The following is a 57264-nucleotide window of genomic DNA, read 5'->3' on the forward strand; positions in this document are numbered from 1 at the left end:
CGCCGGGATTCCGCTATATCCGGCCCGACCTCCCGCTGGGTGCGCATCCGATACCCCTCGAACCCGGTACGGACCTGAGCATGCGGGGCCTCAACCGCCTGGTCGCGGACTTCCTCGCGGCGCTGGACCTCGACGATGTCGTTCTCGTGCACAGTGATTGGGGCGGCGCGCTGTTCCTGACCGCCTACGGCCTCGACGACAGGGTGGGCCGGCTGGTCGCGCTCCCGTGCGAGGCGTTCGACAACTTCCCGCCCGGGCTACCCGGGAAAATGGCGACCGCCGCCTGCCGGATCCCCGGCGGGGTCTCCCTGGCGCTACGGCAACTACGCATCAGGTGGCTGCGCCGCTCCCCGTTGCTCTTCGGCTGGATGGCACGCTACCCGCTGCCCGACGACCTGGTGCGCGGCTGGACCGAACCGGGCCTGCGCGACGAACGTATCCGCCGCGACCTGCTCGCCTACGGTCGATCCGGCTTCCCCGCGAACGAGTTGATCGCACATACCGAGGCGCTGCGCGGGTTCCGCGGCGATGCGCTGATCCTGTGGTCGGCGGCGGGCAAGGTGATGCCCCGCGACCACGGCCGCCGTCTCGCGGAACTGATTCCCGCGGCCCGGCTGGTCGAGATCCCCGACGCCTACGTGCTCTCCATGCTGGACCAGCCGGAGGCGGTCGCATCCGCCATGTCGGAATTCCTCCTCACCGACCGCGCCGGAAGACTCGAATGAGCTGGGTCGATAGTGCCACTCGGGCCCGCGTTCCCGGGCTCAGCCGGGTAGCTGCGGCATGACCTCTGCCGCGAACAGTTCCATGGTCGTGGCCGCCTGTTTCGCTCCGACCATGAAGATGACCGAATCGATACCCTGTTCGGCCCGCTCGGCCAGCCGGTCGACCAGCATGGCCGGAGTGCCGACGTAACCCTCGTCGAGCGCGAACGCCTCGGCGCCGTAATGGCGTCGCGCTCTGGCCTGGACCTCGGGGAGTTCCCGGTCGTTCTCGGCGATCGCCAGGATCGCCTGATGGGAGCGGCGGATCGAGGCGGGGTCACGCTCGACGCGGAGGCATTCGGCGTCGAGCAACTCGGCCGACCGGCGATGGTCCGGCAGGCCGTAGGTGGGGATATTCCAGACATCGGCATAGCGCGCTACCAAGGGAAGCGTGTACTTCGGGCCGATACCTCCGATATGGATCGGCGGCCGGGGCGATTGCACCGGCCGGGGCAGATTGGCGATATCGCTCACCTGATAGTGCTTCCCGTCGAACGAGGTGCGCTCCCGCGCGAACATCGATGTGATGATCTCCAGCGCTTCACCCAGCCGTTCGGCCCGCTCCCCGGCCGAGCCCCAGGGCAGACCGGCCTGGAGGTGCTCGTCGCGGATCGATCCGCTGCCGAGCCCGAATTCGAGTCTGCCGCCGGAGATCACGTCCAGCGTGGTGGCCATCCGGCCCAGCACCACCGGATGCCGGAAGTTGTTGCACAACACCAGGGATCCGACCCGCAACGTCGTGGTTCCGGTGAGCAGCGCGGTCGCCGCGGTCCACGCTTCGAGGGACGGGTGCTCGGGCAGTCCGGGCGACCACAGATGGTCGAAGAGCCAGAAGTTGGCGAACCCGGTGCGTTCTGCCGTTCGCGCGAGGTCGAGCAGCGGTGCGTACTCCGGAACGATCTGCGGTATATAGATGCCCAACTCCACCGCATCGAAGCTAGCAGCAACCGCTACCGGCGCGCGCCGGTTTCCGGGGCCCGGCCGCGCACCCATTTGGCGGCGAGCGGGAAGACCAGCACGGTCGTCGCCCCGGCCGCGACCAGTGTCGAGGCTATATCCGCGGTTATCAGCTCGCCGCGCAGCGCGACCTGGGTGACGGCGACGATGATCGGCAATCCGGTCGCCGCGTAGAACGCCAGCTGGACTCGCTCATGGGGGCGTTCCAGGTTGGCTCCGTGCGGGACGAAACGTTCGCTGAACCATACCGTCGACCCCCGGGCGAGCCCGATCGCCAGTACGAACATCACCCACATCACGGGTTCCGCGGCGACGGCCGCGGGATCGATACCCATCCCCGAGGTGACGAAGAAGATCGGGATGAGTACGCCGTAGCCGATCGTTTCCAGGGAATCCTGTATCCCGGGGTGTGTTTCGGCGATCAGCCGGCGCAGGATGAGGCCCGCCGCGAACGCACCGAGCACCACATCGAGGTCGAAGACCTCCGCGACGGTCATCAGGATCAACAGCAGCAGGAACACCAGTCGTACCGGTAGCTGGGTGGTGCCGGTGGCGAGCGCGGCGATCAGTCGTTCGGCGCCCGGCCGGCGGTCCAGAATCCGCTGCGGCACCCACAACAGCACGCCCGCGGCGGCCGCGAACAGGATCAAAACCACCAGCGAGGCCAGCAGATTGTGCCCGGTGAGCAGTATCGAGATCGCCAGCACCGGACCCAGCTCGCCCACCGCCCCGTGCGCCAGCACCGAGCGGCCCAGCGGTTGATCGAGCACACCGTCCTCTTTCACGATCGGCAGCAGGGTGCCGAGCGCGGTGGAACTGAGGGCGATCGCGACAGCGATGAGGGCGGTGAACCCGGCATCGGGGGCGGCCAGCCACACCAGGAGCAACGCCAGTACCAGCCCGGCGAGCCAGGTCAGCCAGGCGGTACGGCCGGGCCTGCCGCCGAGCAGTTTCGGGTCGAGTTCGTAGCCGGCGAGCAGGAACAGCATGCCGAGACCGAGCTCGCTGAGCAGATCGACACCGCCGCCGGTACCTGCCAGCCCCACGGCGTGCGGCCCCAGTGCGACGCCGAGTACGAGCAACAGCACCACATCGGGGATCAGCCCGCGTAGCAGCCTGGACAGCAGCGGCGCCGCCACCGCGGCAGCCGCGATCCAGAACAGCGAGACGATCGCCGACGGTTCCGGGTCCACGGCCGTCGCCGAAATCGTCATTCGATCATGGTCGCACCGCAGTACCCGTACCCCGGACGCCGACACGACAGACCTGTCATTCCGTCCCCGTGCCGGCGTGCCGAGGCCGGGCCCCGGTGCCGCCCAGAGCTCAGGCCCGCCCGGTGTCCCAGGTGGCGATGGCCCAGATGATCACGATATCCAGCGCGATGATCAGGATCGACCACAGTGGGTAGTACGGCAGCCACAGGAAATTCACCACGATCGAGAGCGCGGCCAGGCCTATGGCGGTGATCCGCGCCCACGTAGCGCCGGTCATCAGCGCCAGCGAGGTGAGGATCAGCAGGATGCCGAAAACGATATGGACCCAGCCCCAGCTGGTGAGGTCCAGTTCGTACACGTACTGGGGTCCGGAGATGAAGACCTCGTCACCGGCGACAGCCGAGATGCCCTGGAACAGGGTGACGAATCCGGCGACCAGCAGGAGAGCGGCCGCCGCGATCGAGGTGCCGCCGGCGACGGCCTGTTTCACCGGCTGCTCGTCGGGCACCGCGTGCGCTCCGGAAGTACCGGGTCTACCGGGGGCAGGGGTCTGTGCCGCGGGTTGGGTGGTCATGTGAACTCCCTTCGGGACGGGAGCGCCACACCGGACCCTGAGAACTGATCACTGATGACGCCCTCATAGCCACACTTCGATTCCCTTGTACTGATCGAGGATTATGCCACTGGCCAGGCCGTTCTCCCAGGAGCGGGCAAAATCGGAGCCGATTCGCGATACTTCGGGAGAATTCTCCGGCGGAACTGTCGATCCGCCGGGCGTCCCGTTCGACCTATGGGTGAAGGGTCCGAAAGGGGATCCGACGACACAAGGGAGACCAGATCATGAAGTACATGCTGATCATGCGCGCCACCGACGAGGCCTTCGCTCAGCTGGTCGATACCGACTTCACCGAGATGCTGGAGACGGTGGGCCGGTTCAACGACGAACTCATCCGGGCCGGGGTGCTGCTCGCCGCGGAGGGTCTCGACGATGCCGCCGAGGGCGTGGTCGTCGACTATTCCTCGGCGGATCCGGTTGTCACCGACGGGCCCTACGGCGAAACCAAGGAGCTCTTCAACGGCTACTACATCCTGAACGTCGCCTCGAAGGAAGAAGCCGTCGAATGGGCCAAGCGGATGCCGATGACCGGTGCGGGGTTCAAAACCGAGATCCGCCGGGTCAGCACCATCGACGAGTTCCCGCAGGACAATATCTGGATCCAGAAAGAACGGGCCTGGCGCGAAGCCACCGGTCAGCTCTGACCGGAGCGATCGTTGGGTGATCACGAGGGCCGCGCGGCGGTCGCGGCGGTATGGCGGATCGAATCCGCCCGGATCGTCGGCGCGCTCGCCCGCTACACCGGCGATTTCGCGCTCGCCGAGGATCTCGCCCAGGAAGCGCTGGCCGAAGCCCTGGTGACCTGGCCCCGGGAAGGGGTACCCCGCAACCCCGCCGGATGGTTGCTGACCGTCGGCCGGCGACGTGCGATCGACGGTTTCCGCCGCCGTGCGGCGCTCGACGAACGGTATGCCGCCCTCGCCCGCGACCTGGACGAGGGCGGCACAGCCGCGGGCAGCGATCCGGTCCGCGCGGCGGGGGAGGAACTCTGGGATCCGGACCGAATCGACGACGATGTGCTCGCGTTGATGTTCATCTCCTGCCACCCGGTGTTGTCGCCGGAAGCCCGGGTGGCGCTCACTCTGCGCGTGGTCGGCGGTCTCACCAGTGACGAGATAGCGCGCGCCTTCCTGATTCCGACGGCCACCGTGCAGGCCCGGATCACCCGCGCGAAGAAGACACTGGCCGCCGCCCGCGTCGCGTTCGAGGTCCCGTCCGCGGCGGAGCGCCCGGCCCGGCTCGCCTCGGTCCTGCGGGTGGTGTACGTGATCTTCACCGAGGGGGCGTCGGCGAGTTCGGGTGCCGACCTCATCCGCATCGACCTGGCGGGCGAGGCTGCGCGTCTGGCCCGCGTCCTGACCGGGCTTGTCCCGGATGAACCGGAGGCGCACAGTCTGCTCGCGCTCCTGGAATTGACCGCCGCGCGTTTCCCCGCCCGTACCGGCCCGGACGGTGAGCCGGTACTTCTCGAGCAGCAGGACCGCCGTCGCTGGGACCGCACCGCGATCGCCCGGGGGCGCGCCGCGCTGGCCCGCGCCGAGAAAGCAGGCCGCGGCCTGGGCAACTACGGTCTCCAGGCCGCGATCGCGGAATGTCACGCGGTGGCGGCGTCGGTGGCGGAAACCGACTGGGCGCGAATCGTGCTCCTCTACGAGGCGCTGGGCCGGCTGGCTCCCTCGCCGGTGGTCGAGGTGAATCGCGCCGTCGCGGTATCCATGGCCCATGGGCCCGCGGCCGCGCTGCGGATCGTCGACGAACTGGTGGCCGCCGACGCGCTGGCGAATTCGCATCTGCTGCCGAGCGTGCGTGGTGAACTGCTCATCCGCCTGGGCCGCCCGGCCGAGGCGCGTGCCGAACTGGAGCAGGCCGTGGCCCGCTGCGGTAACGAACGGGAACGAGCGGTGCTGGAAGGCAAGCTCCGCGGTATCGACTCCGCGAGTCCGCCGTAGAGCCGCATACGAGGTGGTGGCCGGTCGCGGCGCGGAGGCGGTCTATGCCGTTACGCGAGCCCGATCAGCTGGTCGTCGAAGCGGATCCGTTGCGGAATCTGCCGGCCAGCGCGGTGGGCACCCGGTCGTGCCGCAGGTACTCCCGGGTGAACTGTGCGACGCCGTGGGTGAGTGAACGAAGGTCCACTGCGTAGTGCGCGAGTTCGGCTTCCGGGACCTCCGCGCGGATCGATGTGCGACCGGCCTCGGCCGGTTCGGTACCCAGGATCCGGGCGCGGCGCACGGACAGATCGCTCAGGGCCGCGCCGAGATGTTCGTCGGGAACCCGGACCGCGACCCGCGCGATCGGTTCGAGCAGATCGGTCCCGCTCCGGTCCGCCGCGTCGCGCAGGGCGAGAGCCCCGGCGGTCTGGAACGCGGCATCGGAGGAATCGACCGAATGCGCCTTACCCTCGACCAGCGTGACCCGCACATCGACCAGCGGATACCCGGTTGTCACACCGCGGGCGGCCTGGGCCCGCACCCCCTTTTCCACCGAACCGATGAACTGCCGGGGCACCGTGCCGCCGACCACCTTGTCCACGAACTCGATTCCCGAACCCTCCGCCGCCGGTTCCACCTCGATATCGCAGACGGCGTACTGGCCGTGCCCGCCGGACTGTTTGACATGGCGCCCCCGCCCCGTGGACCTGTCCGCGAACGTCTCGCGCAGCGCGACCCGGTAATCCTCGATATCCACCGACACGCCGTACCGGCTGCGCAACCGTTCCAGCGCGACATCACGCTGTGCCTCCCCGAGCGACCACAGCACCAGCTGACCGGTGCGATCGTTGTTCTCCACCCGCAGTGCCGGATCCTCGGCCACGAGCCGGGCCAGGCTCTGCGAGAGTTTGTCCTCATCGGCCTTGCTGTGTGCGCGTACGGCCGTGGGCAGCAGCGGGTCCGGCATCCGCCACGGCTCTATCAGCAGCGGAGACGCGGTGCCGGAAAGCGTATCGCCGGTTTCGGCGTGACCGAGTTTGCTCACGCAGGCGATATCGCCTGCGACTGCTTCGTCGAGTGGGCGCTGTTCTTTCCCGAAGGGTGCGGTCACGCCACCGATCCGGTCCTCGGCGGCGTGGTCCGCGTCGCGGCCGTGCCCGCGGATATGGACCGTATCGTCGGCGTGCAATGTCCCGGAGAACACCCGGACCAGCGAGATCCGGCCGACGTACGGGTCCGCGGAGGTGCGGATGACTTCGGCTGCCAGCTCCGCGTCCGGATCGCAGCGCAGCGTGACGGGTTCGGAACCGTCGCTCGTATGTACCGCCGATACCGCGTGCTCGATCGGCGTCGGGAATCCGGCGGTGACCAGATCGAGCAGCTCGACCGTGCCCAGGCCCTGGTGACCGTCGCCTGCCGCCGGGGCCGCGAACAGCACGGGATGGAAACTGCCACGCACCACGGCGCGCTCGAGATCGGTCACCAGGGTGCTGAGTTCGATCGCCTCGCCCGCGAGATAGCGGTCCATGAGGGTTTCGTCCTCGCTTTCGGCGATGATGCCCTCGATGAGCCGATCCCGGGCCTGCTCGATCAGCGCCTCATTGTCCGGAGACCCCGGCACCCACCTCCGCTCACCTGTCGAATAATCGGCCACCCGCTGTTCCAGCAGTTCGGTCAATCCGGTGGCCGGCCGATGCCCGTCCGCGGCGGCGGGACCGTAGACAGGAAGATGTAGCGGGAGCACGTTCTCCGCGGAATCCCCGCCGAGCAATGCCTGGCAGGTCTGCGTCATCTCCTCGAAACCGGCCCGGGCCGTATCGAGATGCGTCAGCACGATCGCGCGCGGCATCCCGACGCTCGCGCATTCCTCCCACAGCGCCCGCGAGACCCCACCGACCCCCTCGACCCCGTCGGCCGCCGACATCACGAACAGTGCCGCGTCCGCGGCCCGCAACCCCGCCCGCAGCTCGCCCACGAAATCCGCGTACCCCGGCGTATCGATCAGGTTGACCTTCACCCCACCCCACCGCACGGGCACCACCGACAGTTGGACCGACCGGTGCCGGCGCTGCTCGATTTCGTCGTAATCCGAGAGCGAGGTCCCGTCCTCGACCCGACCCACCCGGTTCACCGCACCGGCGGCGAGTGCCATGGCGTCGACCAATGTCGTCTTCCCGGACCCGCTACCTCCGACGAGCACCACATTCCGGATATCTGCCGGTCGTGGTGCCCCGTTCGCTCTGTCCACCATGACTCACCGTCCTAGGGCATCGGCACGCGGTTACTACGAGCTTCCCACCTGCACGCGCGCGGGTCCACGGTCTGTGCTGTCTCGCGGCCCGGGGAGGCCGGGGTGTTCGTCCGGGTGTGGACCGCCGCGCCCGGCCGGAGAACGGTGGAATCCGGGCACCGATCCGGTTTATGAACTGCATAAATAGCGGTGTAACATTACTGAGGAAAAATGTGATCTACCTCCTAATGGCGTGAGAGGCGCCCCGAGCAGAGGAGGCACATTGTCGAACCCGTCCGGCGACCGGCCGCAGTATCCCAGCGCACCGCAGGGCGAGTACGCGCCCGCGGGTACGTCCGCGCGGGGCTACTACCAGCTGCGGAAGAGGCCCAGATGGCCGTGGATCGCCGGTGGGATCGTCGCGGTGTTCGTGCTCGTGGTGGCGGGGTGTATCGCGGTATTCGCGAACCCGGCCGACGAGAGCATCAGCGGTGAGGTCGCCGTGACCTATCAGGTGGAGGGATCCGGTACCGATGCCTCGGTCGCCTACCTGGGCCGGGACCAGGATATGACAGAAGAAACGGCGGTCACCCTCCCCTGGAAGAAGGACGTGACCATCGGTGGATGGGGCGAGATGGTGTCCCTGACGGCGAGCAACGGCGACGCCGGAGGCGATATCACCTGCCGGATCACGGTCGGCGGCAAGGTGATGTCCGAACAGACGTCGAGCGGCCCGCACGCGTCCGCGAGTTGTTCGGGGGACGTGGGGGAGCAGTAGGCCGGGCCGTGCCCGGGAAGCTCAGGCGAATGGCGCCGCAGTTCGACCTTACGGATCTTGCCGGTCGCGTTGCGTGGAATCTCGTCGGCGCGCGAGGGCGGCGCCGCGCCGCCCTCGCGGCCGATCACCAGGGGATCGGGCCGTGACGCGAGATGAACCCGCCTGCCGGCTCCGCTGCCGTGCAGGCTTCGACGATGGCGTCGCTGCCTTCGGCGACGGTTTGCGGACCGGAGAACCCGTTCAGTCCGGTCGCGGTGTATCCCGGGTCCACCGCGGTGACCCGGATATCCGGCAGGGCTTTCGCGTACATCGTGGTCACCATGTTCAGCGCCGCTTTCGACGATGGATACACCAGATCGACCACGGTCGATTCGACCCGCTCCGGGTCGGCGGTCATCGCGAACGACCCCAACCCGCTGGAAACCATCACCAGCCGGGGTGCCGCCGACTCCTGGAGCAGCGGCAGGAAGGTTTGAGTCACCCGTACCGGCCCGAGCAGGTTCACGCCGAAAACCGGTAGAAAAGCCGCCGGCACCGTCTCCGCGGGCGGGGTGACCGACCCCGCGATTCCCGCGTTGTTGACCAGAACGTCGAGCCCGGTGCCGGAATCGGCGACCCTCGTGTAGGCGGCCCGGACCGACTCGTCCGCGGTCACATCCAGTGTCAGCGTCCGCACATCGGCATCCGGCAGGTCCGCGTGGATCTTCGCCACGGCTTCCGCGCCGCGCCGCGGGTCGCGTGCGCCCAGCCACACCGTCGCGCCCAGGCGGGCCAGCCGGCGCGCGGTTTCGTAGCCGAGGCCCTTGTTGGCGCCGGTGATCAGCACCGTCGAATTCGTTGTTGTTGTCATAGCTACGACCGTGCCTCCCTGCCCCACCGCCCGGGAGGACCGGCGCATCGTGGGACTACCGGTACCACCCAGCGCCCTATCGCAGGTCGACCCTGGCGGGCATGCTGGTTCAGGTGAGGATCGATCGCCCCGGACTGGCCGAGGCCATCCGCCGTGCCCGCGCCCGGATCGGGCCCGAAGCGGCCGGTCTGCCCGCCGGGCACCATCGCCGGGTTCCGGGCCTGCGCCGCGAGGAACTCGCGCTGCTCGCCGGGATCAGCGTCGACTATGTGGTCAGGCTCGAACAGGCCCGCGGCCCCACCCCCTCGCAACAGGTACTCACCGCCCTCGGCCGGGCACTCCGTCTGGACACGGCCGGCCGCAACGAACTGTTCTACCTGGCCGGCGAATCCCCACCCACCGCCGGGACAATCGAAATGCATGTACGCCCCAGCGTCCTGCGTCTGATCGACCGTTTCGTCGACCTGCCCACACTGGTCCTCAGCGCGAAAAGCGACGTCCTCGCCTGGAACGCCATGGCCAGCGCCCTGCTCGGCGACTGGTCGGCATTACCACCCGGCCGCCGCAATATCGTCCGTCTGCGCTTTCTGACCGACCCCGCCGATCCGATCCGCAGTCAGGTCTCCGCGTCCATCGCGGAACAGGAGTCCACGGCCCGGCAGCACGTCGCGAACCTGCGCACCGCTGCCGCCCGCTATCCCAGCGACCAGGGGCTGGCCGAGTTGCTCGCGGATTTGCGGACGGGGTCGACGGAATTCACTCAACTGTGGGACGAAGCGGAAGCCGGTTCCTGGCGCAGCCACACCAAAACGGTCCGCCACCCCGAGCTGGGTGAACTGATACTGGATTGCGATACGCTCCACGTTCCCGACGTCGACCAGTCGGTGGTCGTGTATTCCGCGGCCCCCGGAACACCCGAAGCGGAGTCTCTGGCGCTGTTGCGGGTGGTCGGCACGCAGAACCTGTCACGGACCTGACCAGCGGTACGTCGTAGGCTGGCCACCCACATCCGAAGGACAGGAGATCGAGGTGGCCAGGACGACGGAAAACCCGGCAACGGTGGCCGAGGTGACGGCCGAGCTGGCGGCACTCGAGGAGCCGAGGATCCGTGAGGTGAACGCCGAACACGGAGATGACCACGGCGTGAACCTCACCAAGCTGCGCGCGGTCGCCAAGCGCCTGAAGACCCAGCAAGAGCTCGCCCGCGAACTCTGGGAAACCGATGACAGCGCGGCCCGCCTCCTGGCGATCCTGATCTGCCGCCCGAAGGCGTTCGACCGCGCCGAGCTGGACACCATGCTCCGTCAGGCGCGGACCCCCAAAGTGCACGACTGGCTCGTCAACTATGTCGTGAAGAAGAACCCACACGCCGAAGAACTGCGCCTCGCCTGGTTCGCCGATCCGGATCCAGTGGTCGCGAGCGCGGGCTGGGCGCTGACAACCGAGCGTGTGGCGAAGAAGCCCGAGGATCTCGACCTCGCGGGTTTGCTCGATATCGTCGAGGCGGAGATGAAGAACGCCCCGGACCGCCTGCAATGGGCGATGAACCACTGTCTGGCCCAGATCGGGATCGAGCATCCCGAGTACCGCCCCCGCGCCATCGATATCGGTGAACGACTCGAGGTATTGAAGGACTATCCGACACCCCCGAACTGCACGTCGCCGTTCGCGCCGACCTGGATCACCGAAATGGTGAGCAGGAAAGAGGGAAAGTAGGCGGTTCGGGCTCGGCTGCAGCCGGCCGGTCCCGTCGTAGTGGGCTCCGGGTGGATGGACCCTGGCCCATAAGCGCTCCCCGGCAGACGGTCCGGCGGCTGCGTGCCGGCCGCGTCCCGCTGGTCCGGTGAGGTGTCAGTGGCCGACGGGATGCAGGCAGTACGACACCGGTGGTTTCGGGTGATGGATGACGACGGTCTGATCGTGCGTGTCTTTCGCGGCCGCGCAGGCGCCGGAATCGTCACGTTCGACGCGGGTATTCACCTGGTGCGCTCCGGGAGCGGTGCACGGCACCTTCCGCAGCAGATCCAAGTGGGCGTACTTGTGCCCCGGATCGTTGAAGCAGTCGCCGACCTGCGCGTTCAGCTGGGTGCAGACGTACTGTCTGCGCTTCGCCCGGTCGGACCAGCTGAAGGAGTCATCGAGGCACGGCGCCCTGTCGATCTCGCGGACGACGACCAAAGCGGCTTCGGGGTCGTCGCAGGATCGGGGCTCGAAATTCCAGGAACGGTTGGCCTGTCCCTGCGTGAAGTATCCGCAGGCTCCCAGCTTCATGACGTCTCCTTTTGCGTCCCCGCATCCCGAAGCGAGGAGTGCGGTGCAGGCGAAGAAGGCAACAGCGATGCGCATACTGAACATGCGGCGCGGGAAGGTATTTCGGTGCATTCGCGACATAGCGCAAACCTGCCATATGGGATCGGGAAGAGCTAGACCGGTATGCCCGGTCGTCAGGGTCTACGTTCGTTGGGTAGGCGCAGCAGTATGGATTCGGGGCGGTGCGGAGACAATTCGTTTCATTGTCCGGCGCAGCCGATAACGATGGCCCGTCCTTCGCTGCGGCGGACGGCCGTTCTCGTGGGTAGCCGGTCGTGGACGATCGGGGGCCATTGCCGTGGGTCTGGTCACAATGAGCGCCGCTCGACTGTACTGCTGATGGCCGAGATGTACCCGAATCCATGGTGCCACAGAAGATTTCGGCGATACCGGTCGGTAACAAATTCCGATCCCGCTGCTTGTTACCGGAAAGTATTGTGCCGCAGGTCTCTTTGTGACCTATAAGGCATTTGACCTGCCCGTCTGCTGTTCTACTCTTATAGAGGCCGATGGGCGACGGGGCTCATCGGGAAACGCGAAGCGCACGCGCGTAATTCGCCACAGTGCGGAATCGATAAACCCAAAGGGTGAAATCAAAAATAAAATGAAATACCCATCCAGCGGACAGGCCGGCAATACCATCGGACCGAATTTCGCATTCTGTTCCGCGTGGAGATGCTGGTTACTCACAGCGCTGAGCCTGATCACGCTCGTTCTACTCTTTCAACCGTGGTTGACCGCGTCCGGTCCGTACGGTGACGTGCACACCGATGCTTTCGGCCGACTCGAAGGCTCCGTCCCCGCGCTCCGGAACACCGGTGAGCGCCCGACCGACGGTGTTGTGCCCCTGAACGGGATATGGGGCGTGCTCACCGGTATCGCCGCCGTGGTCACCCTGGCCGGCGTGCAGCTGTATCGGAGGACCGGTATCGGGCTGTCGCTGGTCTTCGGTGGCAGCACCGCCAACACCGTATTCGTATCGGTGACACTGCTGTATCTCAACGGCAAGGCGCCGGAACTGCGCGATATGACCGACGACCGTGACGAGCTGAAGGAAATGCTCAGTAGTTTCGTGAGCAGCGTCTTCGGTGACGGCGCGGAATCCGGTGCCGGAGAGGCCCAGCGGGCGGCTACCGCAGCCCTGACGAACCAGGCGCTGATCTCCGGTTTTGTCGCCGTAGCCGCGGCTGTGATCGCCCTCGGCATCCGGAATCGGGTCGCCTCGGTCACCGGCGAGGCCGGCGAGGTTTCGGCCACGTACGTGGCCGGCGAGGTGCTGAACCGCGACCCCGCCACGGAGGTCGGTGACGTTCACGGACGGAAACTCGATCGTGATGTGCGACGCGAACGCCGCCGGCCCGGCCGGAAGGCTGATCAGCCCAATCAGGCCGGGCGGCCCGGGCGCGAACGCCCGCCCGCGCGTCGGCGTCGGTCACGTCCCGCGGATCGGGTCGCGGCGGTGACGCACCAGTGAGCTCCGGGCCGGTCGGAATGCCGCGGCTTCCGGCGTCGTCCTGACGTCGCGGCGGCCTCGGCCGGCTCCCGCAAGACGATACCGGTGTTACCCAGCGTGCACGAGACCCGTTGTGCTCAACCGCAATTCGGCTGGAACGGATAACACACGGTGCGGGTGGGTGGAGTGTGCCGGGGAACCGGGGCGGCGGGCGGTGCCGGGGGAGGTTGTTCGGTGACCGAGCTGACCCGGAGCTGACCGGTGGTTTCCTGGGGTTGTGTGCGGTGGCCGCCGATCTGGGCGACGAACCATATTCCGGCGGAGAGGACGACGATCGCCGCCAGCGCGGCGGCAGTCCGGTAGCGGTCGCGGGGCCGATCACCGGAGGTGGCGGGGCTCTGGTTCCGGAGCGATCGCGGCTCCGGGGCCGGTTCGGCCGGGCTCGGATCCGGCAGCGGTTCGGCCGGTGCTGCCGCGCGGCCGGTGTCGCGACCGTGGTCTTCGATATGGGGCCGGGTCGATATCCGGGAAGGTGGGGCCGGCGGTGTCTCCGAAGTCACGGGCTTCGGTGGTATGCGCCGGGCTGGAGCGGGTTTCGGTGCGGAGGCAGTCCGCGGTGGCGGATCCTCCGGTGGCAGGACTGCCGGGGGCGCGGGCATTTCCAGCGGGAAACCCTCCGCCGCCAGGCCGTCGACGGTGGTGCTGTCACCGTGTTCGAGTGCGTCGACCAAGGCATATGCCTGCTCCGCGGTCCAGACGACGGCGCTGCGGTGATGGGCCCGGTGGAACCAGGCGCGGAGCGGGTTCTGGGTATTGCACAGCAATACGTCGCAGCCCTGGGGCGCTGATTTCTTGTCGAGTCGTAGGGTGGATTCGCGCGGCGGGACCACGACCACGAGCCCGGTGACGAAGGTCGGCCCGCCTGCCTTCGCGGCCACTGATTTCAGTTTGAAGACCGCGTCGCGGACCTGATCGTATGGTGTCGTATCGCTCTGTCGCACGCCGACCGGGTCGCCCTCGTATCCCGGCACCTTCCACCGGCTGTTGCTGGTGCAGTGCAGAACACCGGCGGTGACCCCGGGGTTCAAGCCTTTGACCTCGCAGACGACGGTGGTATGCGGCGTGATGATCACCAGGTCGACTTCCTGCCCGCCGACGAAACAGTTCGCGATCGCGATCCCGGGAACCCGGTAATCGTCCTGCCATTTCCGGAGCCAGGCGACGACCCGTTTCTCGGAACCGGATCTGAGCTTGTCGGCGATAACGAGCATCGAGCCACCCCTCCCTGTCGCTGGTGATGGAGCCACCCTATCCGCAGGGCTTTTTCGCCTCGAGAACGATTGCGGTAGAAGGTGTCCCGGCCCATCGGCATATCGGCCCCGGGTCAGGTGGGCTCAGCGGTGGAGGTTGAGGCGTTCATCCGGGGAGACAGGGCAGGTCGGCGAGCCGCCCGGCACCGCTTGCGGCGGTGCGGGATAGCGGCGAGCGTCCATTCGTGGCCGGACAAAGTGGCTGCAGTGGGACATGCGGCGTAAACGAGACGGAGGTCGTGGGGCGGGATCGCGTGACCGCCGCGGCGGATTCGTTCTCCGCCTGAGGATGGCGGTGAGTGCGACGTCAGCGGACCCGAGAGGAGGAGCGCTGGTGTGGCCGGAACCGGGGTGAGTCGGCGCCCGGTTCCGGCTCACGGTGTCAGACGGTGACGTTGATTTCGCCCGGATTCGTGGTGATGGTGACGATCACCGGGCCCGGGCCGGTATCGGCCAGCGCCCGCTGGTAACCGTGGTCGGTGGGGAAGGTCCAGCCCGGTTCGGGGACCGATGGAACCGTGACGTCCTCGGACCCGCTGGCTCCGGAGGCGATATTGCGCCACGACACCGTTGCCTTCGCGGCGCAGGCCGGATCCTGCCGGTCCGCGCGGAACATCACCACCACACCGACGCCGTTGGTATTGGTCGGGAGCGGAGTGACCGCGACCTCGGCGCGGACGGTGCCACCGCATCCGGGTGCGACCTCCACCCGGGCGTCCTGGAAATCGGCCGCTGTCTGGGCGCCCGCCGGCGCGGCGAACGGTAGCAGGGCCGATCCGGCCAACGCGCTGAGGGCCAGTGGACGCAACAACTTACGCAAAACAGGTGTTCCTCTCTGGGGGCTTCGGGCGCCGATTACCCCCCGTCGCGGTCGTGGTAAACACCGGGCGCGAAGCGAATCCGGCTCGTTCGGCGGGACTTGTTCCCGCACTCCCCTCACCAGCGCGGTTGCCGTCGGCTATTGCGGAACGGCTTACTGTGCGGTATTCGAATTAAGGGAGCTTTTTGTCAAGGGAGCTTCTGCTGAGGCGCCGCCGACCCGTCGGCTCCACGTGACCGCTGCGTGGCATCACACCCGACCGAGAGGTGGGCCGATCATATGCTGTTCGATATCACTACTGATCAGGAATTCTTCCGAGCGACCACCGCGAAGTACCTGAGCACCCGGGTCTCGCGGGACCGGATCCGCGAACTTCGCCACGACGACAACGGCTTCGAATCCGGCTACTGGCGTGGCGGCGCCGAACTCGGCTGGACCTCGCTGCTCGTGGGGGAGGACAGCGGTGGCGGCACGATCAGCGGCCGGCCCGTTGCTGACCTCACGCTCGTCGCCTACGAATTCGGCCGGCATGCGGCCCCGGGGCCGCTGGTCCCGTCGAATATCGTGGCCGCCGCGCTATCCGACACCGGAAGCCACCCGGATGTCCTCGCCGAGTTGCTCTCCGGTGAATCCGTCGCGACCTGGTGTCATGCCGGGCTCGTACACCGGACGCCCGGACAGGCCGGGGTCGATCTCCGGGGCGACGGCGACGACCTGGTGCTCAACGGCCTCACGCAGCCCGTCGAATCGGCCGCTGTGGCACGGTATCTCCTGGTCGCCGGGCGATACGGGGGCGAACTCACTCAGGTGCTGGTTCCGGCGGCGAGCCCGGGTATCTCCGTCGCACCGCGGGTCGCGCCCGACCTCACCCGGCGCTTCTACGCCGTCACCTTCGACGAGGTCCGCGTTCCGCGCAGTGCCCTGGTGGGCGAACTCGGGGCCGCCGCGCGGCAGCTGGAACGACAGCTGGACATCGCGGCCGCCGTGCAGTGCGCCGAGACGGTGGGAGCGATGCAGACCGGCTTCGATATGGCGCTCGACTGGGTGGCGGATCGTTACTCCTTCGGGCGGCCGCTGGCGTCCTATCAGGCGCTGAAACATCGTTTCGCGGATCTGAAATCGTGGCTCGAGGCGGCACACGCGATCGCCGACAGCGCCGCCGCCGCGGTCGACGAGCGCAGCCCGGAAGCGGGCGCGCTGGTTGCCGCCGCCCAGGCGTACATCGGCCATTACGGGCCGGAGCTGCTGCAGGACTGCGTGCAGCTGCACGGCGGTATCGGGTTGACGTTCGAGCACGATCTGCACCTGTTCCTGCGCCGGGCCACCGTGAACCGCATGCTCTACGGCACCCCGGCCGAGCACCGCCGCCGCGTCGCCGACCGTCTCATCGAACAGGAGCTATCGGCATGAGCGAGCTCATGAGCGAATCGTCGAATACAGACGAGATCGAGGATATCGAGAGTTTCCGCCGCCGGGCCCGGACCTGGATCCGCAGCGAGCTCGGCCCGTACCGCGCCGAAGCCGTCGCCGGGTTGCGGAAATCCGCGCCGGAGGACGATCTGGCGGCCGTCGAGGACGACCGGCGGCTCCAGCGTAAGTTCTACGACGCCGGGTTCGCCGGTATCGCCATCCCGGTCGAATACGGCGGTCGCGGGCTGACCGCAGATCATCAGCGGGCATTCCTCGAGGAACTGGCCGGGTTCGAATATCCGTCCCGGTGCCAGGTGCCGACGATGTCGCCGTGCGCCGCGGTCCTGCTCGATTTCGGCACCGAAGAGCAGAAACGCCGCCATATCCCGGCCATGCTGCGCGGTGAGGAGATCTGGATGCAGTTCCTCTCCGAACCCAGCGGCGGCTCCGATGTCGCGGGCGCGGTGACCACCGCCGTCCGCGACGGTGACGACTGGGTGCTCAACGGCGCCAAAATCTGGACCACCGGCGCGTGGTACTCCGACTGGGCGTTATGCCTGGCCCGGACCAACTGGGACGTTCCGAAACACCGCGGGCTCACCGTTTTCATATTGCCCATCCATCAGCCGGGGATCGAGGTGCATCAGATCGAGATGCTCAACGGCGCCCGCGACTTCTGCCAGGAGTTCCTCACCGACGTCCGGGTCCCGGATTCCGATCGGATCGGTGCGGTGGACGGCGGCTGGACCGTGGGGACCCGCTGGATGTACCACGAACGATTGCTGTCGGAATCGCCGTACGTCACGGTGCCCGATAGGCCCGCCATCTCCGATAGGTCGCCGGTGGAGATCGCCTGCCGGGCCGGGACCATCGACGAGCCCGGCGTCCGCGATCTCATCGGTGAGGCGCAGATGCTCGATATGGTCGGGACCGCGCTGCAGCGCCGGCTCGGCACCGGTATGGCGTCCGGCCGGATTTCCGATCAGTCGGCCGCTATCGGCCGGTTGTTCCGCGGTATCGCCGAATCACGCCGGGCGACGATCGAATTCGAGATCGCGGCAGCGGGGGATGCGGTCTGGTCGGAGGATTTCGGCGATGCCGGCGATGTGTTCCTGATGCGGCAGGTGAGCTGTATCGGCGGCGGTACCACCGAGATGGCGCGCAATGTGATCAGCGAACGGGTGCTCGGTATGCCGCGGGAGGCACGCTCCGACCACAATGTGCCGTTCCGGGACGTGCCGCGAGGCGGTCGCCGCGAGCGGTGACGGCGGCGGCCGGGTCCGGTCGAGTGCCTGCGCCCCGGCGGGGAACCGAATAGGCTCGAGCCCATGGGACTCGACGTGTATGCGGTCCGGCCGAACCAGGGCCGGGTGACCGATATGGCGGCCTTCCAGCAGATCCAGGAGATGCCGGAGGAGGAGCGCGGGGAATTCGGCTGGTTGCATCCGGATGATCTCGGCCCGTTCGAGGAACTACCGCGCGATTTCTCCCAGGGCGGCCTGTTCTGGCCCTCCGACGGTGACCCGACCGGGTTCCGGGGCCAGGTGTACGAGAAATGGGTGTCAGACGAATTCGGGCTGAGTTTCTACGAGCTGTTCGACCCCGAAGATGTACGTAACCTGCTCGAGCGGGTGGACGAATGGTTCGGCCGGGCCGGGGCCGACGAGGCGGCGGTGCCGCTGTTCGGCCACGACAGTGATGACGGGCACGCCCTCACCCGGGTCCGGTCACTGGCCGAGTATCTGCGGGCTGTGACGGCGCAGGACCTGTGGTTGTTCCCGGACTACTGAGCGGTTATGCGGCGGGTGTCAGGGTGTAGTCCCGCGGGTCGAATGTGCGGACGCGGCGGCGATACCGGGTGACCGTGCCCGGCCAGTTGTTGGTGATCTTGCCCGCCGCGTTGCGATACCAGCTGGAGCAGAAGTTCCACGGAGTGCGTTCCAGTCGCTTCTGCAGCGCGTCGTTGTAAGCACGCTCGGTCGCGGCACGGACCTCGAGGATATGGCCCGGTTCACCGGCGAGCAGCTGTACCGCTTGGCGGATATAACGGGCTTGGGATTCGATCATGTAGATGATCGATCCGACCCCGAGGTTCGTATTGGGGCCGTAGACCATGAAGAAGTTCGGGAAATCGGGCACCGTCATGCCGTAGTACGCGTGCGCGCCGTCGGACCAGGTATCGGCCAGTTCGCGTCCGTCCCGTCCGGTGATCCGCATCGGCCACAGGAACTCGGTGCCCTTGAAACCGGTGCCGTAGATGATCACCTCGGCCTCGTGGACCGTCCCGTCGCCGGTGCGCACGCCCCGCGGGGTGATCTCGGTGATGGCGGCGGTGGTCACCTCGACATTGGGCTGGGTGAGCGCCGGATAGTAGTCGCTGGAGAACAGGGTGCGTTTACAGGCGATCGGGTAGTCGGGGGTGAGCGTCGCGCGTAGTTCGGGATCATCCACGTTCTTGCGCAGATTGCGCGCCGCCATCCGTGCCACCAGCCGGCTGATGATCGGCAGCTCCACCAGCCCCAGCGACGAGATCTCGGCGGTGAGCCACCAGCCGAACCGCTCCAGCTGCAGCATGCCGGGAATTCTCGCGAACAGCTTGTGCTGGACCGGCGAATAATCGGTATCGAATTTCGGCAGCACCCACGCGGCAGTGCGCTGGAACAGGGTGAGGTGTTCGACCTGCGGCTGGATCTGGGGCACGTACTGGATGGCGCTGGCCCCCGTCCCGATACAGGCCACCTTTTTCCCGGTGAGATCGACCCGGTGATCCCACAGCGCCGAATGGAACGCCTGCCCGGTGAAACTGTCCACGCCGGGGATATCGGGGAGCTGCGGGCGGGACAGTTGCCCGACCGCGGAGATCAGCACATCGGCGGTCCGGGTGGCACCGTCGGCAGTGTGCACAGACCAGCGGCCGGTCTTCTCGTCGAACGCGGCCTCGGTGACCTCGGCGCCGAACTCGATCCGGTCGAGCAGGCCGTGCCGGCCCGCGACTGCGCGGAGGTACTCGTGAATGGCGGACTGCCCGGAGTAGCGCTGCGGCCAGTCGGGCTTGGGCTCGAACGAGTAGGAGTACAGCGGTGACGGCACATCGCACGCCGCCCCGGGGTAGGTGTTCTCCCGCCACACTCCGCCCAGGTCCTGGGCTTTCTCCAGGATGGCGATATCGTCGAACCCGTGACGTCGCAGTTCGATCGCCACCCCGATACCGCCGAATCCGGCGCCGATGACGAGCACCGATAGCCGGCGTGCCGCGCTCATACCTACTCCTGTCTCGGTGTGTTCCCTCTCACTGTAGGCCCGCCGTGCGGGTCCGGATCGATACTTTCGGCCAAGGGGCGGTCGACCGGCCGGAGGTGCCGGTGGGCCCGCTGTTCGCCGGCGCAGCCACGGCCGGCCGGCGCTTCGGTCCTGCCGTGAGGCCTGGTCACGTGCGGAAATGACGTTGCCGAGGGGGCAGTTGGGTCGATAAGGTGTCGCGGTTTGTCCGTACCGATCATCGAAGGAGAACCACAGTCGATGGAACCCATTACCGAACGAGAGATCAGAGCATCGTTCGTCAACTGCTCGAAAGGCGATGCCAAACGCCTCTCGATCCCGGCCGATCTGGAATCCCGCCCCTGGGACGATCTGGACTTCCTGGGCTGGTCCGACCCGGGGCTGCCCGGCCGGGCCTATCTCGTCGTCCCCGAAGGCGATGGTCTCGCCGGAATCGCGCTGCGCTACGAAACCGGTGGACCGCGCCGCTCCCAGATGTGCACGATCTGCTCGACCACGCATTCCAACGGTGGGGTCGTGCTGATGACCGCCCGCAAGGCCGGTGAGGCGGGCCGCCGCGGCAACACCACCGGCACCTACATGTGTGACGACCTGTCCTGCTCGCTGTATGCCCGGCGCAAGAAGACACCGTCCATGGGCCGTGCCTACCGCGACGATTTCGATACCGAGGACCGGATCCTCCAGATCCAGCAGAACGTGACCGCGTTCCTCGGCCGGGTCCGCACCTGATCGTCATCACCTGAAATGACCGATACGTGAGAAAGAGGTTGTGGCCGATGCGCCGACACTCGAGACCGAAACCGCGGACGGCTTCGGATTCCGTACTACGACAACGGAATCCGGAGTCATCCACATCCTCCCCGGCCGAGGCGGCCCGGCGTGCCGGGCCGTGCCGGTCGGGGAGGATGTCTAGCCTGGAGTGATGTACGAGCTCGGTGCTGCCGTCCCGGCGTCCGGGAATTCCGGACCTGCTGCCGAAGCGGCGTGATGGGACCCCGTGCCGATGCTGCCCTGCCCCGGGAGGTGGAGCCGTATCTGACCGAGTTGGTCCACCGGATCCGGGCCGTGTATCAGGGCGGATTGGTGAGCGCGTTCGCGGTGGGGTCGCTCGCGCTGGGAGACTATCGGCACGGGCGCAGCGATATCGATATCACGGTCGTCGTCGACGCTGCCGCGCCGGTGGATCGGGCGCATGAGCTGGCCGAGGCGCTGGCGCATCCGGGTCTCCACTGTCCCGCCGCCGGACTCGAACTCGTGGTGTACGACGCCGATTTCGCCGCGGCGCCCGGGCCCCGGGCCGGCTACCTGTTGAATCTGAACACCGGACCGCTGCTGCCCGCGGTCGCCGATTTCGAGCCCGGCAGGTCGCCCGGGTTCTGGTACGTGATCGATCGGGCGATCGGTTATCAGAGCGGCCGGTTACTGTCCGGGCGTGCGGTGCGCGAGGTGCTGGGCGCCCCGGTACGCAGGGACGTCCTGGCGTCCGTCGCGGCATCGGTTCGTGAGCATACCGCCGGGGAGGGGCACCTCGCGGACAACCGAGTGCTCAACGGATGCCGGTCGGCGGTGTTCTGCCGCACCGGTCGCTGGGTTGCCAAACGGGAGGCGGGCAGGTCACTCGCGGCTGCCGTGCCGGAGTTCCGTCCCCTGATAGAAGAGGCGCTGCACAGTTTCGAGCGGCCGCGTGGACGCGCTCTCGGGCTACCCGCCGAGGAGGTCGTGGCGTTTCTTCACTGGGTGCGCCGCATCGTCGCCGGAACTCCGGAATGAGCCGGGGATCCGCCTCGCGGCCCGCGTCACCGCTACGCCGAGGCCGTCGGCACGACCTCGGCGTAGGGCGCGTAGCGATACCCGGCGATCAGCCGATATGCAGCAGGGTCCGGCCGAGCGCCGTGCGCGTTTCGATGGCGGCGTGCGCCCCGGCCGCCTCTGCCAGCGGATAGGTCTGGCCGATCACGACCTCGATCGTGCCGGCCGCGACGGCGTCGAGCATGCGGGTGGCGTATCCGGCCCGGTGATCGTCACCGGTGTCCAGGTCGAACAAGCTCACCACCTCGACTCCGCGTTCGCGGGCAGGCTCCGCGGCCGCACCCGCGAATTCGCCCGCGGACGCCCCATATCCGATGAACCGTCCGCCCGCGGCGGTGATCGCGAGCGCGGAATCACCGGGTTCGCCGCCCGCACCGTCGAGTACGACCCGGGGCCCCTGGCCGCCCGTCGCGGTCAGAACGCGCTCGGTCCACTCTGGTTGCGAGTAGTCGATCGCGGTCTGCGCGCCCAGGCGTCCGGTGAGCGCGAGTTTCGCCTCACCCCGGGCCGCCGCGATCACCTGTGCACCGGCCCGCCGGGCCAGCTGGATGAGCAGGGTGCCGAGCCCGCCGGCGGCCGCGGTGATCAGGACCTGGTCGCCGGGGCGCACGGCGGCCCGGTCGAAGATGGCGAGTGCCGTGTGGCCGTCGTGGACCAGTGCGGTCGCCTGATCGATGCTCACCTGATCCGGGATCTCCGTGAGCAGATCGGCCACTGCCAGCGCCTGCTCGGCGTATCCACCGGCAGGGACGCCGCCGCCGATCCCGCTGGCCGCGGTGCGGGCGGCCACCCGGCGGCCGAGCAGGCCGGGGTCCACGCCGGGACCGACCGCGGCGACGGTACCGCCGATCGCGCCACCCGGGATGTACGGCGGCTGTACCGGGAAGAAATCTGTGCCCCAACCCGACCGCAACCGGGTATCGAGGAACATCACATCGGCCGCGGCGACTCGCACCAGGACCTGACCGGCTTCCGGCTCCGGTGCCGGAACCTGCCGTAGCTCGAGCACCTCGGGTCCGCCGAATTCCTTCACTTCCACCGCTTGCACGCTGTACCTCCTCGGTTGGCTGTTCCTGAGCCAGCCTTGACCCTCAACTATGGTTGAGGTCAAGCGCGGGGCTCCGCGACGGCTGCACCTATCGCATCGTGGACAACGGATCAGTATGACGAAATCGTGACACCGGCCCTCGGCTGTCCCGGTGCGGGCCGGGGAGCGGGCAGTATCGACGGCGTGCGAGTACTGCTGACCGGCGCGGCCGGATTCATCGGAACCCATATCCACACCACGCTGCAGGAGGCGGGCCACGAAGTGGTGGCCATCGACCTCATGCTGCCCACCGCGCACGGTCCCGGCGCCCGGCCGCCGGAGGGGGTGGCGCGGGTCGATATCCGGGAGCCCGCCGAACTGGACCGTGCGCTGCGCGGTGTCGACGTCGTCTGTCATCAGGCGGCCGTCGTGGGCGCCGGGGTAGACGCACAGGACGCGCCCGCCTACGCGGGTCACAACGACTACGGGACCGCGGTGCTGCTCGCGGCGATGGATCGAGCGGGCTGCCACCGGCTGGTGCTGGCGTCGTCGATGGTGGTGTACGGCGAGGGCCTGTACCGGGGCCCGGAAGGTCTCGTCGCCGTGGGAGCGCGCCGCGGCGACGATCTGGCGGCCGGCCGGTTCGAGCATCGATCCGGTGGTGCGGATCTCGAGTGGGCGCCGGTTCCGGAGGACACACCCGCACGGCCGCGCAGCCTGTACGCCGCGAGCAAGGTCGCACAGGAGAATTATGCGACCGCATGGGCAGCCTTGACCGGCTCGTCGGTAACCGCCCTGCGGTATCACAACGTCTACGGACCCGGAATGCCCAGAGATACCCCGTATTCGGGGGTCGCGGCGATCTTCCGGTCCGCACTGGCCGCCGGCCGGGCGCCGCGTGTTTTCGAAGACGGCGGCCAGACGAGGGATTTCGTGCACGTCGCCGATATCGCCGCGGCCAATCTCGCCGCCGTCGAAACCGGACTTCCCGGGTTCGAGCCGCTGAACGTCTGCTCGGGCCGGCCGATCACCATCGGTCAGGTCGCGCGGACGCTCGCCGCCGCCCACGGCGGCCCGGACCCGGTGGTCACCGGGGATGTGCGGCCCGGCGACGTCCGGCATATCGTCGCCGACCCGACCCGCGCCCGCCGGCTGCTCGGCTTCACCGCACAGGTGGCACCGGAGACGGGCCTGGTGGAGTTCGCGTCGGCACCGCTGCGCCCGTCCGCCCTGGACGTATCCGCCTGCTGAGGCGCGGGCGGATCTACCCGGTCTCGGCGGGTAACCGGATCTCGAAGCGGCAGCCGACCTCGCGGTTCGCCGCCGTGATCGCCCCGCTGTGCGCCTGGACCAGGCCCGCCGCGATAGCCAGACCCATTCCGCTGCCCATCGGGACACCGTTGTCCGCCACCGGCGACCGGGCCGCCGTGCCGCGGTAGGCGACCTCGAAGACCCGCGGTAGATCGCTCTCGGCGATCCCCGGACCCGAATCGTCCACCCGGGTCCAGATATGCCCGTCGCTGCGCCCGGCCGTGATCACGACCTTGCCCCCGGGCGGCGTATGCGCGATGGCGTTGGACACCAGATTGGCCAGGACCCGCCCCAGGGCGTGGTCGTCGGCCGCGACGGGCAGCGGCGCGGGGGGTTGCTCGGCGGTGAAACCGATACCGGCCCGGTCGGCGGTGGCGCGGTGCGCGGCGTAGATCTCGTCGATGAGTTCACGCAGATCCAGTGGTTCGAGATCGAGGTGCAGGGCGCCGGCGGAGATCTTCGACATCTCGAACAGGTCGTCGACCATCCGGGACAGCCGCCGGGTCTCGCGTTCGATCTGCCCGGCGTAGCGGGCGATATCGGAAGGATCGGCGACGACGCCGTCGATGAGCGCTTCGGTCATGGCCCGGATTCCGGCCAGCGGGGTCCGCAGATCGTGACTGACCCAGGCCACCAGCTCCCGGCGGGACTGTTCGGCGGCGCGTTCCTGCTCACGTATCTGCTTCTCCCACACAGTTTTACGGGCCTGATCCCGGCCCAGGAGAATGGCCGCGGGGACGGTGACGGCCGCGACCAGCAGTAGGACGAGAGAGGTCCGCCGGAACTCGGCGGTGAACATCAGCCCGCTCACCCCGGTGATCCCGGCCAGCGTCGCCAGGGTCGGAATGAGTACGAGCACCGCCATGCTCGCGGTGAGGGACCGGTCGCGCAGTGCGCGCAGGGCGAGTGCCCCAGCGATCACCACCGGCAGCGAACACGCCAGCGTATAGCCGATGATCTCCAGCAGATTCTCAGGCATCCGACGGCTCCCCGGTGATATCCGTGCGACCCCAGGCGTAGCCGCGACCCCAGACGGTGTCGATCCGGTGCCGGGAGCCGAGCTTGGCGCGCAACCGCTTGATATGGACGGTGACCGTCGACAGATCCCCGAAATCCCAGCCCCACACCTGTTCCAGCAGGCCCTCCCGGCTGTAGACCTGTCCGGGGTTGCGCAGCAGGAACACCAGCAGGTCGAATTCGCGTGGGGTGAGGGTGATCGCGGTGTCGTCGACGAACACCAGCTGGGCGGACGGGTTCACGGTGATGGGACCGTCACGCAGTATCCGCTGATGCGGGGCCGGTTCGGGCCGGGTGCTGCGGCGCAGGACGGAGGTGACGCGCAGGGCGAGCTCGCGCGGGCTGAACGGTTTGGTGACGTAGTCGTCGGCGCCGGCCTCCAGGCCGATTACCCGATCGTCCTCGTCACCGAGTGCGGTGAGCAGGATTATCGGCGTATCCGGACGCTGTCCGGACCGCACCGCGCGGCACAGTTCGATCCCGTTGGGTTCGGGCATCATCACATCCAGTACGGCGAGCTCCACCTCGTCGGGTGCGCTCATACCGTCCAGTGCGGCGCGGGCGGCGCGGCCGTCACCGGTTTCCACCACCGTGCGGCCGTCCCGTTCCAGATACCGGCGCACCACTTCCCGGACCACCGGGTCGTCGTCGGCCACGAGTATGCACATCGATCGACCTCACCAATTCGTCAGCAGTAGATGGACCAGTAGCAGCGCCCCGGCGGCCTGCACCGCCAGCCAGGGCCGGGCCCGGACCTGCGGAAGATAGGCCGTCGCCACGAGCAGCCACATATCGAACGGTAACCAGATCCGTTCGGTTTCGGCCTTACTGAGGCCACTGATATCCGCGGCGGCGACGGCGCACAGGCCCGCCGCCGCCAGCAGCGCGCCCGGTTCCAGCGCGCGTAGGCGGGTGAGCGTACGGGGGAGTGCCGCCGCCGTGGCCAGACCCACCGCGCAGACGGTCGCCGCGAGGTTGCCCCACCACCAGTACCCGTACGGGCGGTCCGTGGCGATGCCCTGGTAATAACGCTCGACTACCAGGTGATAGCCGTCGAACCACCAGAATCCGGCCAGCGTGAACCCGGCCACCACGACCAGCGCGCCCAGCACCGCCGGCACCAGTGGCCGTACGGTGCGGGCGGCCACCAGCACCGCCACCGCCACGAATCCCATGAGTATCAGGCCGTAATTCAGGTAGATCCCGAATCCGAACAGGATTCCGGCGACGACGGCCGCCGGCATTCCGGTCCACAGTCCGGGAGAATCGGCCCCCGTATCCCGGGCGGCGGGACGGGCGCCCGCGGCAACCGCGAGCAGCGCGACCGCCCACGCGGTCACCCCCGCGAACATCGCGTCGGCGGACACCGCGATCCAGATCGCCGCCGGGGCGAGGACCAGGAACGGCAGCGCGGCGCGCGCCCGGCCCTCGCTGCCGAGGGCGCGTAATGCGACCGCCACCGCGATCGGCGTACTGCAGCCGATGAGTACGCAGACGATCCCCGCCCAGGTGGGGCCGCCCAACCCGGCGCGGTCGAGGAGGACGAAGAACAACAGCGCCCCCGGTGGATGACCGGAAACGTGGGTGGTCCAGGAATCGGGTTGCCCGTCCAGGATCCGGTCGGCGAAGGTCTCGAGCATCGACCCGATATCGGTGACCCCCGGTACCTCGGCGAGGTATTCGTGCCCGTCCGCGAGACGTTCGGTGAAGCCCCGTTCCCAACCGTCCACGAGGGCGAGGACGAAGGCCCAGCCGAGCGCGGTCAGATAACCGGCACCGAGCAGCGGGCGCCAGGACAGGCGCTGGGCCAGGGCCGGCCCCTGGGTCACCACGGCGACCGCCAGTACGGCCGCGGGTACGGTGCCCCAGCCGATATGCGGCGACCAGTGGCCGAAGATGGGCGCGGCCGCGGCGAACAGACTGTCCCGCCAGGATTCGCTCGCCATTTGCGGAACGGCGAATGCCGCAAGCACGAGAAGCGCGGCGCCTCCCGCACCGAGCAGCTCCCCGCGGACCCGGTGGCGGGTCCCGGTGGTTTCGATCAGATCCGGCACAGAGGCCACCTTAGGCGCGGTCGTCACCGGAAACACCGCACCGACCAGGTACCGGACACGACGTCATCCTTTTGTCACAGGTTTCGAGCCGATTCGGGCTTAGCGTGGCAGCCATGGCGACAGACCAGTGTGCACCGGCCGGCGTCACCGTCGTGATCCCGTGCCGCAACGAAGCCGAAGCGTTGCCGGGTGTGCTGGCTGCGGTTCCGGCCGGTTACCGGCCGATCGTGGTCGACAACGGCTCGACCGATACCACCGCGGCCGTCGCGGCCGAATCCGGCGCGCGGGTGGTCAGCGAAACGCGGCCGGGCTACGGCGCAGCCGTCCAGGCCGGTATCGCGGCGTCCGGCACCGAACTCGTCGCCGTGCTCGACGGCGACGGGTCGATGGATCCGGGTGAACTGCCCCGGCTGGTGGCGGCGGTCCGTGCGGGCGCCGATCTCGCGGTGGGCCGTCGCCGGCCGGTCACCAGAGGGGCCTGGCCCTGGCACACCCGGCTCGGGAACCGGATCGTCGCCCACCGGCTGCGCAGCCGGTACGGACTGCCCGTGCACGATATCGGCGCGATGCGGGTCGCGCAGCGGGCCCGGTTGGAATCGCTGGGGCGTCTGCACGACCGGTTCGGTTACCCCCTCGAACTGCTCGTACGAGCCGCCGACGCCGATTGGGTGGTCCGCGAGATCGATATCAGCTACCAGCCTCGCACCGGCGGCAAGTCGAAGGTTTCCGGGTCGGCCCGGGGGTCGCTGCGGGCCACCCGTGATTTCCTGGCGGTGCTGCGATGAGCGGCGGAACGGAATCGTCCGGGCGGGGGACCGGGGATCGGCCGGATATCGCGATGAACACCGGTGCTCCGGATGAACAGCTCGGTGCTCCGATACCGGTGACTGTCCTGGTCGTCGCGAAGGCGCCGGTCGCCGGATTCGCCAAAACGCGGCTGAGTCCGCCGCTGACGCCGGTGCAGGCGGCGCGGCTGGCGGCCGCCGCGCTTCTGGACACCTTGGACGCAGTGCTGGACTGTCCGGCCGCACGCCGGGTCGTCGCGTTCACCGGTGATCTCGGCGCGGCCGAATACGGCGCGGAAATCGCCGACAAGCTGGCGGGTTTCGAGATCACGGCGCAGCGGGGAGACGGGTTCGGGGTGCGGCTGGCGAACGCGCATGCCGACGCCGCACGCACCGGGCTGCCGGTCCTGCAGATCGGTATGGACACCCCGCAGCTCGATCCCCGGCTTCTCGCCGACGCCGCCCGATCCCTGGCCGGCGGCGCCGAGGCACTGCTCGGCCCGGCAGCCGACGGCGGCTGGTGGGCGCTGGGACTGTCCGACCCCAGTGCCGCCCGGCTCCTCGCCGACGTGCCGATGTCCACCGAACGAACCGGAGAAGCCACCCGGAATGCCTTGCAGGACAGTGGTTATTGGGTCGGCACACTCCCGACCCTCACCGATGTGGACCACTACACCGATGCGCTGCACGTCGCCACCGACTGCACCGGCCGCTTCGCCGCCGAGGTCCGCAATCTCGCCGACCAGCGGGTGGCCCGGTGATCGGCCGATTCGATCCGGCGCTGACCGGAGGGGACTGCTGGATACGCACCGCCGACGGCGACCGCACCCGATTGCCCACCCGCCGCTGGCTCGGCGGATCCCGCATCACCGCGGCCGACAGACGCGTGGATTCGGCCCTGGTCAGCTGCTGCGACGGCCCGACCGTGGACCTGGGCTGCGGTCCGGGCCGCCTGGTCACCACGCTCTGCCGCCGCGGGGTGATGGCATTGGGCGTGGATATCTCGCCGACGGCCATCGCGGTCACCCGTCACCGCGGCGCCCCGGCGGTGGCCCGCGATATCTTCGGCCCCCTGCCCGGCGACGGCCGCTGGCACTACGCATTACTCGCCGACGGCAATATCGGTATCGGCGGCGACCCGCGCCGGATGCTGTGCCGGGTGGGGCGACTGCTCCGGCCGGGTGGGCTGGCCGTCATCGAATTCGCCTGTCCCGGAACCGGAATAGTGGTCCGGGACGTTCGCCTGGAAACCCGGAACCACGCAGGCGACTGGTTCCCGTGGGCCGAGGTCGCGATAGATCACGCGGCCACTCTCGCCGGCGATGCGGGCCTCGGACTGTTGCGCACCGCCGAGATATGCGGCCGCCATATCGGATGGCTACACCGGGCCGGATAAAACCTCGGATACCCGCTCCTCGCGGCCGGGCGGCAACGACCCTGACCACCGCGCTCGGCGTGGCCGGCCGGGTCGCAATGGGTGCCCGACGACTACACTCTTATATTTGCTGCACATTTACTGACCGCTGGCCGGTGAGCGCCCGTGTTGGTACTCGCCGCGCATTCTCGACCGGAACGGTGGTGTTCGTGCTCGCTTCGACCGCGTATGGTCTCCTCCCGGCTTTGTCTGCGCTGGTCGGGGCGCGGTTCGCGCGGGGCGCGGCGCAACCCGACGACGAAAGGAAGCGATAATGGCTCAGGAGCACAGCACCGGCTGGACCGGCGGGCAGCGCGCTTTCGGCGACTTCGCGCCCGGTCTTGCCCACTACACCGACAAGGTCCTGTTCGACGAGGTCTGGGAACGCGAGGGCCTGTCCAAACGAGATCGCAGCCTGATCACCGTCGCGGCGCTCACCGCGATGGGCAAAACCGACCAGCTCACTTTCCACCTCGATTACGCCCGCACCAACGGCGTCACCGAGACCGAGCTGAAGGAAGCGATCACCCATCTCGCTTTCTACACCGGCTGGCCCAACGGTATGAGTGCCATGACCGTCGCAAAGCAGGTCTTCGGCGACTGAAACCACACCATCCGCGCCCGCGGAACCCACACCGCGACGATCGATTCGGCCGGCACCCCCCACAATCACAGCATCCCACGTCACACGTGAACCGAGGAGTGAGTGGATCATGATCCTGCAGGAGACGTACACGCTGTCCAACGACGTCCGTATCCCCAAGCTGGGCTTGGGGACCTGGTTCATCGATGACGACAAGGCCGCTGGCGCGGTCTCCGAAGCAGTCTCGATCGGTTACCGCAATATCGATACCGCCCAGGCCTACGGTAACGAGCGAGGCGTCGGGCAAGGAGTCCGCGCCTGCGGCGTCGCGCGCGAGGAATTGTTCGTGTCGACCAAGCTGGCGGCCGAGATCAAGGATTTCGACGCCGCCGTCGCCGCGATCGACGGCTCACTGGCCACGCTCGGACTCGATCACATCGATCTGATGCTGATCCACAGTCCACAGCCCTGGAGCGACTTCCGCGGCGGAGACTACGCCGAGGGCAATCGCGCGGCCTGGCGCGCACTGGAAAACGCCTACACGGCAGGCAAACTCCGCTCTATCGGCGTCTCCAACTTCGAGCAGCACGACCTCGACAACATTCTCGGTGCCTGCACGATCGCACCACAGGTCAACCAGCTGCTCGTCCACGCGGGCAACACCCCTGCCGAGCTGATCGCCTACTGCGAAAACAACAACATCCTCGTCGAGGCGTACTCACCCATCGCCCACGGGGAAATCCTGAAAAACCCCGACGTCCAGGCGATGGCCGACCGGTACGACGTGAGCGTTCCGCAGCTCTGTATCCGATACACCCTGCAACTGGGAACAGTCTCACTGCCCAAAACCGCCGACCCCGGCCATATGCGCAGCAACGCCCAACTCGACTTCGAGATCACCGGCGACGATATGGACGCCCTGCGAAACCTGCGAGCCCGCGACTACGGCGACCACAGCGTCTTCCCCGTGTACAGCGGCAAGTGACGGCCCGCTTCTCGAAGTCGCCGAAGGCCGGGCCGCTGCCCTCGGCGGATCGTCAATTCTCGGTGGGAGTATCGGGAAACCAGTTGCCGTGGAATCCGGCCGGGATACGGACGCCGAGATGGACCTCCGCCACCGGCGCGGCCGCCGGATCACCTGCGTCGAGGATCGCGAGATCACTCGTGCCGGTTTCGGGGCGGAACACGAACAGCAGCAGGTAGCCGGTACCGGTGGACGCGGGAACGAACACGGCCTCGCCGGGCTCGTCCACGCCGAAATCGTGTGTCCGGTGGTGCCCCGAGTTCACGTCGTACCGGGTGAGGTGGTGTGTCCCAACCGCGTACACACCGGAGTGCGGTAAGCCGGTCGACGGCCGGGTCGTCGCGGCGGAGAACGCCGATACGCGCTCCGTAGCTGGGATCCCAGCGGTACGGCATGGTGGCCTGCTGTGCCGATTCGAGACTGAATACGACGGGCAGATCCAGGAAGAGGACGTACCTCTCGGTGATCGCGAAATCGTGCATCATGGTCCGGCCGGGGACGTCGATCGGCTGGTCCACGACGAGGGTGCCGCCGGCATCGGCGCGGTGGTAGCACCGGCTGCTCGCGACCCCGACGCGATGCTTCTACCAGGTGACCGGAAGCTGTCGCACGCCGTGGATCCCCAACCGGTCCGGACGCATCACGATGGCCTCTGCCGGAACCGCGAGGCGCAGATCGGGAAACCGGGAGATCAGCGCGGGCAACGCTGTGCGCATTTCGACTCGGGCCAGCTGCTGGCCGAGGCATTGATGGATTCCGTGCCCGAAACTCAGATGTCCCACGGCGTTACGGTGCAGGTCGAGTGTGTCCGGATCGTCGAACCTGGCGGGATCGCGATTGGCGGCTTGTACCGAAAGCGCCACCGTCTCACCGGCTTCGATCATCTGCCCCGCGAGCTCGACATCCTCCAGGGCGGAACGGGTGAAGGTATGGCCGACAGTGAGGTAGCGCATGAGCTCTTCGACTGCCCGATCGACGAGACCGGGCTCGGCGCGCAGCGCGGCCAGCTGTTCCGGGTGGTTCAGCAGCGCGAAAGTGCCGAGGCTCAGCATGTTCGCCGTGGTCTCGAATCCACCGATCAACAGCAGGACCGCCACCCCGGTGAGCTCACTGCCCGCGAGATCGGTGGCGGTCAGATCACTGAGTAGATCGTCGGCCGGGTCGGCTCGTTTGGCGGCGACCAGGTCCCGCATATATTCCTGAGTCTCCTCGACGGCGGCGAAGCCCTGTTCGACGGGAACGTCCGGATCGCTGAACGATATGACCATGTCTCCGATCAGCTGCCGGAACCGATCTCGATCGACCTCGGACACACCGAGTACTTCACAGGTCATCGACGCCGGAACCGGATACGCGAACGACGCCATCAGATCCACCGGGCCACCGGCACGTTCCATCGCGTCCAGGTATTCGCTGCTTATCTGTGTCACCCGCTCGCCGAGCTGCCGCATCCGGCGGACGGTGAACGCACCGGTCAGCAGCTTTCGGTAGCGGGTGTGCTCGGGTGCGTCCAGGTTGAGGAAGTTGCCGGGCGGTGCCGGGGGCAGTGGGCCGAGATCGGCCAGCGCGGAGTGCATGAGCTCCGGTCGCGCGCTGAAGCGCGGATCGGCGAGAACAGCGCGCACGGTGGCGAACCCGGTCGCCAGCCAGCCTCGGTGGCCGTCCGGGAACACCATGCGGATCAGTGGGTTTCGCTCACGGAACCGCGCCAGCTCGATGGGTGGATCGAAGGGGCACCCCGGAGGCCGGGCGGTGGGCAACGATAAGGCGGCGGTCATCGGTTCGGTCATCGAATTACCTCCGACATAGGGTTCGGTATGAGGTGAACGCTAAGTTGCATTCATCGGATGCTCAACTGAATCTGTGTGAGAAGTTACGATTTCTGATGGTGAAACTGTTTTCGTCAATGCAATGACTTTGCCGCCGAATGCAACGGGGAAGATTGAGATTGCAATGAGATGCCGATGAACGCATACTGGCCGGCATGCCGGACCCGAAGGAGGTCGAAACCGGATGCCAGGAGGCAGGCTCACCGCGCGTGAGCGGGAATATATCGAGACGGGGCTGGCCGATGGGCTGGGATACACCGAGATCGGGCGCGGTCTCGGGCGGCCGGCTTCGACCATCAGCCGGGAGGTGACCCGCAACGGCGGGCCCGGTCGCTATCGCGCCGATCGGGCACACCGTGCCACCGCGGTCCGGGCCCGGCGAAGCGCGGTGCGGCGACCCTCCACAGCGGAAGTAACGGTCGACGATGAGGCGCTACGTGATTTCGCCACGCAGTTCACCGAGTTGTTCGTCTACGACGGTATGCCCAGGATGCAGGCGCGGGTGATGACCTGCCTGCACCTCACCGACTCCGGCAGTCTCACCGCCGCCGAACTGGTAGACCGGCTCGGGGTGAGTCCGGCCTCCATCTCTACGGCAGTCCGCGCGCTGGAGAAACGCGATCTGATCCGCCGGGAACGCGATACCCGCCGCCGCGACCGCTACTCCATCGACGGCGACACCTGGTACCGCACCACCCTGCAACTTGCCCGCGCCGCCGAAGAACGAGTCCGAGTCGCCCGCATCGGAGCCGAAATAGTCGGTGCAACAAGCCATTCCGGTAAACGTCTCGATGAGATCGCTGACTATCTCGAATATCTCGGTCGGGAAATGGTCATGGTCGTCGAACGCTGGCACGGCTCGTGACGAGCTGCGCCCGAGCTCCGTGCGGACAATGCGCTGCCGGAGGTTCGGTCAGGCCGAGGTCGGGGGCTGCTGGGTGAAGCAGGCGCGGTAGAGGTCGCGGACCTCGCCGGCCACCTCGTCGACCGGTCCCTCGGTGATCGCGCCCGGGACGATATCGCCGATCGGGAGTGCGGCGACCGGGGCCGCGGGGACACCCCATTCGCGCAGCCAGGCCGAGAGTTGGCGGGTCGAGGTGGCGTAGACGATACGACCCAGCCCGACCCAGCCGTGGCTCGCCGCGCACATGGGGCAGTGTTCACCGGAGGTGTAGACGGTGGCGGCGGCTCGTTCGCCCGGAGTGAGATGCCCTGCGGCCCAGCGGGAGATCGCGAACTCCGGATGCTGCGTGGCGTCTCCGTCTTTCACCCGGTTGCGGTCCTCGAACAGCACTGTGCCGTCGGCTGAGACGAGTACGGAGCCGAACGGTTCGTCACCGTCGGCGAGCGCCTCGCGGGCCAGGTCCACGCAGCGGCGGAGATGGGCGAGATCCTGTGCGGTGATGGTCATACCGGCATCCTTGCCGATCGTCACCGGCTTCAGCGAGGAGTGGGGTGCCGTGTCGGAAAGGTTCGAACCGGGTGTCTGTGCCGCCACGATCGTCCCGGAGACGTAGGAGGCCGGGACCGAAGATCGGCCCCGGCCTGCTGTGCGGGCTGATTCGATATCGCGCCCGGGTTGTCAGCGCGTAGTCTGCGCGACCGATTCGCCGACCTGTGGCGCGGGGGTTTCGGTTGTTGTGGATTCGGTGGTCCGCGGCACGGTCGTGGTGGTTGTCGGGGCGGCTACCTCGGGTGCCGATGTGCTCGTGGGTGCGGTGGTCGAGACGGGCGGTTCGGTCGTCGGTGAGGGCGGTACGGTCGTCTGCTCTTCGGCCGGCGGTGCGGTGGTGGCCTCGGCTTGCGAGGTGGCGACGGTGGATGTCGGTGCTGCCGTGGTGGTGCCGGCCGGCTCGGCTGCCTGCTCGGTCGAGGTGGCGGCCGCGGCCCGGTAGGCGTCGTCCAGATCTTCGGGTGCCGGGGTCGATTTCGTGTTCACGGGTTCGCCGGCCTGCGCCTGTTTTGCGAGGTGGGTGAGCCAGGCCGCCGCGTATTCGGCGGAGGTCAGCGGTCTGCCGTTCGCCGCGTCGGCGTTGCGCCAGTAGTCGAAATGGTGGCCGGTGGCGTTCGGGCCGAGGGTGAGGTTATAGGGGTCGGACAGGATCACCGGGATGGTGTTCTGGTTCGTGACGATGAGCCCGATGATCTCGTTGAGGACCTTCTGCGGCAGATAGGCCAGCGGCGAGATCTCGTCGGTCGAGATGGAATCCGCGGGCTCTTCCGAAGCGGGGGGAGTGGTTCCGGGTTCGTAGCCCGGCTCCGAGACCCGCAGCAGAACTTCGAGGAAGGTTTCGTCACTGGCCATCCAGTTCGGCTGCGACTGGATATCGGCGAGTGCGAGCAGCGCGACCCGGCTCAGGACGACCGCGAGATCCTGTCCGGTCGCCGGGGTCAGGCCCTCGCGCTCGAGCGCGTCGGCATTCAGCTGCCGCGAGACATTGACCACGAGCTGCAGTAGCGCGATGTTCTCCGGTGCCGCGCAGGTGAGGTCGCCGTCGGAGCAGAACGAGGCGATCTTGCCGTTCAACGAACCGAAGTCCCCGCCGGTATCCGGTAGCGCGCCCTGGCCGGGCACCGGTGTTTTCCCGTTCTGGTACAGCTGGTCGAAACCGTCCGGGTTGCCGTAGGGGTTCTCGGCGCCGGGGAAGGGCCCGTCACCCGCGGCGCGGCCGGCGTCGGCCAGGATGACCACTCCGGTGACCTTGTCCGGATCGACGATGGCGTAGCCGCCGTCCTGCTGCTCCTGATGTCCGATCTCCATGGCGACCCGGCGCACCACATCGGCACCCTCGCTGTATCCGACGATGGCGAACCGGGTGTCCGGGCAGGCCTGGGATATTTCCCGCATCACCTGCTGGGTGTTGGCGACACCGGTGGTGACGGCGTCTTCGTAGGTGGCCATATTCGCCGGATAGGCGATATAGACCGCGGCGTAGGAACCGGGATCGACATCGTCGGCGGGGGCGTTGACCACCGGGTCGACCCAGTCGCTGCTGTGATCGCCGGACAGTGCCGCGGGCAGCGGGTTGCCGTTCGCGTCGACCAGCATTCTCGTCGTGCCCTCGGCGGGGGTATCACCACGACCGGCCACCGAGATGGTGACCATATCGTGGCATTCGGTGACCGAGGCCTTCAGCTGCGTATCCACCTGCTGCGATGACGAGGTCATCGAATACGAGGCGGCCACCACGGCCACCACACCCAGTGCCGTGGGTGCGGCGATCGCCGAGGCGATGCGATGCTGCGCGAACCATCCGCGAGATCGCAGGATCCAGCTACTCCGGAAAGCCATGTCCCGTGCTCCATTCCACTTCGGATAAATGGACGGACAGGCCCCCCGACGGGCCGTTACGTCATCGGAGACGTCGCGGCCGGGGCGTTCGGTGTTACGTGGTCACAGTGGATCGAGCGCGCCGGCGTGGTATTCCACGCTGGGACTCCACAGGAAGAAACTGTCGATCCCGGATCTGTAGGTGGCGTCGATCTGCGCTCTGACCTGGGCATCCCCATAGTTCGCGCCCAAGCTGAAGTCCTGCAGCCAGGGGATGACCGTGGCGCCTGTGTCCTTGGTCGCGGACAGGAAATCCCGCAGCGAGGCGGCGACGATATCGAACGGCTGCCCGTTCGGATCCGCGACACCGTATTCGCCCGGGCCCCAGTGCGAGGGGTAGATCATCGGCGCCACGAAATCCACCTGGTGGGCGATGAGACGAATATCCTGCGCGATCTGGTCCGGCCGGGTCGCGGCGATACCGTAGACCGCCGCGCCCTGGTGGGCGCCGGCCGCGTGGACCGGATCGCGGCTCTGCCCCAGGAACGCGGCGACCGCCTGGGTGGCGGGGCCCTTCAGGCCGGGGAAACGCATACTCGACAGGCTGCCGTCGGGGCGGCGGACGTAGTCGTACATGACCCCGTCGAAGCCCATTTCGGCGGCTTCCACCGCGAGCGCGATGTTGTAATTGCGCACCTCGGGGTGCGCGAAGTTGGTGAACGCGATCGCGCCGTAGTGGCTCGAGTACGGCTGCCGGGCCGGATCCTGCACCACCCAGTCCGGGCGGCCGTGGTGCCAGGCCCATTCGGCGAGGGTGGGGTCGCGGAATGCCACGATCCGGCCGACCACCGCAACGCCCATATCGTGGAGTTGCCGCAGCGCCGCCCGCGCCTCGTAGATCGGGGTGGCGGCGCCGGTGGTCCGGGCCAGCGGCACCTTCGAGGCGTAACCGACGACCCCGTCCTCGTCCTTGATATCGAGCTGAACGGTATCGATCCGGCCCTGCCGGGCCATGTCCAGGACGGCGTTACGCATCCCGTCGTCCGACCAGGCGTACGCGGTGACGTGGACCGCGCGGATCCGCGGGAGGTCGATACCCGTGGTGAGCGCGCGGGTGGTCGCGTTACCCGCCGCGTCCACCGCGACCACTTCCGACCCGGTGGGACTGTGCGGTAGTTCGCTGACGAAATTTCCGTCGGGGCCGGGAGCTACCGAATGCGTGCCGATGGACACCTGTTCCGCGTCCGGTGCCCGGCCGCGAACGGTGACCGGGTCCCGGTAGGACGCGGCGGTCTCCGGCTGTGTCACATCCAGCTGCGGTGCGGCGGTGTCCACGGTGAAGGTCGCCGCGGCGCTCGGGCCGTCGCGCAGCCATCCGGTCACTCCGCCGGGTGGGATCTCGGCGGTGAAGGTGTGTTCCCCGTCGGCCAGCTCCTCTGGGTGGTAGAGCACGTTGTTGCCGTCGACCTGTCCCGTTACCGGCGAACCGTCCACCGCGAGCTGGACCGCGTGGGGGTCGTGACCGGTGGCGTCCACCCGCAGGGTCAGATCCCGTAGCGCCGCGGCCCCGACGGGGCCGGCCGGTAATCCGCTCAGTGGAAGATCGGGCGCCGGTGATCTGCCGGCGCCCAGACCGGCGAATACCAGGAGAACGATCACAATGACACCGAAAACAAGGGCAACCAATCGTTTTCGATCGGCTGCCCGGACCCGCATGAGCACAACGCACCAACTTCCACGAACAGCTTCGCGCCCACTATGACGAGTCCGCGGCAGCGGCGATCTATTTCGCGGAGATCAACCGTAAATCGTTGTCGGCACGTAATATTCGAGCGATGGTGCGGTACCCGGGGACTTGTGTTCGGGTGGTCGTGGCGGCGCTGGTATGCGCGGTGGCCACCGCCTGCGGAGCGGCGGGGGAGCCCGCCTCGGCCGGGTCGCCGCCGAGTAGCTCCGCCCCGCCGCCGGCGCCTCCCGCGCCCCCGGACCCGGCGGCTGTCGGTGCCGACGAACTCGGCGAGGTCCCGATTCTCATGTACCACCAGGTGACCGCCGCGCCGGAGGGTGAATACGATCAGAGCCCCGGGGAGTTCCGCGCGGAACTGGAGCGCCTGTACCGCGAGGGTTATCGCCCGGTCACCGCCGCCCAGTACATCGCCGGGGATATCGATATTCCGGCCGGAACGCATCCGGTGGTGCTCACCTTCGACGATTCCACCGGCAGCCAGCTACGTTTCACCGCGGCCGGTGAACCCAGCGCGGATTGCGCGGCCGGGGTGCTGGAGCGTTTCGCCGCCGAGCACCGCGACTTTCCGGCCCGCGCGACCTTCTACGTCAACAACGATCCCTTCGAGAACGATCCGCGCGCGCTGCCGTGGCTGTCCGAGCACGGTTACGAGATCGGCGCCCACACCGCGAGCCACCAGGATCTGGCGGAGCTGGATGCCGCCGGCGTACAGCGGGAGCTGGGGCAGAACGTGCGGGCCATCACCACGGCGGCGCCGGGGACAGCGGTGCGCACGATGGCACTGCCGCTGGGCAGCTCCCCGGCCGATCCGGGTCTCGCGCTCGCGGGCGCGTGGGAAGGGACCACGTACCGTTTAGACGCCGCCATGCTGGTCGGCGCGAACCCGGCGTCCTCACCGTTCGGCCCGGTGGATCCGCAGGCAGTCCCGCGGATCCGGTCCGGGCTCGGCGTGGTCCCGTTCGATTCGGCCTACTGGCTCGACCAATTGGCGGCCGATCCCGCCCGCCGCTACACCTCGGACGGAGACCCCGGGCGGATCTCGTTCCCGCGCGCACAGGCCGGACAGCTCGCGCCACGCTGGGCGGATCGGGCGAATGCGTTCTGACGCATCCGGTCCGAGGGCCGGCGTTCAATCGGGCAGCCGGTGCATTTCGATCACCGTCAGACCCAGATTGTCGATCCGGGCCAGGATGCCCCGTACCCCTGTCGGGTCGCCGACCGGACCCGACAGGACCGTGGTTCCGCGCGCGTGATCGCCGGTGAGCTCTGGAAATGCGGCGAGCGCGCGTTCGGAGAGTTCGCCGTCGATGGTGAACTGGTATCGCATCGCCGTCTCCTGCCTCGTCCGGACCGGGTCGCGACGGCAGGCGTCGCCGCGTCGATATGAAGTGTGTTCCGCGGCGGTACCGCCGGACATCGTCCGCACCGGGTGAAAGCGATCCGGTACCGGGTGAGCCGCCGGGTCAGAGCAGTCCGCTGCGCCGGGCTTCCTGGAGGGTTTCCATCCGGGAGCGGGTGCCGAGTTTGGCGTAGATCCCACGCAGATGGGTTTTCACCGTATTGATGGAGACACTGAGATCGTCGGCGATGTGCTGAGTGGTCCGGCCCGAGGGCAACTGCTGCAGGATCCGCAGTTCGGTGGCCGTGAGCGGTGGGTGCTGGACCCGCCGCCTCGACCGGTGGCCGGACCGGACACTGTCGGCGAACGCGCTGGTGTGCCCGAAACACCCGGCGTAGTAGTCGAGCAGGTCGATGGTGCCGGGGACATCGAAGAACGGGCGGCTCACCCGATGGGTGGCGCCGATCCGCAGACCGTTGTCCACGGCCTCCCGGGTTTTCGAATCGTTGCCCAGCTGGTGGTGGGCGCGGGCGTAGAGCAGCCAGCCGGTGAGCCGGGCGACGGGATGGGCTCCCGATGTCGCTGTCAGTACCGGTTCCACCTGGTTGATGACCGTGTGATGGTTCCCGGTGACAGCGGTCAGCGCGGCGGTGGACAGGACGGTATCGGGGGTGACACCCAGGACCGTGCGGGCCCGTTCGACGACCTGCCGGGCGGCGGTGGTCTCGTTGACCCCCAGCAGCGCCCACACCGCGGCGCTGAGCAGACTGCCGCCGAGGATGGGTGCGGGGTCGGCGTCCAGGAGCCGGCCGATACTGCGGCGCAGCCGGTCGGTGGCTGTACCGGGGGCCTCGGAGCATTGGCAGTCGAGCAGAGTGCCCACCACATGGGGCAGCCAGCCGGCCACCGGGCCCGGTGTGCCGTCGCGGCGGATGTGCTCGGCGCACAGGATCCGGATCTGCTCGGGGTGCGGATCCGACCCCTGCAGGTACGCGCCGTAGGCCTCGAGTGCGGTGGCGTGCACGGTTTCCGGTAGGTCCAGTAGTTCGTGATCGCGGGCGATGGCACAGGCGCGTTCGGCGCGCTGGCGCATCGTCGTGATCGACCCGGCCAGGCCGGCGGTCACGGCGAGCCTGGTCACCGCGATCAACCGCAACCGGGGATGGCAGCGGGACCTGGTGCGGCTCAACGCGATCCGCAACCGCTCCTCACCGCGGGCGAGTTCACCCCGCAGCGCCAGCGCGGTACCGGTGGTGACGGCGAGATAGCCGTCCAGGTCGGGGCGGTCGGCGGGCGGCATCCGCTCCGGGAACACGATCGGTTCGGTATCCGCGCCGGTCGCCACCGCCAGTTCGGCGTCCACGGCCACCGTCAGCGCGTCCAGGCGGTACGGGCCCGCGATCGAATGGGGGTCGTCGTCGGCGAGGATCCGGGCGCTGTCCCGGTAGGCCTGGGCCGAACCGCTACCGCCGTGCAATAGCGCGTCGGTGGCCTGCAGCAGGCGCAGGAACGGATCGGTCAGCACATCGGGGGCGGCGGCGGCGAGCGCGTCGAAAAGGGATTCACCGTGATCGGCGAAAACCAGTGCCAGTGCGTGCTCGGACAGGAACGATGCCAGCGGACGATGGTCGGGAACCGCGAGCAGATGGGTCAGCGCCGCCTGGAGTTCACCCACGGCGGTGAGCTGACGGGCGGCCCGGAGATGCAGATCGGCGCACAGGTCCTGGCCCAGCCGGTTCGCCTCGGCCAGAAAATACGCCCGCAGCATCGGATGATACGAGTACCAGACCCTGCCGCTGCGGGACATCGTGGTCATCGGGAAGTTGATCCGGTCGAGCTCGTAGAGCAGATGCGCCGCCCCGCCGCCTACCAGTTCGTCGGCGAGTTGTTCGGTGAACTCCTCCGGGACGCTGGTGCAGGTGAGGAACTGCCGCAGCGCCGGGGACAGCGTATCGATCAGTTCACCGACCAGCAGATCGGCGAACGCATGCGGTGGCCGGGCCAGCGCGGTGAGCGCGTCGGTGTTCTCGCTCGAACTCGCGGTCAGGTATATCGCCGCGATCCGGACCAGTGCCGCCCAGCCTTCGGTGAGTGACATCAAGGCGCGCAGTCCCTGCTGGTCCAGTGCGCATTCGTGCCCGTCGCAGAGCCGGGTCGCCTCCTCCGGCGACAGCGCGAGATCGGGGGCACTCCAGCGGGTAAGCCGGGAATGCAGTTGGAGTAGATGCCAGCGGATCGGCGGATCGAAGCGGGCGCACAGCACGGTGGTCACCGTCGGCGGCGCGTTCTGCAGGAAGTATTCGAGCCCGGCCAGGGCGAGCGGGTCGGTGATGAGGTGGGCGTCATCGATCACCACCACGGTCGGTTCGGCGCTGCCGGCCAGCGCCGTGAGGATCGCGTCGGCCTCACCGACACCGGCGGCCGGTTGCCCTGTCCCGGCGGCGTGCACGCGCAGCCGGGAGCGCAGTTCGGGCCACAGCGCGGTCTGCTCCCGGACGGTGAGCCAGGCGGTCCGGGTATCCGGATGCGAACGCGGCAGATATGTTGCCGCCCAGTCCGCCACGGCCACGGTTTTGCCGACTCCCACCGGACCACAGACCAGCAGGACACCACCGTTGTGGTTGTCGACCACAGCGTCCAGAGCGGTATGCAATCGCGGCCGGGATACCGGGGCGAAGGGGAACACCGGGATATGTGACTGTGACCGAGCTCGCGATATCGGGCGGCCCGTCGGATCCAGTGTTGGCGAAGTGGTCACGGTGCCTCCCGAAGAAGATTTCCGAAACAGCACTAGCACTCACTCGGCCGGAGCCTACCCGAGTTGAGGGCACCCTCAGCGGGACGTGAACCAACCTGTTACCAGCGCGTATCCGAGAATATTCATCCGTATCGGGTGAGTCGGCGGGCTACCTGCCCGCCATAGCGTGAAACGGATCCCCGCTCCGGGGACCGCTGTATCCGACGTAAGCGAGGTGGACCGTGTCGTTCTGGGAAGCGATCTGGCTGGTTGTCGTGAGCTTCGCGTTCATCGCGTACCTGCTGCTGCTCTTCTACATCATCGGCGACCTCTTCCGGGACCGGGAGACGTCGGGATGGATCAAGGCGCTGTGGGTTGTGCTGCTGATCGTGCTGCCGCTACTGGCCTCGCTGGTCTACCTGATCGTCCGGGGTAAGGGGATGACGGAGCGGTCGATGGCCGAGGCGCAGCAGGTGCAGGCCGCGGAGAAGGAATACATCCAGCGTTCGGCGGGCACGAATCCGGCGGCGCAGATCGCCGAGGCGAAACGGCTGCTGGCCGACGGCACGATCACCGAAGGGGAGTTCGAGCGGCTCAAGGCCAAGGCCATCTCGTGACCGCACCGCCCCCGGAGGCGCCGCAACCCGCGGCGGGGGGCGGCCGGTCCGCGCAGTGGGCGATCCCGCGGGGTCTGATCGTCCTGCTCGTCGCGGCCGCCACCGTGGTGGCCGTCACCGGGGCGAAAGCTTTCGCCGGGGTGCTGGGCCCGGTGTTCCTGGCGCTGATGCTCACGATCGCGGTGCAGCCGATCCAGCAGTGGATGCAGCGCCGGGGCCGTCCGGCCTGGCTGGGGATGCTCGCGGCGCTGGTGGTGGTGTATCTGATCCTGCTCGGACTGGTCGCGGCGATGGCTGTTTCGGCTGCTCAGCTGGCGACCTCGCTGCCGGACTACTCCGACCGTTTCGGGGATCTGCTGGATCAGGTCCAGAATCTGCTGGCGCGATTCGATATCGACCAGGAACGGATCGACCACGCGCTGAGCGGATTCGATCTCGGCAAGTTGGTCGAGGTGCTCGAAGATCTGCTGCGCGGGCTGGCCGGTGCCTTCTCCAACCTGGTCTTCGTGGTCACGCTGCTGCTGTTCATGGTGTTCGACGGAATGAGTATCGGGCGCCGGATGGATGTGCTGCGCGGTATGCGGCCCGATATCGCGCAGGCACTGGGCTCGTTCACCGCCGGTACCCGCAAGTACCTGATCGTGTCGACGGTGTTCGGTCTCATCGTGGCGGTCCTCGACGGTGTGGCGCTGGGACTGCTGGCAGTACCGTTTCCGCTGCTGTGGGCGCTGCTGTCCTTCATCACCAACTACATCCCCAATATCGGCTTCGTCATCGGATTGGTGCCGCCCGCGCTGCTGGCGTTGCTGGACAGCGGCGTGACGAAAATGATCTGGGTGATCGTGCTCTACTGCGTGTTCAACGTCGTGGTGCAATCGGTGATCCAGCCCAAATACGTCGGCGACGCGGTGGGGCTCAGTGTCACGATCACGTTCCTGTCGCTGGTGTTCTGGTCCTGGGTGTTGGGCGCGCTGGGTGCGCTGCTGGCCATACCGCTCACCCTGCTGGCCAAGGCGCTGCTGTTCGATATGGACCCGTCGACCAGGTGGATGGACGTCCTCATCGGCGGGAGCACTCCCGGGGGCGGGCCTCCGGCGCCCGACGGATCCCGGGCCGGACGTCGGTGAGCCGATACCGGTTCACCCACCCGGGGTGAAGCGGAACCGGCCGGGCAACGGCGACAGTCGTCGTAGGACGGCGCCCGGAAGGAGCGGAGATGACCACTGCACCGCACTACGTCCCCGTGGCTCCCGAGGGTCCCCCGCTGGCCCAGGGATTGGCCGCGGGTACCTCGATCGCCGCGGCGGTCCTGATGCTGACCGTCGGCGCGCTATCGCTGTTGGAGGGGATCGCCGCGGTCGTCCGGGACGATTTGTTCATGCTCGGCGGCGCCTACATCTACCAGATGGACATCACGACGTGGGGCTGGATCCATATCGGCATCGGCGCCGCGTTGATTCTCGCCGCGGTGGGCCTGATCACGGGTTCGATATGGGGCCGGCTGATGGCAATCGGTTTCGCGGCGCTGTGTATTGTCGCGAATTTCCTCTGGTTGCCCCACTACCCGTGGTGGTCGACCGTGATCATCGCCCTCAGCGTCGTGGCGATCTGGGCCATCGCCACCTGGCGAACGCCCACCTGACACGGACTCGTCGCGTCGTATCCGGCACCGATGCCGGACCGCAGGTCCGCATTTGTCCGGTCCATGGTCCTACTCCACGAAGGGCACGGTGAGTTGTGAGCGACGAGCCCACCCGGCCTTCCGGCGCAGGCCACGAAAGCCCGGTGCGGGCGATCGCCGCGCAACTGTTCCCCTCCCTGCACGGTTATCGGCGCGGCTGGCTGCGGCCGGACCTCATCGCTGGTTTGACCGTATGGGCGGTACTCGTCCCGGAGGCGCTGGCGTACGCGACGATCGCGGGTGTGCCGCCGGTGGTCGGGTTGTACGCGGCGGTCCCGTCGCTGATTCTGTACGCGCTGGCCGGCAGCTCCCGGCACTTGGTGGTGGGCCCGATGTCGGCGACCGCGGCACTGTCGGCCGCGCTGATAACACCGCTGGCCGGGGCCGACGGCGGACGGTATATCGCCCTCACCACCGGGCTCGCCATCGCGACGGGAGTGGTCGGCCTGCTGGCCGGACTCCTGCGCCTCGGCTTCATCGCCTCCTTCATCTCCGAACCGGTACTCAAGGGATTCATCGTCGGGCTGGCGCTGGTGATCATCATCGGCCAGGTGCCGAAACTGCTCGGAATCGAGAAACACGAGGGCGATTTCTTCGAACAGCTGTGGGGCGTGCTGACGGGTCTGGGGGATACGCAGTGGCGCACGCTGCTGGTCGGCGGACTCAGCCTGGTCCTGGTGCTCGCCGTGAAGAAATGGCTGCCGCTGATTCCGGGCGCGCTGCTCGCGGTTCTGGCCGGAATCCTGGCGGTGCGGGTGTTCGATCTGGATGGCAAAGGGGTGGATATCGTCGGGCCGATCGATTCCGGTCTACCTGTTCCGGGCCTGCCCGGGGGCGTGAGCTGGGGTGACTATCTCGATCTGCTCGGACCCGCCGTCGGGGTACTGCTGATCGGATTCGCCGAGGGGCTGGGCGCGGCCAAGACGTATGCCGCCAAGGCCGGCTACGAGATCGAGCCCAACCGAGAACTGTTCGGGCTGGGCGCGTCGAATCTGGGCGCCGGCTTCTTCTCCGGAATGGTCGTCAACGGCAGTCTGTCGAAGACCGCGGTCAACGGCTCGGCGGGGGCGAAAACACAGATGAGTGGTCTGGTGGTCGCCGTTCTGACGGTTTTCACCCTGGTGCTGCTCACCGGCCTGTTCGAGCAACTGCCCGAAGCGACCCTGGCGGCGGTGGTGATCGCGGCGGTTGTCGAACTGGTCGATATCGCGGCGCTCCGCAGGCTCTACCAGGTGTGGACGCAATGGCTGGGCAATATCTACGGACGTGCCGCCCGCGCGGATTTCCTGGCGGCGATCGCCGCCATGCTCGGCGTGCTGCTGTTCGATACCCTCCCGGGGCTGCTCATCGGGGTCGGTGTCGCCATCGTCCTGCTGGTCTACCGCGGTTCCGAACCGCATATCGCGGTACTCGGACCCCGCGACGGTCTGTGGCTGGACGTGCACCGTCATCCCGGACTGGCGCAACGCCCCGGCCTGCTGGTGGTCCGGGTGGAAGCGGGGCTGTACTTCGTCAACGCCGACCACGTCCGGCACCGCATCGAGCAACTCTGCACGGAGCACACCCGGTTGGTGGTGCTGGATGCCGAGACCTCGCCCGCCATCGATGTGACCGCCGCGTCGATGCTGGTCGATCTCCGGGACAGCCTCGCCCACCGCGGTATCGACTTCCGCATCGCCCGCTCGATCGGGCAGTTCGGCGATGCGCTGGCGGCCGCGGAATCCGGGACCCACCGCATTCCGGTCTATGCCAGCGTCACCGCCGCGACCGCCGAACCGCCCGGCTCCGGATAGTGGGTCAGCGTCGCGCCCGGCGCTTGATCAGCAAACCCGCGACCGCACCGACGAGGAAGATGATCAGCAGGACCAGCCACATCGGCGAAGTGACGGTGACGAGCAGGAAATTGATATCCACCCGGTCCCGGTTCTGCGCGATGAACACCACGGCCAGCACGATCAGGACGGCGGCCAGCCATTGATTCACCGATATGCGCGACAGCAGGGCCGGCTTCGGCGCGTTCTCGGTTGTCATCCTGTCCTCCGAACGGTGTGCCGACGGTGTACCGGTGACAGTGTGCCGTTCTCGCGCCGGACCGGTATCACCCACGGCGGATGAGTTGCGCACTGCTGCCGCGCACATCCCGGCATCCGTCTGCCGGGGCAATCCGATGCGGGGAATCACCCGTCGCAGGTGATACCCGTACGGCCCGGCTCCCGCTAGCGTCGGAACAGCCGGTACGCCCGCGCCCGGCCCCGATATCCGGAAACCACCGGACGGGTGACCGGCGGGCGATCGAACCTCCGCGCCGGGCCCGAAACGTCAGCCGAGATATCGCAGAGTGAGGTAACGATGACCATGCAGGTGGACTTCGACGACACTGCCGACTTCGGCAATGCGACACGGGGCTTCATCGCCGAACTCGACCCACCGGTGGTGAGGGCCGGTGACGGACGGGTGGTCTGGGATATCGGCGCCTACGAATTCCTCGACGGCGACTGCCCGCCGACCGCGAACCCCAGCCTGTGGCGGCAGGGGCAGCTCTGCAACAAACAGGGGCTTTTCGAGGTCACCGAGGGGATCTACCAGGTACGCAACCTGGATCTGTCGAATATGACCTTCGTCGAAGGCCGTGACGGTGTCGTCGTTATCGACCCGCTGCTGTCGGCGGAAACCGCGGCCGCCGGCCTGGCCCTGTACCGCGCGCAACGCGGTGACCGGCCGGTCACCGGAATGATCTACACGCACTCCCACGCCGACCATTTCGGCGGCGCCAGGGGCGTGGTACCCGAAGGCCATCCGCCGATCCCGATTCTGGCTCCCGCCGGGTTCCTGGAGCACGCGGTCAGCGAGAACGTGTACGCCGGCAACGCCATGAACCGGCGCGCCATCTTCATGTACGGCGCGGTTCTGAACAAGGCACCCGACGGACAGATCGGGGCCGGGCTCGGCATGACCACCTCCACCGGGACGATCACCTTGATCCCGCCGACCGTCGATATCACCCACACCGGGCAGGAGGAGGAGATCGACGGGGTCCGGATGGTCTTCCAGCTCACCCCCGGGACCGAGGCGCCCGCCGAGATGAACTTCCTGTTCCCCGACCACCGTGCGCTCTGCATGGCGGAGAACGCGACCCACAATATGCACAATGTGCTGACCCTGCGCGGGGCACTGGTGCGTGATTCCCGGGTCTGGGCCCACTATCTCGACGAGGCCATCGCCCGGTTCGGCGATAAAGCCGATGTCGCTTTCGCGTCACATCACTGGCCGACCTGGGGCCGGGAGAACTGGACGGCATGGTTGGCGGGCCAGCGGGATATGTATGCCTACCTGCACGATCAGACACTGCGGCTGACGAATCAGGGTTTCACCGGGCCGGAGATCGCCGAACAGTTCGAATTCCCACCCGAACTCGACAAACTCTGGGCCAACCGCGGCTACTACGGCTCGACGAGCCATAACGTCAAGGCGATCTACCAGCGGTATATGGGCTGGTACGACGGAAACCCGGCGCATCTGTGGGAGCATCCCCCGGTCGACCAGGCCCAGCGGTATGTCACCGATTACGGCGGTATCGATGCGATCGTCGCGAAGGGCCGCGAATACGCCGAGCAGGGTGACCTCAGGTTCGCGGCGACCCTGCTGTGCCACGCTGTTTTCGCCGAGCCGGACCACGAGGGCGCCAAACAGGAACTGGCACAGGTCTATGACCGGCTGGGTCAAGGGGCCGAGAACGGAACGTGGCGAAACTTCTATCTGGTCGGCGCCCAGGAGTTGAGGCAGGGCCCGAGTCCCGCCGAACTCAAATCGGGCAGTCCCGAGATGATGACGGCGCTGACCCTGGACATGATCGTCGACTCCCTCGCTGTCCGGATCGACGGGCTGCGCGCCGCGTCGGCCGATTTCATCATGGACTGGGAGTTGACCGACGAGAACCGTGTGCACCGCCTGCGGCTCTCCAATGGTGCTCTCACCCACCGCACGCCGACGGCCGACGCGCCGGCTACCGGGCCCGCGGATCTCACCTTGACTCTCACCAAGGCGCAACTGCTCAAAGCTGTGGGTGGCGGTGGATTCGAGGGGGTCACGATGAAGGGCGACGAAAGTCTGCTGCAGACCTTCATCGGACTGCTCGACACCCCCGATCCGCGCTTCCCGATCGTCACACCCTGACCGCTATTCCTTGAAGCGGTGGCCCATCCCCGGCTCGGTCACCAGGTGTTTGGGATGGGACGGATCGTCCTCCAATTTGCGGCGCAGCTGGGCGAGATAGACACGAAGGTAATGGGTTTCGGCCTGATAGGCCGGACCCCACACCTCGCGCAGCAGCTCCTGCCGGCCCACGAGTTTGCCGCGGTTGCGCACCAGCATCTCCAGCACGCCCCATTCGGTCGGGGTCAGATGTACCTCGACCCCGGCCTTCACCACCTTCTTCGCCGCCAGGTCCACCGTGAACGAATCGGTGACGACCACCGGTTCGTCGATATCGGCCGAGGCCGCGGACCGTCGTAGCGCGGCCCGCAGACGGGCCAGGAACTCGTCCATGCCGAAGGGTTTGGTCACATAGTCGTCGGCGCCGGCGTCGAGGGCGTCCACCTTGTCCGCCGAATCGGTGCGGGCGGACAGTACGATGATCGGCACGCTGGTCCAGCCGCGTAATCCCGCGAGGACCTCGATTCCGTCGATATCGGGCAGTCCGAGGTCGAGGACCACGACATCGGGTTTGCGTTCGGTCGCCGCGCGCAGGGCGCCCGCACCCGTCGACGCGGTCACCACGTCGTAGCCGCGTACCGAGAGATTGATCCGCATCGCCCGCAGGATCTGTGGTTCGTCGTCGACCACCAGAACCGTGGGATGCGGCTGCCGCGGCCCGTGCTCCGGCTGCGCTGGGGCTGTCATTGCGATACCTCCATGGGCAGCGAGTCGTCGTGGGCCGCGGTCGCGAGATCGACGGTGACGGTGAGACCGCCGCCAGGGGTGGGTGCGGCGCTCACGGAACCGTCGAGGGCATCGGCGAAACCGCGTACCACCGATAGTCCCAGTCCGAGTCCGCTGGTGTTGTCGCGGTCGCCGAGCTGCTGGAACGGGTCGAAAACCCGTTCGGGATCGGTATCGGGCAGGCCCGGCCCGTGATCGACGACCCGGACGAGAGCCCGGCCGTCCACCGTCGCGGCATCGATCGTCACCTCCGATTCCGCGCCGTAGCGCAACGCGTTGTCGACGAGATTGGCCAGGATCCGTTCGAGCAGATCTGGGTCGGCCGCGACCGCGCTGGTCCCGACCCGGACGCGTACCCGGTCGAGTGCGCCGCGGCGGGCACCGCGCGGACTCACGCCCACGCTGACCAGTGACCGGTGCACGACCTCGTCCAGATACACCGGGCGCAGCCGCGGCCGCACCACACCCGCGGCCAGCCGGGAGGAATCGAGCAGATTGCCGACCAGCGCCGTGAGCTGATCGGCCGATTCCTCCACGGTGGCGAGCAGTTCGGCCCGGTCTTCCGGGGAGAACTCCACATCGTCGGAGCGCAGGCTCGAGACCGCCGCCTTCACCGCCGCCAGCGGGGTGCGCAGATCGTGGCTCACCGCCGAGAGCAGATCGCGGCGTAACCGGTCGGCCTCGGCGAGGGCCGCCGCCTGGTTCGCTTCCTCGGTGAGCTCCCGGCGCTGGACCAGGCCGACGGCCTGGCCGGCCACCGCCTCCAAGACCCGCCTGTCCCGGGCTCGCAGGGTCGGGCCGGACAACAGCAGCCGGTAGTCGCCGTCGCCGACCTCTACCGCGGTATCGGCCGCATCGGCACTGGCGGGTGGATCCGTGCCCACCTCGGCGAGCGCCCCACGGGAGCGGTGCCGCAGGCTCACCGCGCGCTGGCCGTAGGTCTGGCACAACCGGTCCAGCAGCGCCGTCGGATCCGCGCCGCGCAGCACCGAACCCGCGAACAGGGTGAGCAGTTCGGCCTCCCGCGACGCCTGTCCGGCCTGTTCGGCGCGGCGCGCGGCGGTATCGACCAGCACCGCGACCGCCACCGCGACCACCAGCAGCAGCACCGCCGGCAGAAAACTGTTCGGATCGGAAACGCTGACGCTGTACCGGGGGTCGGCGAACAGGATATTGAGCAGGATCCCGGCGATCAGCGCCGCCGCGATCGCCGGGAGCACCCCGCCGAACAACGCGACCGCGAGGACGGCGACGAAGAACAACGCGCTCTCACTGACCAGGTCGAGCCGGTCGTCGAGCCAGGCGGCGATCAACGCCGCGATGAGCGTGGGCACGGCGAGTGCCGCGATCCACGACGCCGTATGCCGGCGCAGCCGCTTGGGGCGCCGCCGGCGGCGGCGGTCGCGGGCCTCCTCATGGGTGACCATATGCACGTCGATCGCACCGGAGCGCTGCACCACCTCGGCGCCGATGCCCTCGTCGATCATCCGGGCCCAGCGGGAACGGCGAGAGGTGCCGAGCACCAGCTGGGTGGCGTTCACCATGCGGGCGAAATCGAGCAGGGCGATGGGGACGTCGTCGCCGACGACGGTGTGCAGTTCGGCGCCGAGATGTGCCGCCAGCTCCCGTACCGCCGCCATCTGCGGCGCGGCCACACCGGTGAGTCCGTCGCCGCGGACCACATGCACCACGATCAGCTCGGCACTGGATTTGGCGGCGATCCGGCCGGCCCGCCGCACCAGGGTTTCCGACTCCCGGCCACCCGTCACGGCGACCACCACACGTTCGCGGGTCTCCCAGGTGGCGGTGATCCGGTGATCGGCGCGGTATTTCGCCAACGCGGCGTCCACCTGATCGGCCAGCCACAGCAGCGCGAGTTCCCGCAACGCGGTGAGGTTGCCGCGCCGGAAGTAGTGCGCCAGCGCGGCATCGGCTTTCTCGGGTGCGTACACATTGCCGAGGGTGATCCGGCGCTGCAGCGCCTCCGGGGTGATATCGACCAGTTCGATCTGGTCGGCGGCCCGCACCACCGCGTCGGGCACGGTCTCCCGCTGGACGACACCGGTGATCTGCTCGACCACATCGTTGAGGCCCTCGAGATGCTGGATGTTCACGGTGGACACCACGTCGATCCCCGCCGCGAGAATCTCCTGTACGTCCTGGTACCGCTTGTGATTGCGGCTACCGGGTGTGTTGGTGTGCGCGAGCTCGTCCACCAGCACCAGATCGGGCCGGCGCGCGAGCACCGCCTCCACATCCAGTTCGTACTGGACGGTGCCGCGATAGGAGATCGCGATCCGGGGCAGCTGCTCGATGCCCTCCAGCAGTTCCGCGGTCTGCGCCCGGCCGTGCGTCTCGACCACCGCGGCCACCACATCCTGGCCACGGCCGAGCCGGCGATGTGCCTCACTCAGCATCGAGTACGTCTTCCCGACCCCGGGGGCGGCGCCCAGATAAATTCGCAGCTCACCCGGGGTTCGGTCGGATATCGTGGTCACTTCGGCATCATGCCACCGCTGCGGCTCGACACTTCGCCTCCGTTCCGACAACCCGGCCCGGCCCGGCACAATCCGGCGGCCCGACCGGCTCGAAACTACGATCCGCTTCTCCCGGCCGACCGCACGTTGACGAGTTCTTTACGGTCCACTCGGCTGCCTTGACGCCTTCCTTGCGCGCGGCCTATCCGCTGAGTCTCCGCTGCTTCTGCACCGCGAGGAAACCGGCGCGGTCACGGGTGGATCGACCCGCGTACCGGCGGGCCGCGTGGCTACCCGGGACGAGAGGACGCGAAGTCGATGTGGAGCCGTGTCCGGCGAATCGGCGCGCGAACGGAATCGAGAGCGCACCCTTACAGAGAACGCAGCACGCACGGAACATGCCCGGCCGGCCCCGGCCCCGCACGACGGAGGACTGTTCATGCACCCGTTCGCTTACAACCCGGCAGACCTGGCCGACGCCATCATTCTGGCTGTGCGATGCGTACTACACGTGTACTCGTCGGGTACGCCCTGCGTCCCCGTCTGAGCGCTGTCCGCGTAAACGAGAGCCGGACCCGCGGTGAGCGGATCCGGCTCTGAAGCAGGCCTTCGGGTCGTCTGGGCTAATCGGCCGCTGCGGCGAAGCCCGTACGCAGATCGTCGAGGATATCGTCGATCCCCTCGATACCGACGGCGAGCCGTACCAGCCCCGGCGTGACCCCGGAACTCAACTGCTCTTCGGGCGTCAGCTGGGAATGGGTGGTCGACGCGGGGTGGATGACCAGCGAGCGCACATCGCCGATATTGGCGACGTGACTGTGCAGCGTCAGCGCGTCGACGAACTTCTTACCCGCGTCCACACCGCCGGCGAGTTCGAACGCGACCACCGCGCCGGTGCCCTTCGGCGCGAGCTCCTTACCGCGCTCGTACCACGGTGAGGAGGGCAGACCCGCATACGACACCGAGGTGACCTCCTGGCGTTCGGTGAGGAACTCGGCGACGGCCTGAGCATTCTGCACATGCCGTTCCACCCGCAGGCTCAGCGTTTCCAGGCCCTGACTGATCAGGAAGGCGTTGAACGGGGCCACCGCGGAGCCGAGGTCGCGGAGCAACTGGACCCGTGCCTTGAGGGCGAACGCGGGTGCGCCGAGGTCGGCGAATACGGCGCCGTGGTAGCTCGGGTCCGGTTCGGTGAATCCGGGGAACCGGGGCGCGTCACCCGCGCGGACCGTCCAGTCGAAGGTGCCGCCGTCGACGATCACACCGGCGATCGCGGCACCGTGCCCGCCCAGGTACTTCGTCGCCGAGTGGACCACGATATCGGCGCCGTGCGCGATGGGCTGGATCAGATAAGGAGTCGCGACAGTGTTGTCGACGATGAGCGGGATCCCGGCATTGTGCGCGACGTCGGCGATACCGCGGATATCGAAGATATGGTTCTGCGGGTTGGACACCGTCTCCCCGTAGAAGGCCTTCGTATTCGGGCGGATCGCGGCGCGCCACTGATCGAGATCGTCGGGTTCGTCGACGAAGGACACCTCGATCCCCAGCTTGGGCAGTGTGTAGTGGAAGAGGTTGTAGGTGCCGCCGTAGAGACGCGGGCTGGAGACGATGTGATCACCGGCGCCCGCGAGGTTCAGGATGGCGAGCGTTTCGGCGGCCTGCCCGGAGGCCAGGAGCAGCGCCGCGACCCCGCCCTCCAGGGCGGCCACGCGCTGTTCCACCGCGTCCTGGGTGGGGTTCATGATCCGGGTGTAGATATTGCCCGGCTCGGCCAGCCCGAACAGTGCCGCCGCGTGCGCGGTGTCGCGGAAGGTGTACGAGGTCGTCTGGTAGATCGGCAGCGCCCGGGCGTTGGTGGTGTCGTCCGGAACCTGCCCGACGTGGATCTGCTTGGTCTCGAAACTCCAGCCGGCGCTGGGATCGGCCGGCGGGTTGGATTCGGTCATCGCGGAGTACTCCTATGGGGTCGAGGTAACAGCCGATCGCACCGGACGGCGCAGCGAAACAGCTTCGGGCACACGCATTCCGGCCTGCCGCGGCCGTGCACCGCTGCGGCCCGTCAAAGCTATGGTCGCCGGCTCCGGAATGTCCATGGTTATGTTCGCTCCGATTGCAACTATGCCCCGTCACCGCCGCAGGCGCGAGGGCACCGCCGCCGAGTGAGTGGAGAGGCCTGGTTATACGCCGGACGGGGATGGAATCGATGGCACGGTGGACCGGAATGACCCGTCGGCCAGGTGACTTATCATGACCATATGTCCTGGCCGGAGATCGACCGCCCCGACCTTCCCGAGTACATGACCTGGGAGGAACTGGAGCAGCTACCCGAGGAGATCGCGGAACAGATCGAGCTCTGGGACGGTCGCGTGGTGTGGCTACGTCGGGGTCCGGGCGAGCATCAGACGTTCACCCGCCGCATGACGAACACATTCGAACGTTGTGCGCGTAAGAGCATGTCGGAAGACCCCGAGACCTGCTGGACCGTGAACCTCGAGACCAACGTTTTCATCGGTAGCAGCGGGAAGTCCGATTTCCTGACACCGGATTTTCTGGTGTACCGCTGTCTCGACTCGCCGTTCGGAGATGTCCGGGCCGCCGATACGCTGCTGGTCGGCGAAGTACTGTCACCGTCGAACAAGCAGGCGGATATGGAAGCGAAGAAGGGCCGCTATGCGGCCGCCGGTATCCCCTGGTACTGGGAGGTCACCCTGGCGTCCGCGCGCAGTGCGATAGCCGCGGTCCGCGCCTACGCCCTGCAGACCGGATACGGATCCCTGCCTGATGATGTCCATCCGCTGTACCCGACCAACTACCTCTTGGTCGACGAGTGGACACCCGCCGACGAGAACGGCATCCACATCGACCATCCGTTCCCCATCCGCATTCCCTGGACCGAGCTCGAATACTGACCGAGCGCCGGGCCGGTAGCGCGAGCGGTATCCACTCCGGCCACGTCGATATCTTCGCCAGCAGCGGCGGGGCAATCGTCGCGCTCGCGCTCGTAACCGCCCACCCCGACGAGGTGAGCACAGTGGTGGCGCACGAACCGCCGCTGCTCGCCGTGCTCCCCGATGCCGCGGCGGCCGAACGTGCGGCGGCCGGGTATCGCGAGGCCTATGCGGCAAAAGGCTTCGGTGCGGGAATGGCGGCCTTCATCGCGATGGCATCCTGGCAGGGCGAATTCACCGACGACTATTTCGCCGCGCCCGCCGCGGACCCCGCGGCATTCGGGCTACCGGCCGAGGACGACGGTGCCCGCGACGACCCGCTGCTGTCGGAGCGCTCGTGGCAGGTCGTCGGCTACCGCGCCGACATCGCCGCTCTCGCCGCGGCACCGACCCGGATCGTCATCGGCTACGGCGAGGAGTCAACGGGTACGGTCACCGCCCGAACCTCGACGGCGATCGCCGGCCGACTCGGTCTGCAGCCGGTTCTGTTCCCCAGCCACCACGGCGGCTTCACAGGTCCCGAGTCCGGCTACCCGGGCGAGCCGGAGGCCTTCGCCCGTACCCTCCGGGGAGTCCTCGACAGGATCAGCTGATCAAATATTCCCAATTAGCTACGGCCGCAACGGGTCTCTGGAGCAGTCAGCTGTATCGTCCGCCTGTGGGGCGACGGATACGGGAGAGGTGTTCGCGGTCGGCGTGAGTGCGGACGAGCCCAGGAGCGCCGGCTTCGGCGTCTGCGGGGCCCGGTTCGGCGTGGTGAATGATCAGCGTGATGCCGTCCGTTCCGCTGATCGCCAGCCGTTCGCGATGAAGCCGGACTTCTCTTACCTGTGGGTGGTCGAACGGGATCCGGCGCTGCGCTGAAGGGGCGCCGCAGCCGTGCCGAACTCTGGAGGGCGGGGCCTGGATGCCCGCCTGAAATCCACAGTCAGATGTCGTCCTTGTCGGCTGAACCCTCGACCAAGTGCAGCTGGCGGGGGTCGCCCCACTGCACGAGGAGGTAGGCGTCGTCCTGACACGAATCGGGGTCGTCGTAGCGCCAGTCCTCGATCAATCTGTTCAAATACTCTGCGGCCATGTGGCGATTGATTTTCGAGTACAGGTTGATAGCTGCGAATCGAGAGTCGTACCAGGGGCTATCCTCGGCGAGCATGCCCAGTGCTGCTTCGGCCCGTTCGTCGGAGTTCTCCAACAGGATTTCCGCAGCTCTCACCCGCACCAACTCGTCGAGGTCCTCGTCGTCGAGTACGAGTTGCATCAAGGCGTCCGCTCCGCGGCGAGTATCGAAATGCATCAGCGTTCTGGCGGCCTGGAGCCGACCACTGAAATCCGGTGAGTGCGGATCTTCGTTGAATTCGTGATCCAGGGTTGGTTCTTTCGCGAGCGATTCCAGCGCAGAAAGTCCAGGGGCCTCGTCGAGTTCGGCGAGTATCGTTGCCGCCCAGACCCGCGTTGCCGGATCTTCCTCGACCTCGATGACGGCAGTCGTCGAACGAATCGCTTGATCGATGACAGGTTGCCAACTTTCGGGTTCGAGGGATCCGAAGTGGTTGATCATTGCGACGAGCAGACAGCAATGCAGATTTGCTCGTGTGACGCTGTCGTACAGCTTCCGGTGGGCGATGTCGCGTAGTACCGATCGGTCGGCTTCTATCAGGAAGCTGATATAAGATGCTGTCTCCAGCGGCGCGCCCCAGGGATTCAACCCCCTGTTATGAATCCATCGTTGAAGGCTCCTGTCCAGCTCCCGCTCGTAGGCCTGTGGGGTGCGCATAGCCCATCGTGCAGCGCAATATTCCTGCACGGTCTTGTGTGCGAACTCGAGCCGGTCACCTTCGCGGACGAGGAGGCCGCATCTGGCCAGCGCAGATACAACAAAGTCCGTCCACACCTTGCGTGTGATGCCAGGTGGGCGCTCGCCTGCCGGGCTGCGCGAAATCAGCGTGTTCCAAGCCTCGATACTGTGGTCGGGAAGGTATTCGGGCCTCGCGGGACGGATGTATATCAGTGGATCAACCGGCCGCGATTCGTTTGCTGCGGCCATTTGCCCGATGAGATCGAGCAGTTCGCTCAGGAGCGATTCGGCATGCTCGGCCACTGCCGGGCCGAATCGCTGCGTCAGGTGCTCGCTCTGCGTGCGAAATCCGGATGGCCCTCGACTGTGCATTCGCTCGTGCAGGAGGTCCGCGAAGCGCGAGTAGAGCGCATTTCTGCTGTCGGGTAGCACACCGTCCGGATTCATCGAATAGACCTGGCACAGAAGAGAGGTCATCAGCGGTGTTCGCGCCGGCTTGGACATCCCAACAGAGCTCAACGCTGCAATGAAAGTGTCCGTCGAGGTGTTGGGCCGAGGGAGGCCGAGTTGGCGAAACCATCCGTGGACTGCGCTGTGAAGATCGTCGGTGGAGAACTGCTCGAGTCGATATTCGGGAACGGCGCCCAGGAGCTTGCGCTCGGTATCGGATATCGGTCGTCCGGCCACGACGAAGGAGTGAACGGCAGGTTGGCGATCAACGCACTGCACGATCCATTCGATGACTTCCCTGCGGAGCTCGGGGTCGGTGATCTCGTCCATTCCATCGACGAGGACGAGCCATGTGGTGCCGGGTCGTGGCGCTGTTCGGAAGAACTCCTCATCGAGTGTGCGCTCGAGGCCGAGCCGCGACAGGGATTCGTTCGCCGCCGAGGCGAGTGCGGCGGCGAGGGGCCGATGCGGAGTCAGCGCCGCGGC

The 57264-nt window shown here is 67.7% G+C and carries 53 protein-coding genes and 1 pseudogene (2 of these 54 running past the window's edge); 27 read left to right on the top strand and 27 right to left on the bottom strand.

The annotated features are described in order from the left end of the window. Positions 1-725, top strand: partial view of an alpha/beta fold hydrolase gene (locus ABZ827_RS14740; protein ID WP_357237138.1) — the 3' portion only. The gene continues 127 nt to the left of window position 1, outside the view; only the last 725 of its 852 coding nucleotides appear in the window; the start codon falls outside the window, past its left edge; it ends in the stop codon at positions 723-725. A 39-nt stretch (positions 726-764) separates the two neighbouring features. On the opposite strand, the gene ABZ827_RS14745 is transcribed toward ABZ827_RS14740, so the two are convergent. The 3 genes from ABZ827_RS14745 to ABZ827_RS14755 all read right to left on the bottom strand — a co-directional run bounded on the left by ABZ827_RS14745 (position 765) and on the right by ABZ827_RS14755 (position 3509). After that, on the bottom strand, positions 765-1691 hold the full coding sequence (locus ABZ827_RS14745; RefSeq protein ID WP_357237140.1) for an LLM class flavin-dependent oxidoreductase: 927 nt from the start codon (positions 1689-1691) through the stop codon (positions 765-767). A 23-nt stretch (positions 1692-1714) separates the two neighbouring features. After that, positions 1715-2935 (bottom strand): cation:proton antiporter, encoded by a 1221-nt coding sequence (locus ABZ827_RS14750; protein WP_357237142.1) that lies wholly within the window; start codon positions 2933-2935, stop codon positions 1715-1717. Between the two features lie 109 nt (positions 2936-3044). Further along, complete coding sequence (locus ABZ827_RS14755) at positions 3045-3509, bottom strand: hypothetical protein (protein WP_357237144.1); 465 nt, start codon at positions 3507-3509, stop codon at positions 3045-3047. Between the two features lie 266 nt (positions 3510-3775). Between ABZ827_RS14755 and ABZ827_RS14760 the strand changes: the two genes are divergently transcribed. Together ABZ827_RS14760 and ABZ827_RS14765 are read left to right on the top strand one after the other, a co-directional pair. Beyond that, positions 3776-4195 carry a YciI family protein gene (locus tag ABZ827_RS14760; protein WP_357237146.1) on the top strand — a complete coding sequence of 140 codons (420 nt, stop codon included), beginning with the start codon at positions 3776-3778 and terminating at the stop codon, positions 4193-4195. Positions 4196-4207: 12 nt separating this feature from the next. Then, positions 4208-5500: a sigma-70 family RNA polymerase sigma factor gene (locus tag ABZ827_RS14765; protein ID WP_357237148.1), complete on the top strand. Its 1293-nt coding sequence runs from the start codon at positions 4208-4210 to the stop codon at positions 5498-5500. Between the two features lie 64 nt (positions 5501-5564). Here ABZ827_RS14765 and ABZ827_RS14770 read toward each other — a convergent pair whose 3' ends face one another. Further along, positions 5565-7733 carry an elongation factor G-like protein EF-G2 gene (locus ABZ827_RS14770; protein ID WP_357237149.1) on the bottom strand — a complete coding sequence of 723 codons (2169 nt, stop codon included), beginning with the start codon at positions 7731-7733 and terminating at the stop codon, positions 5565-5567. A gap of 262 nt (positions 7734-7995) precedes the next feature. On the opposite strand from ABZ827_RS14770, the gene ABZ827_RS14775 reads away from it, so the two are divergent. Further along, entirely contained in the window at positions 7996-8490 is a 495-nt protein-coding gene (locus ABZ827_RS14775) for an MmpS family transport accessory protein (RefSeq protein WP_357237151.1), read from the top strand. Positions 8491-8614: 124 nt separating this feature from the next. Here ABZ827_RS14775 and ABZ827_RS14780 read toward each other — a convergent pair whose 3' ends face one another. Beyond that, positions 8615-9340 (bottom strand): SDR family NAD(P)-dependent oxidoreductase, encoded by a 726-nt coding sequence (locus ABZ827_RS14780; RefSeq protein ID WP_357237153.1) that lies wholly within the window; start codon positions 9338-9340, stop codon positions 8615-8617. 113 nt (positions 9341-9453) lie between these two features. On the opposite strand from ABZ827_RS14780, the gene ABZ827_RS14785 reads away from it, so the two are divergent. Together ABZ827_RS14785 and ABZ827_RS14790 are read left to right on the top strand one after the other, a co-directional pair. Beyond that, positions 9454-10317 (top strand): helix-turn-helix transcriptional regulator, encoded by an 864-nt coding sequence (locus ABZ827_RS14785; RefSeq protein WP_357237155.1) that lies wholly within the window; start codon positions 9454-9456, stop codon positions 10315-10317. A gap of 52 nt (positions 10318-10369) precedes the next feature. Further along, complete coding sequence (locus ABZ827_RS14790; protein ID WP_357237157.1) at positions 10370-11056, top strand: DNA alkylation repair protein; 687 nt, start codon at positions 10370-10372, stop codon at positions 11054-11056. A 135-nt stretch (positions 11057-11191) separates the two neighbouring features. On the opposite strand, the gene ABZ827_RS14795 is transcribed toward ABZ827_RS14790, so the two are convergent. Further along, positions 11192-11611: a hypothetical protein gene (locus ABZ827_RS14795; protein ID WP_357237159.1), complete on the bottom strand. Its 420-nt coding sequence runs from the start codon at positions 11609-11611 to the stop codon at positions 11192-11194. A gap of 772 nt (positions 11612-12383) precedes the next feature. Between ABZ827_RS14795 and ABZ827_RS14800 the strand changes: the two genes are divergently transcribed. Further along, positions 12384-13124 (top strand): hypothetical protein, encoded by a 741-nt coding sequence (locus ABZ827_RS14800; RefSeq protein ID WP_357237161.1) that lies wholly within the window; start codon positions 12384-12386, stop codon positions 13122-13124. Between the two features lie 116 nt (positions 13125-13240). Here ABZ827_RS14800 and ABZ827_RS14805 read toward each other — a convergent pair whose 3' ends face one another. Both ABZ827_RS14805 and ABZ827_RS14810 read right to left on the bottom strand, forming a co-directional pair. Continuing rightward, positions 13241-14374, bottom strand: coding sequence for an NERD domain-containing protein (locus ABZ827_RS14805; protein ID WP_357237163.1), 1134 nt, complete (start codon positions 14372-14374; stop codon positions 13241-13243). A gap of 421 nt (positions 14375-14795) precedes the next feature. Beyond that, the gene (locus ABZ827_RS14810) at positions 14796-15233 is read right to left on the bottom strand and encodes a hypothetical protein (RefSeq protein WP_357237165.1); all 438 of its coding nucleotides are present in this window, start codon (positions 15231-15233) and stop codon (positions 14796-14798) included. A 279-nt stretch (positions 15234-15512) separates the two neighbouring features. Between ABZ827_RS14810 and ABZ827_RS14815 the strand changes: the two genes are divergently transcribed. The 3 genes from ABZ827_RS14815 to ABZ827_RS14825 all read left to right on the top strand — a co-directional run bounded on the left by ABZ827_RS14815 (position 15513) and on the right by ABZ827_RS14825 (position 18433). After that, positions 15513-16643 (top strand): acyl-CoA dehydrogenase family protein, encoded by a 1131-nt coding sequence (locus ABZ827_RS14815; protein ID WP_357237167.1) that lies wholly within the window; start codon positions 15513-15515, stop codon positions 16641-16643. After that, positions 16640-17908, top strand: coding sequence for an acyl-CoA dehydrogenase family protein (locus ABZ827_RS14820; RefSeq protein WP_357237169.1), 1269 nt, complete (start codon positions 16640-16642; stop codon positions 17906-17908). Before ABZ827_RS14815 ends, ABZ827_RS14820 begins: the two co-directional genes overlap by 4 nt. Positions 17909-17971: 63 nt before the next feature. Beyond that, entirely contained in the window at positions 17972-18433 is a 462-nt protein-coding gene (locus ABZ827_RS14825; RefSeq protein ID WP_357237171.1) for a hypothetical protein, read from the top strand. Positions 18434-18437: 4 nt separating this feature from the next. On the opposite strand, the gene ABZ827_RS14830 is transcribed toward ABZ827_RS14825, so the two are convergent. After that, on the bottom strand, positions 18438-19904 hold the full coding sequence (locus tag ABZ827_RS14830) for an NAD(P)/FAD-dependent oxidoreductase (protein ID WP_357237173.1): 1467 nt from the start codon (positions 19902-19904) through the stop codon (positions 18438-18440). Between the two features lie 258 nt (positions 19905-20162). Between ABZ827_RS14830 and ABZ827_RS14835 the strand changes: the two genes are divergently transcribed. Both ABZ827_RS14835 and ABZ827_RS14840 read left to right on the top strand, forming a co-directional pair. Continuing rightward, complete coding sequence (locus tag ABZ827_RS14835; RefSeq protein WP_357237429.1) at positions 20163-20651, top strand: FBP domain-containing protein; 489 nt, start codon at positions 20163-20165, stop codon at positions 20649-20651. Between the two features lie 258 nt (positions 20652-20909). After that, the gene (locus ABZ827_RS14840; RefSeq protein WP_357237175.1) at positions 20910-21692 is read left to right on the top strand and encodes an aminoglycoside adenylyltransferase domain-containing protein; all 783 of its coding nucleotides are present in this window, start codon (positions 20910-20912) and stop codon (positions 21690-21692) included. 88 nt (positions 21693-21780) lie between these two features. Here the strand turns inward: ABZ827_RS14840 and ABZ827_RS14845 are convergent, their stop codons facing one another. After that, entirely contained in the window at positions 21781-22779 is a 999-nt protein-coding gene (locus ABZ827_RS14845) for a zinc-binding dehydrogenase (protein WP_357237177.1), read from the bottom strand. Between the two features lie 174 nt (positions 22780-22953). Here ABZ827_RS14845 and ABZ827_RS14850 point away from each other — a divergent pair, with 174 nt between their 5' ends. Further along, positions 22954-24009: an NAD-dependent epimerase/dehydratase family protein gene (locus ABZ827_RS14850; RefSeq protein ID WP_357237430.1), complete on the top strand. Its 1056-nt coding sequence runs from the start codon at positions 22954-22956 to the stop codon at positions 24007-24009. Positions 24010-24022: 13 nt separating this feature from the next. Here ABZ827_RS14850 and ABZ827_RS14855 read toward each other — a convergent pair whose 3' ends face one another. Genes ABZ827_RS14855 through ABZ827_RS14865 form a run of 3 tightly spaced genes read right to left on the bottom strand, consistent with a single transcriptional unit; the run spans position 24023 to position 27131 of the window. After that, positions 24023-25048, bottom strand: coding sequence for a HAMP domain-containing sensor histidine kinase (locus ABZ827_RS14855; RefSeq protein WP_357237179.1), 1026 nt, complete (start codon positions 25046-25048; stop codon positions 24023-24025). Then, positions 25041-25754, bottom strand: a complete 714-nt coding sequence (locus tag ABZ827_RS14860) for a response regulator transcription factor (RefSeq protein ID WP_357237181.1) — start codon at positions 25752-25754, stop codon at positions 25041-25043. The genes ABZ827_RS14855 and ABZ827_RS14860 overlap by 8 nt, the downstream gene beginning before the upstream one ends. Positions 25755-25763: 9 nt before the next feature. Then, entirely contained in the window at positions 25764-27131 is a 1368-nt protein-coding gene (locus tag ABZ827_RS14865; RefSeq protein WP_357237431.1) for a hypothetical protein, read from the bottom strand. Between the two features lie 122 nt (positions 27132-27253). Here ABZ827_RS14865 and ABZ827_RS14870 point away from each other — a divergent pair, with 122 nt between their 5' ends. From ABZ827_RS14870 to ABZ827_RS14890, 5 genes are all read left to right on the top strand, one after another. Beyond that, positions 27254-27925 (top strand): glycosyltransferase family 2 protein, encoded by a 672-nt coding sequence (locus tag ABZ827_RS14870; protein WP_357237183.1) that lies wholly within the window; start codon positions 27254-27256, stop codon positions 27923-27925. Between the two features lie 53 nt (positions 27926-27978). Next, positions 27979-28686: a DUF2064 domain-containing protein gene (locus ABZ827_RS14875; RefSeq protein ID WP_357237432.1), complete on the top strand. Its 708-nt coding sequence runs from the start codon at positions 27979-27981 to the stop codon at positions 28684-28686. Next, positions 28683-29321, top strand: coding sequence for a class I SAM-dependent methyltransferase (locus ABZ827_RS14880; protein ID WP_357237185.1), 639 nt, complete (start codon positions 28683-28685; stop codon positions 29319-29321). Before ABZ827_RS14875 ends, ABZ827_RS14880 begins: the two co-directional genes overlap by 4 nt. A 292-nt stretch (positions 29322-29613) precedes the next feature. Continuing rightward, positions 29614-29943 carry a carboxymuconolactone decarboxylase family protein gene (locus ABZ827_RS14885; RefSeq protein WP_357237186.1) on the top strand — a complete coding sequence of 110 codons (330 nt, stop codon included), beginning with the start codon at positions 29614-29616 and terminating at the stop codon, positions 29941-29943. Between the two features lie 106 nt (positions 29944-30049). Next, a complete protein-coding gene (locus tag ABZ827_RS14890) occupies positions 30050-30907 on the top strand; it encodes an aldo/keto reductase (RefSeq protein ID WP_357237433.1) in 858 nt (285 codons plus the stop codon). A gap of 52 nt (positions 30908-30959) precedes the next feature. Here the strand turns inward: ABZ827_RS14890 and ABZ827_RS14895 are convergent, their stop codons facing one another. The 3 genes and pseudogenes from ABZ827_RS14895 to ABZ827_RS14905 all read right to left on the bottom strand — a co-directional run bounded on the left by ABZ827_RS14895 (position 30960) and on the right by ABZ827_RS14905 (position 32736). Further along, positions 30960-31385: a carotenoid oxygenase family protein gene (locus ABZ827_RS14895; protein ID WP_357237434.1), complete on the bottom strand. Its 426-nt coding sequence runs from the start codon at positions 31383-31385 to the stop codon at positions 30960-30962. Further along, positions 31285-31494: pseudogene (locus ABZ827_RS14900) on the bottom strand (carotenoid oxygenase family protein); the annotation flags it as partial. The pseudogene ABZ827_RS14900 and the gene ABZ827_RS14895, both read right to left, overlap by 101 nt. Positions 31495-31530: 36 nt before the next feature. Further along, positions 31531-32736, bottom strand: coding sequence for a cytochrome P450 (locus ABZ827_RS14905; protein WP_357237188.1), 1206 nt, complete (start codon positions 32734-32736; stop codon positions 31531-31533). 223 nt (positions 32737-32959) lie between these two features. On the opposite strand from ABZ827_RS14905, the gene ABZ827_RS14910 reads away from it, so the two are divergent. After that, positions 32960-33640, top strand: coding sequence for a helix-turn-helix domain-containing protein (locus ABZ827_RS14910; protein ID WP_357237190.1), 681 nt, complete (start codon positions 32960-32962; stop codon positions 33638-33640). 48 nt (positions 33641-33688) lie between these two features. Here the strand turns inward: ABZ827_RS14910 and ABZ827_RS14915 are convergent, their stop codons facing one another. The 3 genes from ABZ827_RS14915 to ABZ827_RS14925 form a co-directional block, all read right to left on the bottom strand. Continuing rightward, entirely contained in the window at positions 33689-34186 is a 498-nt protein-coding gene (locus tag ABZ827_RS14915; RefSeq protein WP_357237192.1) for a nucleoside deaminase, read from the bottom strand. A gap of 171 nt (positions 34187-34357) precedes the next feature. After that, positions 34358-36067 (bottom strand): cutinase family protein, encoded by a 1710-nt coding sequence (locus tag ABZ827_RS14920; RefSeq protein ID WP_357237193.1) that lies wholly within the window; start codon positions 36065-36067, stop codon positions 34358-34360. A 102-nt stretch (positions 36068-36169) separates the two neighbouring features. After that, positions 36170-37705 (bottom strand): putative glycoside hydrolase, encoded by a 1536-nt coding sequence (locus ABZ827_RS14925; RefSeq protein ID WP_357237195.1) that lies wholly within the window; start codon positions 37703-37705, stop codon positions 36170-36172. A 176-nt stretch (positions 37706-37881) separates the two neighbouring features. Between ABZ827_RS14925 and ABZ827_RS14930 the strand changes: the two genes are divergently transcribed. Continuing rightward, entirely contained in the window at positions 37882-38898 is a 1017-nt protein-coding gene (locus ABZ827_RS14930) for a polysaccharide deacetylase family protein (protein ID WP_357237197.1), read from the top strand. Between the two features lie 24 nt (positions 38899-38922). On the opposite strand, the gene ABZ827_RS14935 is transcribed toward ABZ827_RS14930, so the two are convergent. Next, positions 38923-39120, bottom strand: coding sequence for a hypothetical protein (locus tag ABZ827_RS14935; RefSeq protein ID WP_357237199.1), 198 nt, complete (start codon positions 39118-39120; stop codon positions 38923-38925). A gap of 136 nt (positions 39121-39256) precedes the next feature. Beyond that, complete coding sequence (locus ABZ827_RS14940) at positions 39257-41890, bottom strand: LuxR C-terminal-related transcriptional regulator (protein WP_357237201.1); 2634 nt, start codon at positions 41888-41890, stop codon at positions 39257-39259. 221 nt (positions 41891-42111) lie between these two features. Here ABZ827_RS14940 and ABZ827_RS14945 point away from each other — a divergent pair, with 221 nt between their 5' ends. From ABZ827_RS14945 to ABZ827_RS14960, 4 genes are all read left to right on the top strand, one after another. Further along, on the top strand, positions 42112-42486 hold the full coding sequence (locus tag ABZ827_RS14945) for an SHOCT domain-containing protein (RefSeq protein WP_357237203.1): 375 nt from the start codon (positions 42112-42114) through the stop codon (positions 42484-42486). After that, positions 42483-43613 (top strand): AI-2E family transporter, encoded by a 1131-nt coding sequence (locus ABZ827_RS14950; RefSeq protein ID WP_357237204.1) that lies wholly within the window; start codon positions 42483-42485, stop codon positions 43611-43613. The genes ABZ827_RS14945 and ABZ827_RS14950 overlap by 4 nt, the downstream gene beginning before the upstream one ends. 89 nt (positions 43614-43702) lie before the next feature. Beyond that, complete coding sequence (locus ABZ827_RS14955; RefSeq protein ID WP_357237206.1) at positions 43703-44128, top strand: hypothetical protein; 426 nt, start codon at positions 43703-43705, stop codon at positions 44126-44128. A gap of 164 nt (positions 44129-44292) precedes the next feature. Beyond that, positions 44293-45960 carry a SulP family inorganic anion transporter gene (locus ABZ827_RS14960; protein ID WP_357237435.1) on the top strand — a complete coding sequence of 556 codons (1668 nt, stop codon included), beginning with the start codon at positions 44293-44295 and terminating at the stop codon, positions 45958-45960. Positions 45961-45964: 4 nt separating this feature from the next. Here the strand turns inward: ABZ827_RS14960 and ABZ827_RS14965 are convergent, their stop codons facing one another. Continuing rightward, positions 45965-46198, bottom strand: a complete 234-nt coding sequence (locus ABZ827_RS14965; RefSeq protein WP_357237208.1) for a LapA family protein — start codon at positions 46196-46198, stop codon at positions 45965-45967. A gap of 324 nt (positions 46199-46522) precedes the next feature. Here ABZ827_RS14965 and ABZ827_RS14970 point away from each other — a divergent pair, with 324 nt between their 5' ends. Then, entirely contained in the window at positions 46523-48340 is a 1818-nt protein-coding gene (locus ABZ827_RS14970; RefSeq protein ID WP_357237436.1) for an alkyl sulfatase dimerization domain-containing protein, read from the top strand. A gap of 3 nt (positions 48341-48343) precedes the next feature. On the opposite strand, the gene ABZ827_RS14975 is transcribed toward ABZ827_RS14970, so the two are convergent. The 3 genes from ABZ827_RS14975 to ABZ827_RS14985 form a co-directional block, all read right to left on the bottom strand. Further along, positions 48344-49066 carry a response regulator gene (locus ABZ827_RS14975; RefSeq protein ID WP_357237210.1) on the bottom strand — a complete coding sequence of 241 codons (723 nt, stop codon included), beginning with the start codon at positions 49064-49066 and terminating at the stop codon, positions 48344-48346. Beyond that, a complete protein-coding gene (locus tag ABZ827_RS14980) occupies positions 49063-51603 on the bottom strand; it encodes a sensor histidine kinase KdpD (protein WP_357237212.1) in 2541 nt (846 codons plus the stop codon). The genes ABZ827_RS14975 and ABZ827_RS14980 overlap by 4 nt, the downstream gene beginning before the upstream one ends. Before the next feature lie 602 nt (positions 51604-52205). Next, a complete protein-coding gene (locus ABZ827_RS14985) occupies positions 52206-53531 on the bottom strand; it encodes a bifunctional o-acetylhomoserine/o-acetylserine sulfhydrylase (protein WP_357237214.1) in 1326 nt (441 codons plus the stop codon). A 309-nt stretch (positions 53532-53840) separates the two neighbouring features. Here ABZ827_RS14985 and ABZ827_RS14990 point away from each other — a divergent pair, with 309 nt between their 5' ends. Both ABZ827_RS14990 and ABZ827_RS14995 read left to right on the top strand, forming a co-directional pair. Next, the gene (locus tag ABZ827_RS14990; protein ID WP_357237216.1) at positions 53841-54494 is read left to right on the top strand and encodes a Uma2 family endonuclease; all 654 of its coding nucleotides are present in this window, start codon (positions 53841-53843) and stop codon (positions 54492-54494) included. 113 nt (positions 54495-54607) lie between these two features. Beyond that, positions 54608-55126, top strand: a complete 519-nt coding sequence (locus ABZ827_RS14995) for a hypothetical protein (protein ID WP_357237218.1) — start codon at positions 54608-54610, stop codon at positions 55124-55126. Positions 55127-55172: 46 nt separating this feature from the next. Here the strand turns inward: ABZ827_RS14995 and ABZ827_RS15000 are convergent, their stop codons facing one another. Together ABZ827_RS15000 and ABZ827_RS15005 are read right to left on the bottom strand one after the other, a co-directional pair. Beyond that, positions 55173-55556 (bottom strand): hypothetical protein, encoded by a 384-nt coding sequence (locus tag ABZ827_RS15000; RefSeq protein WP_357237437.1) that lies wholly within the window; start codon positions 55554-55556, stop codon positions 55173-55175. Next, positions 55462-57264: the 3' portion of a hypothetical protein gene (locus ABZ827_RS15005; protein WP_357237220.1), read on the bottom strand. The gene runs 228 nt beyond the window's last position; 1803 of the gene's 2031 nt are visible here — the last part of the coding sequence; its start codon lies off the right edge, out of view; the stop codon is at positions 55462-55464. Before ABZ827_RS15005 ends, ABZ827_RS15000 begins: the two co-directional genes overlap by 95 nt.

Origin of the sequence: Nocardia sp. NPDC019395 (assembly GCF_040632335.1) — a bacterium.
In the GTDB taxonomy this organism is placed as follows: domain Bacteria; phylum Actinomycetota; class Actinomycetes; order Mycobacteriales; family Mycobacteriaceae; genus Nocardia.

Excerpts from the sequence above, each read along its gene's own strand:
- ABZ827_RS14905 (WP_357237188.1), bottom strand. The coding sequence starts at position 32,736 with ATGACCGAACCGATGACCGCCGCCTTATCGTTGCCCACCGCCCGGCCT.
- ABZ827_RS14920 (WP_357237193.1), bottom strand. The coding sequence starts at position 36,067 with ATGGCTTTCCGGAGTAGCTGGATCCTGCGATCTCGCGGATGGTTCGCG.
- ABZ827_RS14930 (WP_357237197.1), top strand. The coding sequence starts at position 37,882 with ATGGTGCGGTACCCGGGGACTTGTGTTCGGGTGGTCGTGGCGGCGCTG.
- ABZ827_RS14820 (WP_357237169.1), top strand. The coding sequence starts at position 16,640 with ATGAGCGAGCTCATGAGCGAATCGTCGAATACAGACGAGATCGAGGAT.
- ABZ827_RS14860 (WP_357237181.1), bottom strand. The coding sequence starts at position 25,754 with ATGTGCATACTCGTGGCCGACGACGACCCGGTGGTCCGGGAAGTGGTG.
- ABZ827_RS14750 (WP_357237142.1), bottom strand. The coding sequence starts at position 2,935 with ATGACGATTTCGGCGACGGCCGTGGACCCGGAACCGTCGGCGATCGTC.
- ABZ827_RS14855 (WP_357237179.1), bottom strand. The coding sequence starts at position 25,048 with ATGCCTGAGAATCTGCTGGAGATCATCGGCTATACGCTGGCGTGTTCG.
- ABZ827_RS14840 (WP_357237175.1), top strand. The coding sequence starts at position 20,910 with ATGGGACCCCGTGCCGATGCTGCCCTGCCCCGGGAGGTGGAGCCGTAT.
- ABZ827_RS14965 (WP_357237208.1), bottom strand. The coding sequence starts at position 46,198 with ATGACAACCGAGAACGCGCCGAAGCCGGCCCTGCTGTCGCGCATATCG.
- ABZ827_RS14835 (WP_357237429.1), top strand. The coding sequence starts at position 20,163 with ATGGAACCCATTACCGAACGAGAGATCAGAGCATCGTTCGTCAACTGC.
- ABZ827_RS14825 (WP_357237171.1), top strand. The coding sequence starts at position 17,972 with ATGGGACTCGACGTGTATGCGGTCCGGCCGAACCAGGGCCGGGTGACC.
- ABZ827_RS14805 (WP_357237163.1), bottom strand. The coding sequence starts at position 14,374 with ATGCTCGTTATCGCCGACAAGCTCAGATCCGGTTCCGAGAAACGGGTC.
- ABZ827_RS14795 (WP_357237159.1), bottom strand. The coding sequence starts at position 11,611 with ATGAAGCTGGGAGCCTGCGGATACTTCACGCAGGGACAGGCCAACCGT.
- ABZ827_RS14875 (WP_357237432.1), top strand. The coding sequence starts at position 27,979 with ATGAACACCGGTGCTCCGGATGAACAGCTCGGTGCTCCGATACCGGTG.
- ABZ827_RS14830 (WP_357237173.1), bottom strand. The coding sequence starts at position 19,904 with ATGAGCGCGGCACGCCGGCTATCGGTGCTCGTCATCGGCGCCGGATTC.
- ABZ827_RS14760 (WP_357237146.1), top strand. The coding sequence starts at position 3,776 with ATGAAGTACATGCTGATCATGCGCGCCACCGACGAGGCCTTCGCTCAG.
- ABZ827_RS14985 (WP_357237214.1), bottom strand. The coding sequence starts at position 53,531 with ATGACCGAATCCAACCCGCCGGCCGATCCCAGCGCCGGCTGGAGTTTC.
- ABZ827_RS14915 (WP_357237192.1), bottom strand. The coding sequence starts at position 34,186 with ATGACCATCACCGCACAGGATCTCGCCCATCTCCGCCGCTGCGTGGAC.
- ABZ827_RS14935 (WP_357237199.1), bottom strand. The coding sequence starts at position 39,120 with ATGCGATACCAGTTCACCATCGACGGCGAACTCTCCGAACGCGCGCTC.
- ABZ827_RS14815 (WP_357237167.1), top strand. The coding sequence starts at position 15,513 with ATGCTGTTCGATATCACTACTGATCAGGAATTCTTCCGAGCGACCACC.
- ABZ827_RS14780 (WP_357237153.1), bottom strand. The coding sequence starts at position 9,340 with ATGACAACAACAACGAATTCGACGGTGCTGATCACCGGCGCCAACAAG.
- ABZ827_RS14955 (WP_357237206.1), top strand. The coding sequence starts at position 43,703 with ATGACCACTGCACCGCACTACGTCCCCGTGGCTCCCGAGGGTCCCCCG.
- ABZ827_RS14910 (WP_357237190.1), top strand. The coding sequence starts at position 32,960 with ATGCCAGGAGGCAGGCTCACCGCGCGTGAGCGGGAATATATCGAGACG.
- ABZ827_RS14975 (WP_357237210.1), bottom strand. The coding sequence starts at position 49,066 with ATGACAGCCCCAGCGCAGCCGGAGCACGGGCCGCGGCAGCCGCATCCC.
- ABZ827_RS14990 (WP_357237216.1), top strand. The coding sequence starts at position 53,841 with ATGTCCTGGCCGGAGATCGACCGCCCCGACCTTCCCGAGTACATGACC.
- ABZ827_RS14770 (WP_357237149.1), bottom strand. The coding sequence starts at position 7,733 with ATGGTGGACAGAGCGAACGGGGCACCACGACCGGCAGATATCCGGAAT.
- ABZ827_RS14755 (WP_357237144.1), bottom strand. The coding sequence starts at position 3,509 with ATGACCACCCAACCCGCGGCACAGACCCCTGCCCCCGGTAGACCCGGT.
- ABZ827_RS14885 (WP_357237186.1), top strand. The coding sequence starts at position 29,614 with ATGGCTCAGGAGCACAGCACCGGCTGGACCGGCGGGCAGCGCGCTTTC.
- ABZ827_RS14970 (WP_357237436.1), top strand. The coding sequence starts at position 46,523 with ATGCAGGTGGACTTCGACGACACTGCCGACTTCGGCAATGCGACACGG.
- ABZ827_RS14870 (WP_357237183.1), top strand. The coding sequence starts at position 27,254 with ATGGCGACAGACCAGTGTGCACCGGCCGGCGTCACCGTCGTGATCCCG.